The 57,671-nt window shown below is 49.8% G+C and carries 51 protein-coding genes, 1 tRNA gene and 3 pseudogenes (2 of these 55 running past the window's edge); 43 read left to right on the top strand and 12 right to left on the bottom strand.

Annotated elements, in window-relative coordinates; genetic code table 11:
• The 10 genes from FHS77_RS03520 to FHS77_RS03475 all read left to right on the top strand — a co-directional run.
• On the top strand, positions 1-1,644 hold the 3' portion of the coding sequence (locus FHS77_RS03520) for a sensor histidine kinase NtrY-like (protein WP_184220085.1). It extends 621 nt beyond the left edge of the window; only the last 1,644 of its 2,265 coding nucleotides appear in the window; its start codon lies off the left edge, out of view; its stop codon occupies positions 1,642-1,644.
• 1 nt (position 1,645) lies between these two features.
• Positions 1,646-3,007: a nitrogen assimilation response regulator NtrX gene (ntrX, locus tag FHS77_RS03515; RefSeq protein ID WP_184220082.1), complete on the top strand. Its 1,362-nt coding sequence runs from the start codon at positions 1,646-1,648 to the stop codon at positions 3,005-3,007.
• 41 nt (positions 3,008-3,048) lie between these two features.
• Positions 3,049-4,425, top strand: coding sequence for a Trk system potassium transporter TrkA (gene trkA, locus FHS77_RS03510; protein WP_184220079.1), 1,377 nt, complete (start codon positions 3,049-3,051; stop codon positions 4,423-4,425).
• 262 nt (positions 4,426-4,687) lie between these two features.
• The gene (hfq, locus tag FHS77_RS03505; protein ID WP_184220587.1) at positions 4,688-4,924 is read left to right on the top strand and encodes an RNA chaperone Hfq; all 237 of its coding nucleotides are present in this window, start codon (positions 4,688-4,690) and stop codon (positions 4,922-4,924) included.
• A 153-nt stretch (positions 4,925-5,077) separates the two neighbouring features.
• Positions 5,078-6,496 (top strand): GTPase HflX, encoded by a 1,419-nt coding sequence (gene hflX, locus FHS77_RS03500; RefSeq protein WP_343060944.1) that lies wholly within the window; start codon positions 5,078-5,080, stop codon positions 6,494-6,496.
• Positions 6,497-6,637: 141 nt separating this feature from the next.
• Positions 6,638-7,273, top strand: coding sequence for an ATP-dependent Clp protease proteolytic subunit (locus tag FHS77_RS03495; RefSeq protein WP_184220076.1), 636 nt, complete (start codon positions 6,638-6,640; stop codon positions 7,271-7,273).
• 362 nt (positions 7,274-7,635) lie between these two features.
• The gene (clpX, locus tag FHS77_RS03490; protein ID WP_184220074.1) at positions 7,636-8,910 is read left to right on the top strand and encodes an ATP-dependent Clp protease ATP-binding subunit ClpX; all 1,275 of its coding nucleotides are present in this window, start codon (positions 7,636-7,638) and stop codon (positions 8,908-8,910) included.
• Complete coding sequence (locus FHS77_RS03485) at positions 8,897-9,061, top strand: hypothetical protein (protein ID WP_184220070.1); 165 nt, start codon at positions 8,897-8,899, stop codon at positions 9,059-9,061. The genes clpX and FHS77_RS03485 overlap by 14 nt, the downstream gene beginning before the upstream one ends.
• 299 nt (positions 9,062-9,360) lie before the next feature.
• Positions 9,361-11,787 carry an endopeptidase La gene (gene lon, locus FHS77_RS03480; protein WP_184220581.1) on the top strand — a complete coding sequence of 809 codons (2,427 nt, stop codon included), beginning with the start codon at positions 9,361-9,363 and terminating at the stop codon, positions 11,785-11,787.
• 179 nt (positions 11,788-11,966) lie between these two features.
• The gene (locus FHS77_RS03475) at positions 11,967-12,242 is read left to right on the top strand and encodes an HU family DNA-binding protein (RefSeq protein WP_184220067.1); all 276 of its coding nucleotides are present in this window, start codon (positions 11,967-11,969) and stop codon (positions 12,240-12,242) included.
• Positions 12,243-12,491: 249 nt separating this feature from the next.
• On the opposite strand, the gene FHS77_RS03470 is transcribed toward FHS77_RS03475, so the two are convergent.
• A complete protein-coding gene (locus tag FHS77_RS03470) occupies positions 12,492-13,706 on the bottom strand; it encodes an NADP-dependent isocitrate dehydrogenase (protein ID WP_184220064.1) in 1,215 nt (404 codons plus the stop codon).
• Positions 13,707-13,989: 283 nt separating this feature from the next.
• Between FHS77_RS03470 and FHS77_RS03465 the strand changes: the two genes are divergently transcribed.
• Both FHS77_RS03465 and murI read left to right on the top strand, forming a co-directional pair.
• Positions 13,990-14,820 carry an RNA methyltransferase gene (locus FHS77_RS03465; RefSeq protein WP_184220061.1) on the top strand — a complete coding sequence of 277 codons (831 nt, stop codon included), beginning with the start codon at positions 13,990-13,992 and terminating at the stop codon, positions 14,818-14,820.
• A complete protein-coding gene (gene murI / locus FHS77_RS03460; RefSeq protein WP_374786201.1) occupies positions 14,805-15,674 on the top strand; it encodes a glutamate racemase in 870 nt (289 codons plus the stop codon). The genes FHS77_RS03465 and murI overlap by 16 nt, the downstream gene beginning before the upstream one ends.
• Positions 15,675-15,682: 8 nt before the next feature.
• On the opposite strand, the gene FHS77_RS03455 is transcribed toward murI, so the two are convergent.
• The gene (locus FHS77_RS03455; RefSeq protein WP_184220055.1) at positions 15,683-17,029 is read right to left on the bottom strand and encodes a DNA polymerase IV; all 1,347 of its coding nucleotides are present in this window, start codon (positions 17,027-17,029) and stop codon (positions 15,683-15,685) included.
• A gap of 350 nt (positions 17,030-17,379) precedes the next feature.
• On the opposite strand from FHS77_RS03455, the gene rnk reads away from it, so the two are divergent.
• Positions 17,380-17,892 (top strand): nucleoside diphosphate kinase regulator, encoded by a 513-nt coding sequence (gene rnk, locus FHS77_RS03450; protein ID WP_184220052.1) that lies wholly within the window; start codon positions 17,380-17,382, stop codon positions 17,890-17,892.
• 275 nt (positions 17,893-18,167) lie between these two features.
• On the opposite strand, the gene FHS77_RS03445 is transcribed toward rnk, so the two are convergent.
• The gene (locus FHS77_RS03445; RefSeq protein ID WP_184220050.1) at positions 18,168-18,461 is read right to left on the bottom strand and encodes a DUF3572 domain-containing protein; all 294 of its coding nucleotides are present in this window, start codon (positions 18,459-18,461) and stop codon (positions 18,168-18,170) included.
• A 244-nt stretch (positions 18,462-18,705) separates the two neighbouring features.
• Here FHS77_RS03445 and FHS77_RS03440 point away from each other — a divergent pair, with 244 nt between their 5' ends.
• From FHS77_RS03440 to FHS77_RS03410, 7 genes and pseudogenes are all read left to right on the top strand, one after another.
• The gene (locus FHS77_RS03440) at positions 18,706-19,470 is read left to right on the top strand and encodes a cytochrome c biogenesis CcdA family protein (protein WP_184220046.1); all 765 of its coding nucleotides are present in this window, start codon (positions 18,706-18,708) and stop codon (positions 19,468-19,470) included.
• A 76-nt stretch (positions 19,471-19,546) separates the two neighbouring features.
• Positions 19,547-20,917: a bifunctional UDP-N-acetylglucosamine diphosphorylase/glucosamine-1-phosphate N-acetyltransferase GlmU gene (gene glmU, locus FHS77_RS03435; RefSeq protein ID WP_184220042.1), complete on the top strand. Its 1,371-nt coding sequence runs from the start codon at positions 19,547-19,549 to the stop codon at positions 20,915-20,917.
• 165 nt (positions 20,918-21,082) lie between these two features.
• Positions 21,083-22,906 (top strand): glutamine--fructose-6-phosphate transaminase (isomerizing), encoded by a 1,824-nt coding sequence (glmS, locus tag FHS77_RS03430; protein ID WP_184220039.1) that lies wholly within the window; start codon positions 21,083-21,085, stop codon positions 22,904-22,906.
• Positions 22,907-22,985: 79 nt separating this feature from the next.
• Positions 22,986-24,488 carry an Asp-tRNA(Asn)/Glu-tRNA(Gln) amidotransferase subunit GatB gene (gene gatB / locus FHS77_RS03425; RefSeq protein ID WP_184220036.1) on the top strand — a complete coding sequence of 501 codons (1,503 nt, stop codon included), beginning with the start codon at positions 22,986-22,988 and terminating at the stop codon, positions 24,486-24,488.
• A gap of 1 nt (position 24,489) precedes the next feature.
• Positions 24,490-24,992: pseudogene (locus FHS77_RS03420) on the top strand (GNAT family N-acetyltransferase).
• 164 nt (positions 24,993-25,156) lie between these two features.
• Positions 25,157-25,567, top strand: coding sequence for an NADH:ubiquinone oxidoreductase subunit NDUFA12 (locus FHS77_RS03415; RefSeq protein WP_184220034.1), 411 nt, complete (start codon positions 25,157-25,159; stop codon positions 25,565-25,567).
• Between the two features lie 232 nt (positions 25,568-25,799).
• Positions 25,800-26,165, top strand: coding sequence for a DUF2155 domain-containing protein (locus tag FHS77_RS03410; protein ID WP_374786202.1), 366 nt, complete (start codon positions 25,800-25,802; stop codon positions 26,163-26,165).
• 43 nt (positions 26,166-26,208) lie between these two features.
• On the opposite strand, the gene aat is transcribed toward FHS77_RS03410, so the two are convergent.
• The 6 genes and pseudogenes from aat to FHS77_RS03380 form a co-directional block, all read right to left on the bottom strand.
• Positions 26,209-26,778: a leucyl/phenylalanyl-tRNA--protein transferase gene (gene aat, locus FHS77_RS03405; protein ID WP_246431220.1), complete on the bottom strand. Its 570-nt coding sequence runs from the start codon at positions 26,776-26,778 to the stop codon at positions 26,209-26,211.
• A 191-nt stretch (positions 26,779-26,969) separates the two neighbouring features.
• Positions 26,970-28,328 carry an acetyl-CoA carboxylase biotin carboxylase subunit gene (gene accC, locus FHS77_RS03400; protein ID WP_184220026.1) on the bottom strand — a complete coding sequence of 453 codons (1,359 nt, stop codon included), beginning with the start codon at positions 28,326-28,328 and terminating at the stop codon, positions 26,970-26,972.
• Between the two features lie 18 nt (positions 28,329-28,346).
• The gene (gene accB, locus FHS77_RS03395; protein WP_184220024.1) at positions 28,347-28,817 is read right to left on the bottom strand and encodes an acetyl-CoA carboxylase biotin carboxyl carrier protein; all 471 of its coding nucleotides are present in this window, start codon (positions 28,815-28,817) and stop codon (positions 28,347-28,349) included.
• Positions 28,817-29,294: pseudogene (gene aroQ, locus FHS77_RS03390) on the bottom strand (type II 3-dehydroquinate dehydratase). Before aroQ ends, accB begins: the two are co-directional and overlap by 1 nt.
• 166 nt (positions 29,295-29,460) lie before the next feature.
• Positions 29,461-30,237: a DsbA family protein gene (locus tag FHS77_RS03385; protein WP_184220018.1), complete on the bottom strand. Its 777-nt coding sequence runs from the start codon at positions 30,235-30,237 to the stop codon at positions 29,461-29,463.
• A 68-nt stretch (positions 30,238-30,305) separates the two neighbouring features.
• Entirely contained in the window at positions 30,306-31,709 is a 1,404-nt protein-coding gene (locus FHS77_RS03380; protein WP_184220015.1) for a M48 family metalloprotease, read from the bottom strand.
• 244 nt (positions 31,710-31,953) lie between these two features.
• Here FHS77_RS03380 and FHS77_RS03375 point away from each other — a divergent pair, with 244 nt between their 5' ends.
• Entirely contained in the window at positions 31,954-33,063 is a 1,110-nt protein-coding gene (locus tag FHS77_RS03375) for a pyridoxal phosphate-dependent aminotransferase (RefSeq protein WP_210307028.1), read from the top strand.
• 53 nt (positions 33,064-33,116) lie between these two features.
• On the opposite strand, the gene hspQ is transcribed toward FHS77_RS03375, so the two are convergent.
• Complete coding sequence (gene hspQ / locus FHS77_RS03370; RefSeq protein WP_184220578.1) at positions 33,117-33,440, bottom strand: heat shock protein HspQ; 324 nt, start codon at positions 33,438-33,440, stop codon at positions 33,117-33,119.
• A 220-nt stretch (positions 33,441-33,660) separates the two neighbouring features.
• On the opposite strand from hspQ, the gene FHS77_RS03365 reads away from it, so the two are divergent.
• From FHS77_RS03365 to FHS77_RS03260, 22 genes and pseudogenes are all read left to right on the top strand, one after another.
• Positions 33,661-34,773 carry a mechanosensitive ion channel family protein gene (locus FHS77_RS03365; protein ID WP_184220010.1) on the top strand — a complete coding sequence of 371 codons (1,113 nt, stop codon included), beginning with the start codon at positions 33,661-33,663 and terminating at the stop codon, positions 34,771-34,773.
• A gap of 697 nt (positions 34,774-35,470) precedes the next feature.
• Positions 35,471-35,836, top strand: coding sequence for an NADH-quinone oxidoreductase subunit A (locus FHS77_RS03360; protein ID WP_184220006.1), 366 nt, complete (start codon positions 35,471-35,473; stop codon positions 35,834-35,836).
• The gene (locus FHS77_RS03355) at positions 35,827-36,408 is read left to right on the top strand and encodes a NuoB/complex I 20 kDa subunit family protein (RefSeq protein WP_184220003.1); all 582 of its coding nucleotides are present in this window, start codon (positions 35,827-35,829) and stop codon (positions 36,406-36,408) included. The genes FHS77_RS03360 and FHS77_RS03355 overlap by 10 nt, the downstream gene beginning before the upstream one ends.
• 16 nt (positions 36,409-36,424) lie before the next feature.
• On the top strand, positions 36,425-37,033 hold the full coding sequence (locus FHS77_RS03350) for an NADH-quinone oxidoreductase subunit C (protein ID WP_184220000.1): 609 nt from the start codon (positions 36,425-36,427) through the stop codon (positions 37,031-37,033).
• 32 nt (positions 37,034-37,065) lie between these two features.
• Positions 37,066-37,506: a GFA family protein gene (locus FHS77_RS03345; RefSeq protein ID WP_184219997.1), complete on the top strand. Its 441-nt coding sequence runs from the start codon at positions 37,066-37,068 to the stop codon at positions 37,504-37,506.
• Positions 37,499-38,692 (top strand): NADH-quinone oxidoreductase subunit D, encoded by a 1,194-nt coding sequence (locus FHS77_RS03340; protein WP_184219994.1) that lies wholly within the window; start codon positions 37,499-37,501, stop codon positions 38,690-38,692. Before FHS77_RS03345 ends, FHS77_RS03340 begins: the two co-directional genes overlap by 8 nt.
• Positions 38,692-39,294 (top strand): annotated as a pseudogene (gene nuoE / locus FHS77_RS03335) (NADH-quinone oxidoreductase subunit NuoE); the annotation flags it as partial. The gene FHS77_RS03340 and the pseudogene nuoE, both read left to right, overlap by 1 nt.
• A 31-nt stretch (positions 39,295-39,325) precedes the next feature.
• Positions 39,326-40,633, top strand: coding sequence for an NADH-quinone oxidoreductase subunit NuoF (gene nuoF / locus FHS77_RS03330; protein WP_184219988.1), 1,308 nt, complete (start codon positions 39,326-39,328; stop codon positions 40,631-40,633).
• 137 nt (positions 40,634-40,770) lie between these two features.
• Complete coding sequence (gene nuoG / locus FHS77_RS03325; RefSeq protein ID WP_184219985.1) at positions 40,771-42,852, top strand: NADH-quinone oxidoreductase subunit NuoG; 2,082 nt, start codon at positions 40,771-40,773, stop codon at positions 42,850-42,852.
• Between the two features lie 18 nt (positions 42,853-42,870).
• Entirely contained in the window at positions 42,871-43,917 is a 1,047-nt protein-coding gene (gene nuoH, locus FHS77_RS03320) for an NADH-quinone oxidoreductase subunit NuoH (protein ID WP_184219982.1), read from the top strand.
• Positions 43,918-43,927: 10 nt separating this feature from the next.
• Positions 43,928-44,419 carry an NADH-quinone oxidoreductase subunit NuoI gene (gene nuoI, locus FHS77_RS03315; RefSeq protein WP_184219979.1) on the top strand — a complete coding sequence of 164 codons (492 nt, stop codon included), beginning with the start codon at positions 43,928-43,930 and terminating at the stop codon, positions 44,417-44,419.
• A gap of 153 nt (positions 44,420-44,572) precedes the next feature.
• A complete protein-coding gene (locus tag FHS77_RS03310) occupies positions 44,573-45,193 on the top strand; it encodes an NADH-quinone oxidoreductase subunit J (RefSeq protein WP_184219977.1) in 621 nt (206 codons plus the stop codon).
• A gap of 1 nt (position 45,194) precedes the next feature.
• Positions 45,195-45,503: an NADH-quinone oxidoreductase subunit NuoK gene (gene nuoK / locus FHS77_RS03305; protein WP_184219974.1), complete on the top strand. Its 309-nt coding sequence runs from the start codon at positions 45,195-45,197 to the stop codon at positions 45,501-45,503.
• 7 nt (positions 45,504-45,510) lie between these two features.
• On the top strand, positions 45,511-47,496 hold the full coding sequence (nuoL, locus tag FHS77_RS03300; protein ID WP_184219972.1) for an NADH-quinone oxidoreductase subunit L: 1,986 nt from the start codon (positions 45,511-45,513) through the stop codon (positions 47,494-47,496).
• The gene (locus tag FHS77_RS03295; RefSeq protein ID WP_184219969.1) at positions 47,496-49,004 is read left to right on the top strand and encodes an NADH-quinone oxidoreductase subunit M; all 1,509 of its coding nucleotides are present in this window, start codon (positions 47,496-47,498) and stop codon (positions 49,002-49,004) included. The genes nuoL and FHS77_RS03295 overlap by 1 nt, the downstream gene beginning before the upstream one ends.
• Before the next feature lie 18 nt (positions 49,005-49,022).
• A complete protein-coding gene (gene nuoN / locus FHS77_RS03290) occupies positions 49,023-50,462 on the top strand; it encodes an NADH-quinone oxidoreductase subunit NuoN (RefSeq protein WP_184219966.1) in 1,440 nt (479 codons plus the stop codon).
• 89 nt (positions 50,463-50,551) lie between these two features.
• Positions 50,552-51,367, top strand: coding sequence for a biotin--[acetyl-CoA-carboxylase] ligase (locus FHS77_RS03285; RefSeq protein ID WP_184219963.1), 816 nt, complete (start codon positions 50,552-50,554; stop codon positions 51,365-51,367).
• Between the two features lie 100 nt (positions 51,368-51,467).
• The gene (locus FHS77_RS03280; protein ID WP_184219960.1) at positions 51,468-53,144 is read left to right on the top strand and encodes a ribonuclease J; all 1,677 of its coding nucleotides are present in this window, start codon (positions 51,468-51,470) and stop codon (positions 53,142-53,144) included.
• A 28-nt stretch (positions 53,145-53,172) separates the two neighbouring features.
• Positions 53,173-53,577 carry a methylmalonyl-CoA epimerase gene (mce, locus tag FHS77_RS03275; RefSeq protein WP_184219957.1) on the top strand — a complete coding sequence of 135 codons (405 nt, stop codon included), beginning with the start codon at positions 53,173-53,175 and terminating at the stop codon, positions 53,575-53,577.
• 2 nt (positions 53,578-53,579) lie between these two features.
• Positions 53,580-53,849 (top strand): DUF1467 family protein, encoded by a 270-nt coding sequence (locus tag FHS77_RS03270; protein WP_184219954.1) that lies wholly within the window; start codon positions 53,580-53,582, stop codon positions 53,847-53,849.
• Positions 53,850-54,177: 328 nt separating this feature from the next.
• The gene (locus FHS77_RS03265; protein ID WP_184219951.1) at positions 54,178-55,605 is read left to right on the top strand and encodes an SPOR domain-containing protein; all 1,428 of its coding nucleotides are present in this window, start codon (positions 54,178-54,180) and stop codon (positions 55,603-55,605) included.
• An 84-nt stretch (positions 55,606-55,689) separates the two neighbouring features.
• Positions 55,690-55,989 (top strand): hypothetical protein, encoded by a 300-nt coding sequence (locus FHS77_RS03260; RefSeq protein WP_184219948.1) that lies wholly within the window; start codon positions 55,690-55,692, stop codon positions 55,987-55,989.
• Between the two features lie 244 nt (positions 55,990-56,233).
• On the opposite strand, the gene FHS77_RS03255 is transcribed toward FHS77_RS03260, so the two are convergent.
• A tRNA-Asp gene (locus tag FHS77_RS03255) sits at positions 56,234-56,310 on the bottom strand.
• A gap of 266 nt (positions 56,311-56,576) precedes the next feature.
• Positions 56,577-57,671 carry the 3' portion of an ATP-dependent DNA helicase RecG gene (recG, locus tag FHS77_RS03250; RefSeq protein ID WP_184219945.1) on the bottom strand. 1,023 nt of this gene lie beyond the right edge of the window, so only the last 1,095 of its 2,118 coding nucleotides appear in the window; the start codon falls outside the window, past its right edge; its stop codon occupies positions 56,577-56,579.

Genomic DNA, 57,671 nt, shown 5'->3' with positions numbered 1-57,671 from the left:
AGTGTGATTTTGGAAACTGAACTGGGTGGCGAGCGCTCGCTTCCGCCAGCGCCACAAGATGCACTGCAAACGGCATCAGATGGCAAGCCAGTGATTATTCCGCCGGGAACCAGCCATTTTGTTGGTGCGATTATTAAGATGAGCGCCATTCCGGATGCTTATCTTTATACAATTCGCGCAGTGGACGGTGAAATTATTGATGCCATGCGCCTGATGGAGGCCAATGCCGAGCGTTATAGCGCGATGGATTCCAATCGTTTGGCAACCCAAATCGCTTTCGCTTTGCTTTATTTCGGTTTGACGCTGATTGTGTTGTTGTCGGCAATCTGGACAGGGATTGCCGTGGCCGACCGTCTTGTGCGTCCGATCCGCTTGCTGATTGGTGCATCGCAGGATGTGGCGGCAGGTAATCTGGAAGTTCGCGTGCCGGTACAGGCAACCGATGGCGATGTGGGTGCATTGGCCGGTACTTTCAATAATATGGTCGCCGAGCTTAAAAGTCAGCGCAATGAGCTTTTATCGGCAAAGGACCAGATTGATGAGCGCCGTCGTTTCTCGGAAGCTGTACTTTCAGGCGTTACCGCTGGTGTGATCGGTATCGATCCGGATGGGGTGATCACGATCATCAATCCATCGGCTGAGCATATGTTTAAAGTCTGCGCGCAGGATTCCATTGGCAAGAACCTTACGGGGCTTGCGCCGGAAATCGGGCAGGCTTTTGAAATTGCCCGCTCTACGGGTCGTGCAGTACACCGCGAGCAGGTGACGATAACGCGTTCAGGCTCGGCACGTACCTATAATGTGCAGATCACTGTGGAAGATGCGAGTTTCGACGATCATTCTTATGTGGTGACGGTTGATGATATTACTGATCTTGTGCAGGCGCAGCGCTCAAGCGCATGGGCGGATGTGGCACGCCGCATTGCGCATGAGATCAAAAATCCGCTGACACCGATCCAGCTTTCAGCTGAACGTATCAGACGCCGCTATGGGAAGGTCATTACCGAAGACCGCGAAGTTTTCGATCAATGTATCGAAACTATCGTGCGTCAGGTGGGTGATATTGGCCGCATGGTCAATGAGTTCTCTGATTTTGCCCGTATGCCGAAGCCGGAAATGCGCGAGCTTGATCTGCGTGATCCGTTGCGTGAAGCATCGTTCCTGATTGAAGTCAGCCGTAACGATATTAAATTTACCAATGATTTTGGCTCCGAAAAGCTGCTTGGTTCTTTCGACAGCCGTCTGATGGCGCAAGCCTTTGGTAATATTATCAAGAATGCCAGCGAGGCGATTGATGCAGTTGCGCGTGATGAAAACTATCAAGGTCACATCCTTGTGCGCTCTTATAAAGAGGATGCACAATTAATTGTTGAAGTCAGCGATAACGGCAAAGGTTTGCCGGGCGATGATCGCCAAAAGTTGCTGGAACCTTACATGACAACCCGCGAAAAAGGCACAGGGCTTGGTTTGGCTATTGTGCGCAAAATCGTGGAAGATCATGGCGGGCATATGGAATTGCACGATGCTCGGCCAGATTTTTATCAGGGTCGGGGTGCGTTGATCAGAATGGTTTTTCCCGTGAGCGAAAGCTTGCGTGAAGCTGAGGCCGTAACAGAACAGTCAGAAGCTGAGCAGGTGAACTAATATGGCAGATGAAATTCTGGTAGTTGATGATGAAGCGGATATTCGTGAGCTGGTTGCTGGTATTTTAAGCGACGAGGGGCATGAGACCCGCACCGCCTTTGATGCTGACAGCGCTTTAGCTGCCATCAATGACCGTGTGCCGCGCTTGATATTTTTGGATATCTGGTTGCAGGGCAGTCGTCTTGATGGTCTGGCCTTGCTTGACGAGATTAAAAAACTCCACCCTGATTTGCCGGTGGTGATGATTTCCGGTCATGGTAATATTGAAACTGCCGTGTCGGCAATCCGTCGCGGTGCTTATGATTTTATCGAAAAGCCGTTTAAGGCTGATCGTTTGATTCTGATCGCCGAACGGGCACTGGAAACCTCCAAGCTCAAACGTGAAGTGTCTGATTTGCGTAAGCGCAGCGGTGATAATCTGGAGCTGTTGGGCAACTCTTTGGCGATGAGCCACTTGCGCCAGACCATTGAACGTGTGGCGCCAACCAATAGCCGTATCATGATTACTGGTGCTTCCGGCGCTGGTAAAGAACTGACAGCGCGCGCCATTCACTCCAGCTCGACACGCGCCAATGGCCCGTTCGTAACGCTAAATGCGGCAATGATTACGCCGGAGCGCATGGAAATTGAGCTTTTCGGTACCGAAATGGATGGTGGCGAGCGCAAAGTCGGTGCTTTGGAAGAAGCACATGGCGGTATTTTATATCTCGATGAAATTGCAGATATGCCGCGTGAAACGCAGAATAAAATTCTGCGCGTTCTGGTCGATCAGCAATTTGAACGTGTTGGCGGCACCAAACGCGTTAAAGTGGATGTGCGTGTGATTTCATCAACCGCACAAAATCTGGAAGCGATGATCGCTGAAGGCCGTTTCCGTGAGGATTTGTACCATCGCTTGTCAGTTGTGCCGGTGCAGGTGCCGCCACTGTCGCAGCGCCGTGAAGATATTCCGATGCTGGTGGATTTCTTCATCAAGCAGATCGGCGAGCAGGCAGGGATCAAGCCGCGTCCGATCGGCAGCGATGCAATGGCTGTTTTGCAGGCTCATAGCTGGCCGGGCAATGTGCGTCAGCTTCGCAACAATATTGAGCGCCTGATGATTCTGGCGCGTGGTGATGATCCGGATGAGCCGATCACAGCAGACCTGCTGCCGGCTGATATTGGTGACACGCTGCCGCGCGCACCAACCGAATCTGATCAGCACATTATGGCGCTGCCATTGCGTGAAGCGCGCGAAATGTTTGAAAAAGAATATCTGATCGCACAGATTAACCGTTTCGGCGGTAATATCTCACGCACGGCAGAATTTGTCGGCATGGAGCGCTCGGCGCTTCACCGCAAACTGAAGTCGCTTGGTGTGTAATTGACATCTGTGTGGCGGATTAAAACAGCAATGGTGCTTACATGCGCGTGATCATCTGTGGTGCAGGGCAAGTCGGGTACGGTATCGCCGAGCGGCTGGCGGCTGAGAAAAACGATGTGTCAGTGATTGATACGTCAGTGAAACACATTCAGACCGTGCGTGACACGCTGGATGTGCGCAGCTTTGTCGGTCATGGTTCGCATCCGGATGTCTTGGCGGCCGCCGGTGCCAATGAAGCCGATATGATTATTGCGGTGACGCTTTCTGATGAGGTCAATATGGTGGCCTGTCAGGTGGCGCATTCGGTTTTCAATGTGCCCACGAAAATTGCCCGAATCCGTGCGCAAACCTATCTGAATACTGAATATTCGGATTTGTTCCTGCGGGAAAATCTGCCGATTGATGTAACCATTTCGCCTGAGCTGGAAGTGAGCGAGGTGTTGTTGCGCCGTATCGCTTTGCCTGGTGCGACCGATGTTTTACGCTTTGCCGATGAAAAAATTATCGGCCTTGCTATTGAATGTCAGGAAGAATGTCCGGTTATTAATACGCCGCTTAACCAGCTGAGCGATCTTTTTCCCGATCTTTCGGCAACGGTTGTTGGTGTGGTGCGCAAAGAGAGCCTCTTTACGCCACATTCCGCTGATGAATTGCATGCGGGGGATCTGGCTTATGTGATTACCACCCGTGAGCAGGTGCGCCGCACTTTGTCGATTTTCGGCCATGATAAGCCGGATGCCAACCGTATTATTATTGCTGGTGGCGGTAATATCGGGCTTTATGTGGCGCGAGCCATGGAAGCACATCAATCGCATACCCGTATTAAAATCATCGAAAGCAATCATGAGCGGGCTCTGGAAATTTCCGATCAATTACAGCGCACAACTGTTTTTCACGGAAGTGCGCTGGATCAGGAAGTGCTTTTGGAAGCGGAAGTGCAGGATGCAGATCTGATTGTGGCGCTGACCAATCAGGATCAGGTCAATATTCTTTCAAGCATCATGGCTAAGCGTCTGGGTTGTAAGCATAATCTGGTGCTGATTAATGATCCGGCCTATCAGGAATTTACCCATACGGTTGGCATTGATGCGCATATCAACCCGAAAAATGTGACAATTTCCAAAGTGTTGCAGCATGTGCGCCGTGGCCGTATCCGTGCGGTTTATAGCGTGCATCACGGCATGGCCGAGGTGATTGAAGCGGAAGCGATGGAAACCTCGTCGCTGGTGGGGCCGATGTTGCGTGATCTGGATCTGCCGGAAGGTTTGCGCATCGGAGCGATCTACCGTGCAGGACAGGTGATTCAGCCGACAGGGGATGTGCGTATCCGACCACGTGACCGTGTCGTCTTATTTGCGACACAGGATGTTGTAAAACAGGTGGAACAGATGTTCCGCGTCAGTCTGGAGTTCTTCTGATCGGCTTAAGCGGGCATGGCTTGATAAAATTGCTGTGCTAGCTTTGCCTGAGGCAATAGCTTTATTAAAAATCTCTTTTTTGAGATTGCAGAAAATATGCCATCCTGTTAACTCAGGCAGTGCAGTTTGGTACGGGCTTCCCATAAAAAGCCTGTTTGTTGCCTTTCAGGCGGCAAATAAAATTATCCGCTGTTGCATCTTGGATGTAGCAGATAAGCTGACCGTGACTTGGTTGTTGATCGAGAAAAAAGGAATAAGAAAAATGGTAGAACGATCGCAAAATCTGCAGGATCTCTTTCTGAATTCAGTTCGTAAGCAGAAGATTTCCCTGACAATCTTTTTGATCAATGGCGTTAAGCTCACCGGTATCGTTACCTCATTTGATAATTTTTGCGTCCTCTTGCGTCGTGATGGTCATTCGCAGCTTGTTTACAAACATGCAATTTCGACCATTATGCCAAGCCAGCCAGTGCAAATGTTTGAAGGTGAAGAAGCCTGATTTTTTGTTTGATCCAGCCTGTTGATGCATGAATGCGGACAGGTGGTTTTTGCAAATTCAAGGAAGCCGGAGCGAACAGCCGAAAGATCGGTGTTGTTGTCGCGTCCGGCTTTCGCCGTTTCTGGGCTTTAAAAAATTAATAAGGAAACAAGTTTGGGTAAGATAAACGACCGCAAACAACAGGCATCCAACCATCAGGACGGCTTTGACCATGAGGATAAGGCTCCGACCCGCGCAGCCGTCCTTGTTCCGGTTCTGCCTGATCGATATATGCAAAATGATAGTGATGATGCAGAGCCCGTCCGCTTTCAGCGCTCCAGTGAAGCACGGCTGGAAGAAGCTTGCGGCCTGGCGCGTGCTATCGATCTTGAAATTATTATGGCTGAAATCGTTAATGTTTCTCAGCCCCGTCCCGCCACTTTGCTGGGCACAGGCCGTGTTGAAACTATTGCTGAAGCGATTGAAGAGCAGGAAATCGAGCTGGTCATTGTCGATCACGCTTTAACGCCTGTGCAGCAGCGCAATCTGGAGCGCGAGTGGAAGGTCAAAGTGATTGACCGTACCGGCCTTATTTTGGAAATTTTCGGACGTCGCGCGCAAACCAAAGAAGGTGTTTTGCAGGTCGAACTTGCGCATCTCAACTATCAAAAAGGCCGGCTTGTGCGCAGCTGGACGCACCTTGAGCGCCAGCGTGGCGGTAGTGGCTTTCTGGGCGGGCCGGGTGAAACGCAGATTGAGGCCGACAGACGCCAGTTGCAGGAAAAAATTCTGCGTATCAAGCGCGAGCTGGAAACAGTGGTGCGTACTCGTACTTTACATCGTCAAAAGCGTCGTAAAGTGCCCCATCCGATTGTCGCGCTTGTCGGCTATACCAATGCCGGTAAATCCACCTTGTTTAACCGTATGACCGGTGCGGGTGTGCTGGCTGAGGATATGCTGTTTGCGACCCTTGATCCGACATTGCGTCGCATTCGTTTGCCTCATGGCGGGATGGTGATCTTGTCTGATACGGTTGGTTTTATTTCCAACCTGCCACACCATCTGGTTGCGGCGTTCCGTGCAACATTGGAAGAGGTGCTGGAAGCGGATTTGATTTTGCATATCCGTGATATTTCCGATCCTGACAATGCCGCACAGGCCGAGGATGTGGAAAGCATTCTGGCCAGCCTTGGTGTCGAGCGCAATGACCGCAAACGGGTCTATGAGGTTTGGAACAAAATCGATCTGCTGGATGAATCAGCGCATGAGGCGGCATTGGTGCTCGCCGCCAGCAGCACGTCATCCGATATGAATGATGAGGCCAAACCGGTGGCGATTTCGGCTTATACGGGTGAGGGTGTACCGGAGCTGCTCAACATCATCGAGAAACGTATTTATGGTGATTTGAAGAGCATTGATATGACATTCGGCGTTGATGAATTGTCGATGCTTGACGGAATTTATCAATCGGCCAGCAATATTAAACGAGAGAATCTGGAAGATGGTTCGGTGCGTATTCAAGCGCAAATGACCGCTTCTGCCGCGAAAATGCTGGAAGAACGCCGCTTTGGCAGCAAGCCGCAAGATGATTGAACAATGGCTTTTGCGTGTTAATGCTGACAGTCAGTTGTCACACCATCTTGCGAAACAGGGCCGCATCGCCCTATGTATGGAATAATTACGAATCCTGTCCGAGCACGCGCTGCTCTTCCCAAACAGACCCAGAGGTCCACTATGAGAGATCCGATAGAAACCGTCATGAACCTCGTGCCTATGGTTGTCGAACAGACAAACCGCGGTGAACGGGCTTATGATATTTTCTCGCGCTTGCTCAAAGAGCGTATTATTTTTGTAAATGGTCCGGTTGAAGACGGCATGTCCATGCTGATCTGCGCGCAGCTGTTGTTTCTGGAAGCGGAAAACCCGAAGAAAGAAATCAACATGTACATTAATTCGCCAGGTGGTGTCGTCACCTCCGGCATGGCGATTTATGATACGATGCAGTATATTCATTCACCGGTTTCCACCCTTTGCATGGGGCAGGCTTGCTCCATGGGCTCGTTGCTTCTGACCGCAGGTGCAACCGGCAAGCGTTATGCGCTGCCAAACGCCCGCGTGATGGTGCATCAGCCATCCGGTGGTTTTCAGGGGCAGGCATCTGATATTGAGCGCCATGCGCAGGATATCATCAAGATGAAGCGCCGCCTGAATGAAATCTATGTCAAACATACCGGCCGTGATTACGAAACCATTGAACGCACCCTTGACCGTGATCATTTCATGACTGCCCAGGAAGCGTTGGAATTTGGCCTGATCGACCGTGTGATTGAATCCCATGACGAAGTGTCTGCGCAGACACCGTCCGCTTAAAAAACAACGCGCCCTTGGCCTTAAAAGGGCTGAGGGCGCTTGAAACAAATATGATTGGAAGCAGGTATTCAGCATTGGCTGTGGCATTTTGGTCGCTAAAAACCATCTTCGTGCCACAAAACTGTCGAATTCCTACTTGTACGTGGCAAAACAATTGCTACGTTAAGCTATTATTTGGTTTCAACAGGCTAAATTAGCGCCCCAATCATAGAATCTCAACGGCTTAGCATCAGTGTAGCTGTTGTGAGATTCGGTAAAGGCCAATTTTCCAGCCATATTTCGGTCGGGGATATGTGTCTGGTATTTAGAGTTAACGGCTGTGACGATATGAACGCAACAGCCGCTATTGAAAGGAAACTGCGATGAGCAAAGTCAGCAACAGCGGTGGCGATTCTAAGAATACGCTTTATTGCTCGTTCTGCGGTAAAAGCCAGCATGAAGTGCGCAAGCTGATTGCAGGCCCGACCGTTTTTATTTGTGATGAGTGTGTTGAGCTTTGCATGGACATCATCCGCGAGGAAAACAAATCCTCAATGGTGAAGTCGCGTGAAGGTGTACCGACCCCATTAGAAATTATGGCCGTGCTGGATGATTATGTTATCGGACAGAGAGATGCAAAACGCGTTCTCGCTGTGGCCGTACATAACCACTATAAACGTCTGGCGCATCAGTCTAAAAACAACGACATCGAACTGGCAAAGTCCAACATCATGTTGGTTGGTCCGACAGGTTGCGGTAAAACCTATCTGGCGCAGACCCTTGCCCGTATCATTGATGTGCCGTTCACCATGGCCGATGCCACCACACTGACCGAAGCCGGTTATGTGGGTGAAGATGTTGAAAACATCATTCTGAAATTGTTGCAGGCGGCCGATTACAATGTTGAGCGCGCACAGCGCGGTATCGTCTATATCGACGAAGTCGACAAAATCAGCCGTAAGTCCGACAATCCGTCCATCACACGCGATGTGTCGGGTGAGGGCGTTCAGCAGGCATTGTTGAAGATCATGGAAGGCACTGTTGCTTCTGTGCCGCCGCAAGGTGGCCGCAAGCATCCGCAGCAGGAATTCCTGCAGGTGGATACAACCAATATCCTTTTCATCTGCGGCGGTGCTTTTGCCGGTCTCGACAAAATCATTTCGGCACGCGGTGAAAAGACCTCTATTGGTTTTGGCGCAACGGTTAAAACCGAAGATGATCGTCGTCTGGGTGCGATCTTCAAGGATCTGGAGCCGGAAGATTTGCTGAAGTTCGGTCTGATCCCTGAATTTGTCGGTCGTTTGCCGGTTATTGCAACACTGGAAGATCTGGATGTTGATGCGCTGGTGCAGATTTTGTCTGAACCTAAAAACGCATTGGTAAAACAGTATCAGCGTCTGTTCGATATGGAAAATGTTGAACTGACATTCCACGATGATGCATTGCGCGCGATTGCCAATAAGGCAGTGGAACGTAAAACCGGTGCGCGTGGTCTGCGTTCGATCATGGAAAAAATCCTGCTGGATACCATGTTTGAATTGCCGACACTGGAAGGCGTACAGGAAGTGGTCATTTCCGGTGAAGTCGTTGATGGCACCGCACGTCCGCTTTACATCTACGCTGAGCGTCAGGATGAAAAAGGCAATGCCACAGCTTAAAGTGCCGGCATTGACTGCAAAGATTGAAAGGGCTGCTTGGCAGCCCTTTTTTTTATTGCAGCGGCATTTTATCGATTTTGCAAAACTGGGTAATTTTGAAAGTATTTTGAACTTGAAACGATGTGTTTTGATCAAAAAAATCGGTTTTTGACGAAAAATAGCCTGCTTATGGCTGTTAGCATTAAATTTATCTGCTGACTGTTAGTGCTGACGCTTTACCTGCACACAAAATTGCGCCACATAACGTGAATATTGAGTGTAAAGTGCTTGTTTCGGATTGTACCGGAACAATGAAATGCGCAAGTATAAGAAACGATTCTATGGTGCTGCTTGAATTGGAGCCCCCGCATCTCCAATTAAGTACTGATGCACGTAAGCGACTTGCCGATGAAGCGAACAGGGAGCGCTGACGTGGCTATCAGGCGAACCGCCTGAGGAAAGGACTGTATGATGACGGGTATTGAACAGAAGACGACTGCGGGTGGTAATGACGGGCTTTATGCGGTCTTGCCGTTGCGCGACATTGTTGTTTTCCCACATATGATTGTTCCGCTGTTTGTGGGACGTGAAAAGTCGATCCGCGCACTTGAAGATGTGATGGGTAATGACAAGCAGATTATGCTTGCAACCCAGATCAATGCTGCTGACGATGATCCGTCTGCTGATGGCATCAACAAGGTAGGGACAATTGCCAATGTGCTGCAATTGCTCAAACTGCCTGACGGTACTGTGAAAGTACTGGTGGAAGGTGCTGCGCGCGCCGAAATCACCAATTTCACTGATCGTGAAGATTATCATGAAGCCTACGCCATCAAGCTCGATGAGCCTGAGGAAGATCCTGTCGAAGTGGAAGCTTTGGCACGTTCGGTCGTGGCTGACTTTGAAAATTACGTAAAGCTCAACAAGAAAATCTCTCCTGAGGTTGTAGGTGCTGCCAGCCAGATCGAGGATTACTCGAAACTTGCTGATACGGTTGCCTCGCATCTGGCGATTAAAATTACTGAAAAGCAGGAAATGCTCTCCGTGCTTTCAGTGCGCGAACGCTTGGAAAAAGCGCTCGGCTATATGGAGTCCGAAATTTCGGTGCTTCAGGTCGAAAAGCGTATCCGCAGCCGCGTCAAGCGTCAGATGGAAAAGACCCAGCGCGAATATTATCTCAATGAGCAGATGAAGGCGATCCAGAAGGAACTCGGCGACAGTGAAGACGGTCGTGACGAGATGGCCGAACTGGAAGAGCGCATCAACAAGACCAAGCTGTCCAAGGAAGCGGCTGAAAAGGCGCAAGGAGAGCTGAAAAAGCTTCGCACCATGAGCCCGATGTCGGCAGAAGCCACAGTTGTGCGCAACTATCTGGATTGGCTCCTGTCTATTCCTTGGGGTAAGAAATCCAAGGTCAAGCAGGATCTGAACTTCGCTGATGAAGTGCTGGATGCTGAGCATTTTGGCCTTGAAAAGGTAAAAGAACGGATCGTTGAATATCTGGCCGTGCAGTCACGCTCTGCCAAGATCAAGGGACCGATCATCTGCCTCGTTGGCCCTCCGGGTGTTGGTAAGACCTCGCTGGCGCGCTCTATCGCCAAGGCAACCGGACGTGAATATGTCCGTATGTCTTTGGGTGGTGTGCGTGATGAAGCGGAAATCCGCGGTCACCGCCGTACCTATATCGGTTCGATGCCTGGTAAGGTCATCCAGTCGATGAAGAAGGCGAAGAAGTCTAATCCTTTGTTCCTTCTCGATGAGATCGACAAAATGGGTCAGGATTTCCGCGGCGATCCGTCATCTGCAATGCTTGAAGTGTTGGATCCGGAACAGAACGCAACATTTATGGATCATTATCTCGAAGTAGAATATGATCTGTCGAATGTGATGTTCGTCACCACAGCCAACTCGCTCAACATTCCGGGTCCGCTGCTCGACCGTATGGAAATTATCCGCATTGCCGGATACACGGAAGATGAAAAGCTGGAGATCGCCAAGCGTCACCTTCTGCCAAAAGCTATCCGTGACCATGCCTTGCAGCCAAAGGAATTCTCGGTTTCCGAGGAAGCATTGCGCTCGGTAGTTCGTCTTTACACCCGTGAAGCCGGTGTGCGTAGCCTTGAGCGTGAGATGATGAAACTTGCGCGTAAGGCTGTCACCCGTATCATGAAAGATAAGGTCAAGGCTGTTCATGTAACAGAAGAAAACCTGTCTGAATTCTTAGGGGTAGAGAAATACCGTTTCGGTCAGATCGAAGGCGAAGATCAGGTTGGTGTTGTCACTGGCCTGGCCTGGACAGAAGTGGGCGGCGAATTGCTGACCATTGAAGGCGTCATGATGCCTGGTAAGGGCCGCATGACTGTCACAGGTAATCTTCGCGACGTGATGAAGGAATCGATCTCAGCGGCGGCGTCTTATGTCCGTTCGCGTGCGGTTGATTTCGGCATCGAGCCACCATTGTTCGACAAGCGTGATATCCACGTTCACGTGCCGGAAGGTGCGACACCAAAAGATGGTCCTTCGGCCGGTATCGGCATGATGACGGCAATTGTTTCTGTGCTGACCGGTATTCCGGTTCGTAAAGACATTGCCATGACCGGTGAGATCACGCTGCGTGGTCGTGTCTTGCCAATCGGCGGCTTGAAAGAGAAGCTGTTGGCAGCGCTGCGTGGTGGTATCAAGACTGTGCTTATTCCGGAAGAAAACGTCAAAGACTTGGCGGAAATTCCGGATAATGTGAAAAACGGTCTGGAGATCATTCCGGTCTCGCGTGCAGGTGAAGTGCTCGAGCATGCATTGGTGCGTCAGCCTGTTGCAATTGAGTGGACAGAGCCTGCGACACCGCCAGTATCGTCGCTGTCTATTGATGATGAAGCGGGCAGTTCTATTGCTCACTGAATCGAAAATTAGACCTTAAACATGAAATGCCGGGTAAAAAGCCCGGCATTTCTGTGTTTAACCCTATATTTCTGGGCTTTTTTCGTGATTTGTGGCTTGGTTTGTTGATTGATTAGAATAAACTCATGCCGATCCGGTTGAGTCACTGAACCCCGGAAAAAGAAAGAAAGGAAGTGTCCATGAATAAGAACGAACTGGTTGCCTCAGTTGCTGAAAAGGGCGGTCTTACCAAGGCAGACGCAGCTACCGCTGTTGATGCAGTTCTCGCAGCTGTAACCAGCGCTCTTCAGGCTGGAGATGAAGTACGTCTTCCAGGCTTCGGCGTATTCTCTGTATCGCACCGTGCAGCCACCACTGGGCGCAATCCGTCGACTGGTGCAGAAGTTGCGATTGCAGCACGCAACGTACCAAAGTTCTCAGCAGGTAAAGGCCTGAAAGACGCTGTTAACAGCTAAGCCTTTCTGAGCTGATAGCGCTTGAATTTTTAAGCGCTGTTGATAAAGCCCGGCTTTATGCCGGGCTTTTCTGCTTTTAAGTTCTGTGTTTCTTAGAGCAGGGCGGTATCGCTTGTGCTTGGCAGTGCCACTTGAGAATAAGCAGCGATAAATGCTCTGCTGTTTATCTTTATCTTTCCGACAAAGTGGCCATAAAAAACCCCGCATGAAGCGGGGTTTCTTTTAACACTTAAAAACAACTGGCTTTAATTAAGCAGCCATTGCCTTTTTCAGGTTTTCGTCGATCTTGTCGAGGAAGCCGGTTGTTGACAACCAAGGCTGATCCGGGCCGATAAGCAGAGCCAGATCCTTGGTCATGAAGCCGCTCTCAACGGTGTCGATGCAAACTTTTTCCAAGGTTTCAGCAAAGCGCTTCAGTTCAGCATTGTCATCGAGCTTGGCGCGATGTGCCAGACCACGGGTCCATGCGAAGATCGAAGCGATCGAGTTGGTTGAGGTTTCCTCGCCCTTCTGATGCTGACGATAGTGACGGGTCACTGTGCCGTGTGCAGCTTCTGCTTCAACGGTCTTGCCATCCGGGGTCATCAGAACAGAGGTCATCAGGCCGAGTGAGCCGAAGCCCTGTGCCACGATGTCGGACTGTACGTCACCGTCGTAGTTCTTACATGCCCAGACATAGCCGCCGGACCACTTGAGAGCGGATGCAACCATGTCATCGATCAGGCGATGTTCGTACCAGATCTTGGCTTCTTTGAATTTCTCAGCAAATTCAGCCTGATAAACTTCTTCAAAGATATCTTTGAAGCGGCCGTCATAGGCTTTGAGAATGGTGTTTTTGGTGGAGAGGTAAACCGGATAGTTGCGCAGCAAGCCGTAGTTCAGCGATGCACGGGCAAACTCACGGATCGACTCATCAATGTTGTACATAGCCATGGCAACACCGGATGAAGGTGCGTCATAAACTTCATGCTCAATCACTTCGCCGTCTTCACCAACGAATTTGATCGACAGTTTACCTTTGCCAGGGAATTTGAAATCAGTCGCGCGGTACTGGTCACCAAATGCGTGACGGCCAACGATGATTGGCTGTGTCCAGCCTGGAACCAGACGTGGTACGTTTTCGCAGATGATTGGTTCGCGGAAAATCACGCCGCCGAGAATGTTGCGGATGGTGCCGTTAGGCGATTTCCACATTTTCTTCAGTTTGAATTCTTCAACGCGGGCTTCATCAGGAGTGATGGTTGCGCATTTAACACCAACGCCGTGTTCTTTGATGGCATTTGCTGCATCAATGGTGACCTGATCATCGGTCGCATCGCGGTGTTCGACAGAAAGATCGTAATATTTCAGATCGATATCCAAATAAGGATGGATCAGTTTCTCTTTGATGAACTGCCAGATAATGCGGGTCATCTCGTCGCCATCGAGTTCGACAACCGGATTAGCAACCTTAATTTTTGCCATGGATGATGCCTCTTGTTGAATACGCTTTGAATACGTGCGCCCATATAGCATTGCTTAAGCCTAAGGCAAAGCTTTAACCGTGGTTTTATTGGTCACATCTGTGTTTCTTTAGTCTTAAAGCCAAAATAAAGCCTGTTTTTCATTGCTCACTTTATTTTAGAAAATACGCATTTACGAAGATGGGGATCAGATCAATTGGCAAACAGAAAACTTTGCGATTTTTTGCCGTTTGTGTCAGTGACAAATGAAGTAAACGCATTATTGCAATAGTCTGGAAGAAGAGATGGCCGGAACTGATAAACATCGCTCGCTGATTGCTGAGGGACCAGCGATTATTTTGGTGGAACCACAATTGCCGGAAAATATCGGCATGGTGGCGCGCGCAATGGCAAATTTTGGTCTGGCTGAATTAAGACTGGTCAATCCGCGTGAAGAATTCCCAAGTGATAAAGCACGGGCTGCTGCATCTAAAGCTGATCATGTGATTGATAATGCGATTGTCTATGATGATCTGCCATCTGCGATTGGTGATTTGAACTTTGTTTATGCAACAACTGCGCGGGAGCGCGATGGTTTCAAACAGGTGAGAAGTCCGGTTGAAGCCAGCCGCACGCTGCGTCAGCGTTTTCAGCAAAAGGAAAAAGTGGGCATTCTTTTTGGCCGCGAGCGCGTTGGTCTTAAAAATGATGAAGTTGCGCTTGCTGATGAATTGGTGACCTTTCCGGTCAATCCGGCATTTGCATCGCTCAACATCGCGCAGGCTGTGCTGCTTATGTCCTATGAGTGGATGAAAACCGGCATGGTAAATGAGGCCGATACGGTTTTCCGCGGCCCTGAAATGGAGCCGGCACCCAAGAATGAATTGCAAGGTTTATTCGACCAGTTAGAAAACGCCCTTGATACGCGCGGTTATTTCCGCCCTGAGGCCCGAAAAGCGGTGATGGTTGATGGCTTGCGTGCCGTGTTGACGCGTGCCGGTTTTGCTTCCGCGGAGCTTAAATTATTGCGTGGCGTTGTCACGTCACTGGATGTATTTTCGCCTAAAGCGCCACGCGGTTCCGGTGCGCCAGAAGGGCGCGCCCGTGTTAAAGCGGAAGGATCAGACGAGTTATGATAAAAGAACAGCCGGATCATGATAATCTGCCGGATAAAGCGCCGGTGCTTGTTTTTGACAGTGGTATTGGCGGCTTAACGGTTTTGCGTGAGCTGCGGGTCTGGTTGCCGGATCGCCGCTTTGTCTATGTGGCGGATGATGCCGGTTTTCCTTATGGCGATTGGGAAGAAGAAGCGCTTTGCGATCGCATTATTAAACTCTTTGACCGGCTGCTGGCGGAGCATAAGCCAGCCATTGTGGTGATTGCGTGTAATACCGCATCAACATTGGTGCTGGATGATTTGCGCGCAGCCTTTCCGTTTATGAAATTTGTCGGCACTGTACCGGCAATCAAACCGGCGGCAGAGCGCACCCGTTCAGGGCTTGTTTCAGTGCTGGCAACGCCTGGCACTGTACGCCGTGCTTATACGCATGATCTCATTCAGTCTTTTGCTTCAAAATGCCATGTGAAGCTGGTGGGCGCCAATTTATTGGCAACCCTTGCCGAAGCGCATATTCGCGGCGAACGGATTGATGAAGCGCAGGTGCTTGAACAAATCACGCCATGTTTTGTTGAGGAAGACGGGCGCAGAACCGATATCGTTGTGCTGGCTTGCACCCATTATCCGTTTCTGGCCAATGTCTTTCGTAAAATAGCACCGTGGCCTGTTGATTGGCTTGATCCGGCTGAGGCTATTGCGCGTCGCACGATTTCGCTGTTGCAAGAAAGCGAAGGGCAGGGCGAGAACGGGAAAATGCGGGAAAATAGTGATCATCCGCATGATGTGGCTGAATTTACGTCCGGCAAGCCTGACTTTGCCATTCGACGGTTGTTGCAAGGGTTTGGTTTGCAATTTGATCATATCGACGGCTAAGAGAAGGTTTAATCCTTCTCTTCCCGCTTGACGTGTTCTGATGGCGTTTGCGGACGGCCAAGACCGGATTTTCCAAATGTATAACCGGTTTCAACGGCTTTTTGCCCGAACTTGTTGCGCAAAAAGTCCATCGCGTTTTCTGCTTTTGCACGCCGTGTTGCTTCAATATCAACCAGATCGGGCGGATCAGCACGCTCATTGCCCGAAAGATCGCTGACGCCAATGCCAAGCAGACGAAACTTGGTGCCATCCAGTTCTTTTTCCAGCAGGCTCAAGCCGGTGTGAAAAATTCTGTCGGCCAATTGTGTCGGGCTGCTGAGCTGGCGGTTGCGGGTGCGGCTTTTAAAATCTTGGGTTTTCAGCTTTAAAACCACAGTGTGACCGGCGATTTCACCGTTTTTCAAACGGTGGGAAACTTTTTCTGAAAGAGCGCGTAATACTGGCACAAGATCATCAGACGAGGACAGATCATGATTGAATGTTGTTTCAGCCGAAATGCTTTTCATCTCATGCTCCGGCTCGACACGGCGTGTATCCTGACCCCGTGAGAGGCGATAAAGACGCTGCCCCATCACGCCATAAGACTTCATTAGCACATTTTCTTCTGTGCTCTGCAATTGCTCGATGGTGCGGATCCCGTCGCTGTTGAGCTTAGCGGTGAGCGCTTTACCGACACCCCAGATAATTGAAACCGGTTTATCACGTAAAAAAGTAAGCGCTTCTTCTTCACCAATCACAGCAAAGCCGCGTGGCTTGTTGAGGTCGGAGGCAATTTTTGCCAGAAACTTGCAGTAGGAAAGACCAACCGAAATGGTGATGCCGATTTCTTTTTCAATCCGCTGGACAAATTTAGCCAAGACAAAAGAGGCAGGCGCTTTATGAAGATTCTCCGTGCCGCTTAAATCCAAAAAGGCCTCATCAATAGAAAGCGGTTCTACAGCTGGTGTCAGTTCGCGCATCAATTGGCGCACTTCACGGCCAACCTTGCTGTATTTTTCCATATTAGGCGGAATGACTACCGCTTGCGGGCAGGCCTCCAGTGCTTTGAACATCGGCATGGCTGAGCGCACACCGTGAATGCGTGCGAGATAACAAGCCGTTGAAACAACACCACGCGTACCACCACCGATAATCAATGGCTTGTCGAGCAATTCAGGGTTGTCGCGTTTTTCAACGGCTGCATAAAAAGCATCACAATCGATATGGGCAAGCGAGAGCTTATACAGCTCTTTGTGGCGCAATAAACGCGGGCTGCCACAAGCATAACAACGGCGTGATTCTGCACTTCGCTGCATGCGAAGGCAATCACGGCAAAAGCCTGTTAACGGTGCGTTTATAGCGGTTTGTTCTGTCATGGCGCGCACTATATCGCAGAGTGAACATATTGTGAACAAGGGTGTGCAAATTTTTATGTGCACCTATACGACAATAGTAACAGGTTGCGTGTCTTGGGCTTGACAAAATGGCTGTTATCGCCAACCTTGTTGTTATGAAGAAATATGTCACATCCATTTTCCATCGGGTTAACCCGATCGCAGGATATTAGCCCTCGGAGACCGGCTTAGCGCAGCTGGCACTCAGGGGGAGACATAGTATTTATGTTCGCAAATTAACCAAAGCGCTTTCAATTTAAAAATTAAAATAACTGATCTCAGGTCGTCAAAACCCTGAGGGCGGTAATCATTCAAACGATAGTGGGATCGCCATGAGCGGAAAGAATCGTAAAAAGCCGAATATTGTTATCAGCCAGTTGGATCATGATCGGCTGATGGGGCTTGCGGAAGATGCGCCGGAGCGCGTTGCTGCGGTGGCTGATGAGCTGATTGTTGAGTTGGAACGTGCGAAAATCGTGGCCGTCGGCAAGGTGCCTGCGCACGTTATTCAGATGGGTTCTTCGGTTGAATTTAAAACGCAGGATGGTCAGCAGCGCCGTGTGACGCTGGTTTATCCGGGCGAGGCAGACATCGCCGAAGGTAAGATTTCTATTATGACACCGATTGGCGCGGCCCTGATCGGTCTTGCACCAGGGCAGAGTATTGCTTTTGCTGCGCGTGACGGCAAGATGCAGGAGTTAAGCGTGGTGCAGGTCAGCAAGCCGGGTGAGGCTTTGCCACCTGTTGAAGCTGACGGCAATGTTGAAGTGGTTGATTTTGCGGCTCGTAAACAGGCTTCAGATGCTGCTTCTGATGATGAGGGGCCCGGTCCAAGCGCAGCTTGACCTGACGTTTTAAGCCCAAGCGCAGCTTGACATTACGCTTTAAGGCCAAGCGCAGCTTGATCAGGCGTTTTAAGTCCAAGCGCGGCTTGATCCGGCGTTTTAAGGCCAAGCACAGCTTGACCTGACGTTTTAAGTCCAAGCGCAGCCTGATCAGGCGTTTTAAGGGTAAGTGCCGCTTGATTTTAATGCTACAAGTTCAGGCCGGTTTGATATAAGATTTGAAGATAAAAAGAGCGCTCAAAAGGCGCTCTTTTTTTGTGGCATCGGTAAAGGGATTAAAACTCGCTCATCTGGCCGCCTGGCAATTGTCGTGCAGCATTAACAACAGCATTAGGCTCGTTTTCTGTCGCTTCACAAAAACGCATCAATGTTGGTTCATGCGCCAGTAAAAATTGTAAGACACCGCCCAGAAAACCAGGTTCGCGTGCCGCACTGCGGATGGCTGAGGCATCAATACCGGTCAGCGTTAAAAAACGAGACATTAAATCCGGCTCTTGTGTCAGCCAGATCAGGGCTTCAATTGCCAGAGATTCTGCGTGCTCATTCGGGGCTGTTTTCACGGCGCTCATCCTTTTCTTATTTGCTGACATTCATATCGTGAATGATAAGTGGTTTGATAGCTTTATTTCGGCACTAACATGTTTAGACGTAAAATCACGAGATTGAGAAACTCGGGCCATAGGCTTTGCTGTGTGTTGCTCATATTAGCAAAAATGCACTATAAGGGCTCAGCCTCGGGTTTCAGGCCGCTGGCTATACTTTGAATCTATATCAGCGGATTTATATCTGCGACTGATCACCGGAGACATTTCATTGGCACTGGATATTTCTTACCTGACCGCAGCGGGCGCGGGTGCTTTGTCATTTTTATCCCCATGCGTGTTGCCTTTGGTGCCGCCTTATTTGTGCTATATGGCCGGTGTCAGTGTTGATGATTTTCGCCAAAATGATGCAGTCGGTGTCAGCGCAGATAAAGCCGTTGCTGCCAGCAAACGCCGTGCTTTGCTGATTGCTTCCATTTCGTTTGTGCTGGGCTTTACTACCGTTTTTGTCGCGCTTGGCGCTGGTGCCTCATCAATTGGACATTTCCTGCGCCAGTGGCAGCAGGAAATTGCGGTTGTAGCCGGTGTGGTCATTATCATTATGGGGCTTAATTTCTTAGGCGTGTTCCGCTTGTCGCTATTGTCGCGTGAGGCACGATTTCAGGCCAACCGCGCACCAGCCACACCGCTTGGCGCTTATATTATGGGGCTTGCCTTTGCTTTTGGCTGGACACCTTGCATCGGGCCGGTGCTGGGGCCAATCCTGACCTTGGCAGGTGGCAGCAGTACAGTTGGTGATGGCGCGGCATTGCTTGCCGTCTATTCGCTGGGCTTAGGTGTACCATTCATTCTGGCTGCGAGCTTTTCAGGTGCCTTTATGCGCTTTTTGGCCAAATTTAAAGTGCATCTGGGCAAAGTGGAAAAAGTCATGGGCGTGTTGCTGATCCTTGCGGGTGTCTTGTTCCTCACCGGCGGCATGCAGGCTTTTGCGTTCTGGCTCTTGGAAACCTTCCCGGTATTGGGTCGTTTGGGTTAAAATATTAACGAAATAATGGTGATATTCTTCATGAGAATATCATCCATAACTGCTCTTCAATAACGGATAAAACACTATGACCAGCCGTTCCTGTCTTTCTGTTGTGCTTGCTGCGGGTGAAGGCACTCGTATGAAATCAGCCTTGCCGAAGGTTTTGCACAAAATTGCCGGCCTGCCATTGGTTTGCCATGTGGTTAAAGCGGTGCAGGCAACGGGTGAAAGCGATGTGGCGCTGGTGGTTGGTCGTGGTGCCGATGCCGTGCGTGGCGCAGTTGAGAAAATCACTGCTAATGTTTCGTCTTATGAGCAGGTCGAGCGTCTGGGCACTGCGCATGCGGTTTTGGCTGCACGCGAGGCGATTGCACGCGGCTATGACGATGTGCTGATTGTTTTTGGCGATACACCGCTGATTGAGGCGCAGGCCTTGGAGCAGGCACGCGCTCGTTTGGGCGAGGGTGCTGATGTGGTGGTGATGGGTTTTCGTCCGGAAAACCCGCATGGCTATGGCCGTTTGATTGAAGAAAACGGCAAGCTTGTTGCGATTGTTGAAGAAAAAGAAGCAAATGATGAGCAAAAAGCCATTGGCTTTTGCAATGGCGGCTTGATGGCAGTTCGCGGGAACCATTTGCTGGCGCTTCTGGATGCTGTCGATAACAATAATGCAAAGGGCGAATATTATTTAACCGATATTGTGAAGCTTGCACATGACAAAGGCTTGCATGTGGTGGGCGTTGAAGTGCCGGTCGACAATGTGATCGGCATCAATAATCGTCTGGAACTGGCAGAAGCCGAAGGCATTTGGCAAAACCGTAAACGTCAGGCGATGATGATTGACGGTGTGACTTTGCTGGCACCGGAAAGTGTTTATTTTGCGCATGACACAGTGATTGAACCGGACGTTATTATTGAGCCGAATGTGTTTTTCGGTGAGAAAGTCAGCATTAAAACCGGTGCGGTCATTCATGCTTTTTCTCATCTGGAAGGCGCTCAAATTGGTGCTGATGCACAGGTCGGCCCTTATGCGCGTTTGCGTCCGGGCGCTGATTTGTCGGCAAAAGCAAAGGTTGGCAATTTCTGCGAAGTGAAAAACGCCAAAATCGGCGAGGGTGCTAAGGTCAATCACCTTTCCTATATTGGTGATGCAACAGTGGGCGCGAGTGCCAATATTGGTGCCGGCACCATTACCTGCAACTATGACGGCTTTAACAAGTTTCAAACCGAGATCGGTGAAAACAGCTTTATCGGCTCCAATTCATCATTGGTGGCACCCGTGCGCATCGGCGATAATGCCTATGTTGCATCCGGCAGTGTGATTGTTGAGAATGTGCCGGATAATGCGCTGGCTTTGGGACGCGCCCGTCAGACAGTCAAAGAAGGTCGTGCGTCGATTTTGCGTGAAAAATATGCGGCATTGAAAGCACAGATTAAAGCTAGCAGAGAAGCGTGATCCACTGTGTTTTCAGTTTTAAAAAGGCTGAAAACATATGTGACTATATAAGAACAAATTTTATCTTTATGCAGAATACTCTGTCAGGGCGGCTCAGTTTTAAAAATGCCCTGACAGACTTTTTATCAATAAAATATCTATTCGTCTAAACTCGGGATTTTAATTATGTGCGGAATTATTGGTATCGTTGCCGGCAGAGATGTGGCGCCTCTTTTGGTCGATAGTTTGAAGCGGCTTGAATATCGCGGTTATGATTCCGCCGGTATTGCAACCCTTGATGGCGGCGCTTTGGCGCGTCGTCGTGCCGAGGGTAAGCTGGTCAATCTTGAAAACCATTTGAAAGACCAGCCTTTGCCGGGCGTTGTCGGCATCGGGCATACCCGCTGGGCAACCCATGGCAAACCGGTTGAGCGCAATGCGCATCCGCATATGACCAAGCGTCTGGCCGTTGTTCATAATGGTATTATTGAAAATTTTGCAGAATTACGTACCAGCCTTCAGGCTGACGGCTATGTGTTTGAAACCGAGACAGACACAGAGGCCGTTGCCCATTTGGTTACCCGCGAAATGGATCGCGGTCTGCCGCCGATTGATGCTGTTAAAGCTGCTTTACCGCAATTGCAGGGTGCTTTTGCGCTGGCGATCATTTTTGAAGGTGTTGAGGGGCTGCTGATTGGCGCCCGTCAGGGGCCGCCGCTTGCTATTGGTTATGGCGACGGGGAAATGTATCTGGGCTCCGATGCCATCGCTCTGGCACCGCTCACCGATATGATCTGTTATCTGGAAGATGGCGACTGGGTTGTGGTGCGTAAAAGTGGCGCGACCATTTACGATGCGCAGAATAATGAAGTGAAGCGCGCTGTACAGAAAGTGCAGTCGCAGGAATTTCTGGTTTCCAAAGGCAATCATCGCCATTTCATGGAAAAAGAAATTCACGAGCAGCCGGAAGTGATCGGCCATACACTGGCGCATTATCTCGATCTCTCCACCGGTACTGTGCGCCAGGATGTGGCAGAGCTGGATTTCAGCAAAATCGACCGCTTGTCGATGTCTGCCTGTGGTACTGCTTATTATGCGGCTGCCATCGGCAAATATTGGTTCGAGCAGATTGCGCGTTTGCCGGTTGATATCGATATTGCGTCGGAGTTCCGCTATCGCGAAATGCCGCTTTCCAAAGATACATTGGCAATGTTTGTGTCGCAGTCGGGTGAGACAGCCGATACGCTGGCTTCACTTCGCTATTGCAAATCGCAAGGCCTGAAGATCGCATCGATTGTGAATGTGACGACCTCAACCATAGCACGCGAATCTGATGCCGTTTTCCCGATTTTGGCAGGGCCTGAAATTGGTGTGGCCTCTACCAAGGCCTTTACCAGTCAGTTGACGGTGATGGCTTCGTTGGCGGTTATGGCTGCCAAACAGCGCGGCGTCATTGATGACGCGCAAGAGCGGGCATTGGTTAAGCAATTGTCGGAAGTGCCGCGTATTGCCAATCAAGTGCTGAAACTTGAAGGCGAGATTGAGAAAATTTGCCGTGAATTGGCGCAGGTGAAGCATGTGCTTTATTTAGGGCGCGGCACGTCTTTCCCGCTGGCGATGGAAGGCGCGCTGAAGCTGAAGGAAATCTCCTATATTCACGCCGAAGGCTATGCCGCCGGTGAGTTGAAGCACGGACCGATTGCCCTGATAGATGATTCAATTCCGGTAATTGTCATTGCGCCGTCTGATCGTCTTTATGAAAAGACTGTTTCTAATATGCAGGAAGTGGCTGCACGCGGTGGACGCATTATTCTGATCAGTGATGAAGAAGGCGCTAAAAATGCCAGCGTTGACACGATGGCAACGATTGTTATGCCGGAAATGGCCGAATTTATCACACCGCTGCTTTATGCGCTGCCTGTGCAAATGCTGGCCTATTACACCGCGGTTTTCATGGGAACCGATGTGGATCAGCCACGAAATCTAGCAAAATCGGTAACAGTTGAATGAAAATGGCTGAAAAGCTTGCCTCAGCGCTGGCTTTGTTCTAGCCAATAGGAAACTTAAAACTTAGCAGTGACGAGCCAGTATGTCCCTTATTGATACACGTACGCCTGAACCAAAACGTTTTATCTCCGGCGCCACCGGCGATTGGGAAGTTGTGATCGGCATGGAAGTCCATGCGCAGGTCACTTCAGAATCAAAGCTGTTTTCCGGCGCTTCCACATCTTTCGGTGCCGAGCCGAATGCCAATGTGTCGCTGATTGATGCAGCGATGCCGGGCATGTTGCCGGTCATTAATATGGAATGTGTCCGTCAGGCCGTGCGTACAGGTCTCGGTCTGAAGGCACAGATCAATCTGAAATCGGTTTTTGATCGCAAAAACTATTTCTATCCTGATCTGCCGCAGGGCTACCAGATTTCACAGTTCCAGCAGCCGATTGTCGGTGAAGGCAAGATCATGATTTCTGTTGGCCCTGATTCCAAAGGCCAGTTTGAAGATGTGGAAATCGGCATTGAACGCATCCATCTGGAGCAGGATGCCGGTAAATCCATGCATGATCAGCATCCGACCATGTCTTATGTGGACTTGAACCGCTCAGGCATGCCGTTGATGGAGATCGTCTCCAAGCCTGATCTGCGCTCATCTGATGAAGCCAAAGCTTATCTGACCAAGCTGCGTACCATTGTGCGTTATCTTGGCACTTGTGACGGCAACATGGATGAAGGCTCCATGCGTGCAGACGTTAACGTCTCTGTACGTCGTCCGGGCGGCGAATTCGGCACGCGTTGCGAAATTAAAAACGTCAACTCGATCCGTTTTGTCGGTCAGGCGATTGAATATGAAGCCCGCCGCCAGATCGCTCTTCTTGAAGACGGCGGCAAGGTTGATCAGGAAACACGCCTGTTTGACCCGGCTAAAGGCGAAACACGTTCGATGCGCTCTAAAGAAGAAGCGCATGACTATCGCTATTTCCCGGATCCTGATCTTTTGCCGCTTGAATTTGATCAGGCTTTCGTTGATGCGCTGGCCGCAGAACTCACAGAATTGCCGGATGACAAGAAGCATCGTCTGATCGAAACACAGGGTATTTCGGTTTATGATGCGTCTATTCTGGTGACAGAAAAAGCTATCGCTGATTATTACGAATCGGTTGCCAATGGCCGTGATGGCAAGATTGCTGCCAACTGGGTTATCAATGATCTGCTCGGTGCTTTGAATAAGGCCAGCAAGGACATTGAAGAAACACCGGTTTCAGCCGATCAGCTGGGCGCTATCATTGATCTGATCAAAGAAGGCACCATTTCCGGTAAGATCGCTAAAGACTTGTTTGAAATTGTCTGGAACGAAGGTGGCGATCCAAAAGCTATCGTTGAAACCCGAGGCATGAAGCAGGTCACCGACACCGGAGCAATTGAAAAAGCCGTTGATGATGTGATTGCCGGCAATCCGGACAAGGTAGAGCAGGCTAAGGCCAAGCCATCTTTGGCTGGCTGGTTTGTTGGTCAGGTGATGAAGGCAACCGGCGGTAAAGCAAACCCGCAGGCTGTTAACGATCTGGTCAAAGCCAAGCTTGGCATCGAGGAATAATATGTGGGTGCGTACAGCCGCTGAAGCGGATTTAAAAGCCGTTCATGAGCTGCTGTTGACCACGTGGAGCGCTAGTTTTGACGATGTTCTGGGTAAGGAGATCGTCAAAACCATTACCAATGAGTGGCATTCATTATCGGCTTTAAAGGCCAATTTGAAACGCCCTTATTCAGAGTTTCTGGTCGCAGATGATGGTAAGGGTCGTATTGTCGGTATGGCCTATGCCCATCAGGAGACCCGCGAAACAGCCAGCCTCAATCAACTTTATGTGTTGCCTGAGGAGCAGATCAAAGGCGTAGGCAGCACACTGCTGGACGAGATCGAAACGGCTTTTCCGGGTGTGAATGCGATGAAGCTGGAAGTTCTGGAAGTGAATATCCGCGCCCGTCGTTTTTATGAGCAAAAGGGCTACAGTCAAATTGGCCGCAATGCAGAGTGGGGTTCTTTGAATTTTAAAGACCTGTTTTGATTTTGCAAAAGAGCCTGAATGCTTGGGTTATGTAAGATGAACGGCGTTACTGAAAACGCCGTTTTTCTGTTTCAGCGTCAAGATGCCCCGCTATCGGAACTTGCCATCTGGCGTTGAAAAGTCCATAAGCGCAAAGACGGTTTATGTAACTTATGACGCGGTCAGAACAGCTTAAATATTTTGGATCCGGAATAAAGCCATGATGAAATTTTTGACACAGTTCTTCACCTGGTGGAATGGGCAAACGCTCGGTACCCGCCTGCATACCTGGCGCAAAGGTGAACGTGTTGGTGAAGATGAATTTGGCAATATTTACTATCAGGGCGGTAAGGATTCTGAAGGCCGCACTCGTCGTTGGGTGATTTATAACGGTTATTCAGAAGCAAGCGCTATTCCGGCTGGCTGGCACGGCTGGATGCATCACCGTGTTGATACACCGCCATCACAGGAAGATTACAAGCCGCGTGAGTGGGAAAAATCACATCATGCAAACCTGACCGGTTCGCCTCTTGCTTATCGCCCTAAAGGTGCGATTGCACTGCCGGGCACAGCGCAGGCTGAGCGTCCGCGTGTAACCGGCGAATATGATGCATGGACACCAGGTGCATAAATAAGGCTTGAATGGATAAAAGCGCCGGATAAATGTCTCGGCGCTTTTTTATTTTAGGTTGTTCGGTTGCTCCGAATCGCCACAATTTATATTTAAACTATTCATTGGAAACACTTAGACGGATACCCACTTGGTCATGATCAATTTCCGGTTACCATCAGGAACAGCAACCACTCTGGTTAATCGCTGCCGCACAGCCGGAAAGCTGACCTTTGCTGTGGCTGCATGTCTGATGATGGCAGGGGGCGTGGCGCAAGCTGACCGTATTGAAAATCCGGTTGCTGAGTTTTCCGGCCTTGATAAAATCACTGGCCGTATCACGACATTCGATGTCTATATCAATGAAACAGTGCAGTTTGGTGCTTTGCAGGTAACGCCAAAAGTTTGCTATTCCCGCACCGATAATGAAGCGCCCCGCACCGACAGTTTTGTCGAGGTGGATGAGATTACCCTTGATCGTAAAATCCGCCGTATTTTCAATGGCTGGATGTTTGCCGATAGTCCGGGTCTCAATGCGGTTGAACATGCAGTTTATGATATCTGGCTGAAAGACTGTAAGCAGAAGTCAGAAGTGCCTGCGCCGCCAAAAGGCAACTAATCAATCTAAGTCTGAATTTATTTATATTGGACGGCGCGCCATACTAAAATGTCGCATCGCCTGTCAGTGCTTCTTCAAGCCGTTTTTCATATTCTTTACGCGGAATTTCAATCGCACCGAGGCTTTTTAAGTGGTCGGTGATGAACTGTGTATCGAGCAGAATAAAACCGCGGCTTTTCAAATGTTCAACCAAAAAGGCGAGGCATAGTTTTGAGGTGTCGCGTTCACGGCTGAACATGCTTTCACCAAAGAACGCTCGCCCCAGACTAATGCCATAAAGCCCGCCGACCAGACGCTCACCATCCCAGGCTTCGACACTATGCGCATGTCCCAAAGCATGGAGACGCATGCAAGAAGCCTTGATCGGATCGTTGATCCATGTGCGTTCGCGTTCACCTTCGCCATTAGCGCAGCCGTGTAAAACACCGGCAAAGTCAGTGTTCATTTTGATTTGATATTTTTGTTGGCGGATCGCTTTGGCAAGGCTGCGGGAGACATGAAAATTTTCGAGCGGAATAATGCCGCGCTTTTCAGGGCGCACCCAATAAATTTCCGGATCATCTTCTTCCTCGGCCATCGGGAAGACACCTGATGCATAGGCACGTAAAAGCAGATCGGGATCAATATAATAATCGTCAGAGGGGAGGTCGTCGATATTTTGGGTCATGAAAGCAGTTGCGCATTAATTTTGGATATTTGCAATCTTGTGCGGCTGAAAACCGTTCAAAAAAATAAACCGGCAAAAACATTGATGTTTTTGCCGGTTATATTTTAAAGGCTTAGCACACTAAAACAGAGTTGTTTTTAGTGTTTGGCGCCACCTTTTTTATTCTCAAGATATTTTTCCAGCCAATGGATGTCATAATCGCCGTTAGCGATATCCTGATTGGAAACCAGATCCTGAAACAGCGGAATGGTTGTGTTAACACCGTCAACAACAAACTCATCCAATGCACGGCGCAGGCGCATCATGCATTCCACACGGTTACGGCCATGCACAATCAGCTTGCCGATCATGCTGTCGTAATAAGGCGGAATGCGATAGCCGGAGTAAACGCCGGAATCGATGCGGATACCAAGGCCACCCGGTGTGTGGTAATGGGTAATCTGACCAGGTGATGGCACAAATGTTTCCGGATGTTCAGCATTGATACGGCATTCGATCGCGTGACCGGAGAAACGTATATCCTGCTGTTTAACCGAAAGGCCAAGTCCTGCTGCCACACGAATCTGCTCATGCACCAGATCAATGCCAGTGATAGCTTCGGTAATTGTGTGTTCCACCTGAAGGCGGGTGTTCATTTCAATGAAATAGAACTCACCATCTTCATAAAGGAATTCAATTGTACCGGCACCACGATAGCCAAGTTCTGCAACCGCATTGGCGCAGATCATGCCGATCTTGTGACGCGCTTCTTCATTGAGGGCAGGTGAGTTGGCTTCTTCCCAAACCTTCTGGTGACGACGCTGCAAAGAACAGTCGCGTTCGCCCAAATGGATGGCATTGCCGGCACCGTCGCCAACAATCTGCACTTCAATATGGCGTGGTTTGCTGAGGTATTTTTCAATATACACAGCATCATTGCCAAAAGCCGCACCTGCTTCGGTGCGTGCAGTGGACAGAGCAACAGAAAGCTCTTCTTCCGAATATGCCACTTTCATGCCGCGACCACCACCGCCGGCGGTTGCTTTGATAATGACCGGATAGCCGATTTCCGCAGAAATACGGGCAGCTTCAGCATCATCAGTAACGCCACCCTCAGAACCCGGAACAACCGGAATGCCGAGGCGTTTGGCAGTGCGCTTTGCTTCGATCTTATCGCCCATGATGCGGATATGCGCAGCGGTCGGTCCGATAAAGGTGATGGAGTGTGCTTCCAGAATTTCTGCAAACTTGGCGTTTTCAGACAGGAAGCCGTAGCCTGGATGAATAGCATCCGCGCCGGTAATTTCGCAGGCAGCAACAATCTGATGAATGTTCAGATAGCTGTCGCGGGAAGGGGGAGGTCCGATGCAAACACTCTCATCAGCCAGACGGACATGCATAGCATCCGCATCTGCTGTCGAATGAACAGCAACGGTTTTAATACCCAGTTCCTTACAGGCTCTGAGTATGCGAAGAGCAATCTCGCCACGATTGGCTATGAGAATTTTTTGAAACATTATGATCCTCGCCGAAAATTATTCGATTACGACCAGAGGCTCACCAAATTCGACCGGTTGAGCATCAGCAACGAGAATAGCTTTAACCGTTCCCGAACGTGGTGAAGGGATCTGGTTCATGGTCTTCATTGCTTCAATAATCAGCAGAGTCTGGCCTTCTTTAACCTGAGTGCCGACTTCGATGAAGTTGCGTGCACCTGGTGCCGGAGCCATATAGGCAGTGCCGACCATTGGTGAAGGAACAGCATTTTTAGAAACATCAGCTGGTGCGGCTTCTGCAGGCGCTGCTGCGGCTGGTGCTGCAACGGCAGCAGGAGCCATCATCGGTGCTGCCTGATAGGCAGGAGCCTGCTGTACAGTCACTTTACGTGAAACGCGAATGCGCAATTCACCATGTTCGACTTCAATATCAGTCAGATCGGTGTCGTTGAGAATGTTGGCGAGATCACGCACGATCTCTTTGTCGATGCCAGAGCTTTTAGATGACATTATAAGGCCCCTTTAACGCTTGTGCCCGTTGTTTTGTTCTTCTGTGGCAAATGCCGCGAGAGCGCGTAAACCTAACAGATATCCCTGTGCTCCTAATCCGAAGATAACGCCTTTGGCGACCGGAGAAACATAAGAATGCTGGCGGAATGGTTCACGCGCGTGGATGTTGGAAAGATGAACCTCAATAACTGTTACTTGTGCAGCTCTGATCGCATCTTGCAATGCAACAGATGTATGCGTGTAAGCCGCCGGATTAATAAGCACAAACGCATTTTCAGCGCCAGCCTCCTGAATCCAACTGACAAGATCACCTTCGTAATTGGATTGACGGAAGTCAATCTCAAGCCCAAGTTGTTCGGCTTCCTGTTTACAGGCTTCCGAAATCCCTTCAAGTGTTGTCACACCATAAATGCCCGGCTCACGTGTGCCGAGCAAATTTAAATTAGGGCCGTTGAGCACAAAAACTTTTTTAGTCATACTTGTTTTACTGGCCTGTCTTACCGGCGGAAATCGCCACAAATAACCTTACACCGAGCCCTAACTGAATTTCCATTTCATATAGACTTGCACGGGGCAAGCTAAAACCCATTAAAATAGTCGTAATAAAGAATTTTGTTGGAATTCTCCACCAAAATATGACTTTTTATTTTTTCTGGGCCCGTGCTTCAGCAATTTTCTCCTTTAAACCATCTGCGCCGATGGCACCAGGGATCAGTTCATTGCCGATAACATAGGACGGCGTGCCGTTAATATCGAGTTCATTTGCTAACTTATAAGCATTTTGAAACGAAGAAGTCACTTCCGGCGAATTAATTTTTTCACGCAGAGCGGCTTCATCCGCACCAAGTTTGACGGCTTCCGCAATCACAGATTCATCCGTGGAGCGATCCGGTGTTGTCATCAGCGCCATGTGAAGGTCGCGATATTTTTCCGGCATCATCAGTTTGAAAGCCTGTGCAGCCATATGTGCTTTGATTGAATCAGGGCCCAAAATCGGGAATTCCTTCATCACGAAACGTACATTCGGATCGCTTTTGATGATGGCTTCCATATCAGGCATAGCGCGTTTGCAATAGCCGCAATTATAATCAAAGAATTCAACGACAGTGACATCACCGTCGGGATTGCCGAGAACCGCATCATGGCCGGAATTCAGCAATTCATCCTGATTGCTGGCAATGACCTGTTTGACGCGAATTTCATGTTCAGCAGCCTGTTTGGTTTCCAGTGCTGTTTGCATTTCTGCCAGAATTTCAGGATTTTTCAGCAGATAGTCCCGCACGATTTTCTCAACGGCTGCCTGATCTACAGGGGCTGAAGCTGTTTGGGCTTGCGCTTGCAACTGAGTGAGGCCGCCACCGAAAAGGGCAGTGGTGCCGATAAGGGCGCTGGCAAACAGTGTCGTGATTGCACGGGTCATATGGATTCCAATCTCTTTAATTCAAACCTTATCCTATCGCCCTGATCGGGCGATGCGGTCAAGTGCTGTTATTTTTTGGTGTTGATAATATCTTGCGCACGCAGCCAGTCGGGGGAACCTTTTTTGAGCTTTTGCTGTGCGCGGGTTGCAAAGATTTTAGCCTGCTGACGATCACCGGAATAATAATGCATATCTGCCATAGCAAGGTCGGCAAGTGCAATTTCGCCTGATTGTCCATAGGCTTGCGCTAAATAGGCGTAACCACTTGGAAATTCAGGATCGCGCGCAATACCGGCTTTCAGTTCACGGATGGCTGCTGGCATGTTGGCTTTGGAGCCGGTTAACATGAGGGCGCGGCCATAGCTCATCCGCATAATGCTGGATTTTCTCGGATCAAGTGCCGTTGCCTGCTGCAAGGCTTTAGCGGCCCCAACCGGATCATTAGCCTTCATCAGAATTTCGCCGCGAATCTCATAAAAGTAAGGATTTTTCGGCTGTTCTTTGATGAGAGCGTCAATTTTCGGCAAAGCATTACGGGCAGAGCCGTTTAAATAGGTGCTGATGGCATCGCCATATCGTGCGGCAAGGCCACGCGGATTGTTACGGAAAATGCGTTGTACCGAGCCCGTACCTGAATAAGCGGCAATTTTAGCGCGAGCCATATCATGACGCAATTGCAGGGCAGCACTGTCGGTTTTGTTGTAATGCGGACTGGCTTTGGCAAGATTTTCCAAATTGGCAATACGTTCACGCGGCAGAGGATGGCTGACACGATATTGGTCAATTTGCGTGCCATTGAGCGAAAGCGCATTGGCAAATCGTGAGAAAGTGGTGAGCATACCTTTAGCTGATTGACCGGTTGCATTCAGATAATTAATGGCCAGCCGGTCAGCGGTAATTTCTTCCGTGCGCTGATAGGACAAAAGGCTGCGTCTTGCGGCTTCGCCACTGCCCATCAGAATGCCGCCTGCGGCACCGACAGCGGAGCTGTTGCCGGAAGCGGCACCTGCAACACCGGCTCCCGCGCCAATCAGTGCGCCAATGACCGCGATAGTTCTGGCGCGGCTTAATTGTTCTCTCAGGCGCTCTTGGTGGCCGCCTGCCAGATGGCCTGCTTCGTGCGCGATAACACCGATCAGTTCATTCGGGGTTTCAGATTGCGCCAGTGCGCCGCTATTAATGAAGATGCGGCGACCGTCAACAAAAGCATTGAAACTGCTGGAATTGACCAGAATCGTTTGCACATTGCGCTTTTTGAGTTTCGCAGCATTTAATATCGGATTGGTATAGTCGGCGATCAGCGCTTCGATTTCAGCATCACGAATGATCGGCACGCTGCGGGATTGCGCAAAGGCGGGCAGGGTGCTGGTTACGCCAATGGTCAAGGTTAATGCGCCCGCCACAAGTCTGGCAACGAAACGTGGGGAGGCGTTGAACAAAGATACCGTTTGTTGCTTGGCGGTTTTCATCATGTCAGCCTTCCATTTAACACTGCATATCCATAGCCGATAATCTATTGATATAAAAATAATTTGTTGCGATTGTTTGTCACTGGCTTAGCTTTCTATGTCTAAATCTGTTGCTTTAGTAATCGGGCAAATATACGGCAATAGCTGTATTCGGTGTTGAAACCGGTATTTTTTATTGTCTGAGATAATGTTGGAGGCAGCAGTGAGCGCTTTTTCAGCCCGGAGCGAGATTGAACCTTTTCACGCAATGGATTTATTGGCGAAGGCCAATCATCAGCGATCACTCGGGGCTCTGGTCATTTCAATGGCGGTTGGCCAGCCTGCCGATCCGGCACCCAAAACGGTGCTGCTCGCCGCAGAAAAAGCCTTAAAAGACGGTCGCATTGGCTATACGGATGCTTTGGGTTTACGCAGCTTGCGTGAAGCAATCGCACAACATTATGCTGATCATTATGGTGTTAGCGTTAATCCGTCCCGCATTGCGGTGACGACCGGCTCATCGGCTGCTTTCAATCTGGCATTTTTGGTTTATTTTAATCCGGGGGACAGGGTAGCAATTACCCGTCCTGGCTATCCGGCCTATCGCAATATTCTCAAGGCGCTCGGCCTTGAAGTGGTGGAGATTGGTGCCGGTAAGGGCGAAGACAGTAATCTGACCGCTGAGGCTTTGGCGGCTGCACATGCTGAAAAACCGCTTAAAGGCGTACTTTTTGCAAGCCCTGCCAATCCGACCGGTGCGGTATTGTCGGCCAAAGAGTTGCGCGCCATTATCGAGACCGCAAGAGAACGTAATATCCGCGTATTGTCGGACGAGATTTATCATCGTCTGTCCTATGATACACAGGACATGACCGCTTTGCAGGTGGCGGATGATGTGACCATCATTAATTCTTTCTCCAAATATTATTGCATGACCGGTTGGCGCATTGGCTGGATGGTATTGCCTGAAAGCGATATTCGACCTGTCGAACGCATTGCGCAGAGCCTTTATATCTCTGCGCCTGAATTGTCCCAACATGCCGCGATTGCAGCCTTTGGTGGGACTGCTGAGCTGGAATTGGTGAAAGAACGCTACCGCCGTAATCGTGCTTTATTGAATGTGCAATTACCTGCGATGGGTCTGAAATTTGCAGCTCCCATGGATGGTGCTTTTTACGCTTATTGTGATGTGTCGAAATTCACCAATAACAGTATGGAACTGGCGCACAAAATGCTGAGCGAGATTAATATTGCCGCAACGCCGGGGCGGGATTTCGATCCGTTGGACGGACACCGCACCATGCGTTTTTCATATGCGGGCAGTGAAGCTGAAATGCAGGAAGCCGTACGCCGTTTGTCTGGCTGGCTTGGTCGCTAAGCTGTATTTCAGGATTGATATGATAACGGAAGGCGCGAGCCTTCCGTTTTTTACTAATGCATCAATTGCTGCTTGATCTGATATTGTCCGTCATTTTGACGGTCAAAAAGATTACCAATATGCGGATGGCGTAAAGGCTCACCACTATCATCGGCCATCAGATTTTGCTCGGAAACATAGGCGGAATATTCCGTGTCGCTGTTTTCAGCCAGCAGATGATAAAAAGGCTGGTTACGTGCAGGACGTTTGTCTTCTGGGATGGCTTGATACCATTCTTCACTATTCGCAAATTCCGGATCAACATCATAAATAATCCCGCGAAAGGGAAATAATTTATGTTTTACAATCTGGCCGATTTGAAATTTAGCGTGTTTTATCAGTTTCTTATTCCCATATTCTGATTTATCAATTTAAACTCAGTTTAACTGATATTTATTTTAAAGCATATGTTTAATATGCTGATGCAGATAGTTTTGGGAAATCCTTGTCATATAAAAACCAAAAATAAAACAGACCTGATGATTGACCTGTTAACGAGCCGGCTTATGTTTGGCAGCAGAGATTTTTGAATCCACGGACTTGAAATAGCGTATTGGAATGATTGTGCAGGAAATTGAAGACTTCACCCGTAACTGGACAGTGCTGGGCAATCATCTGGCGCTTTGGCTAACAGCACTTTTTATATTTGTTGCCTGTTTGATTCTTCTGCCGAAGCTGCGTGTGCGCTTGGTGGCGATTCTGTCAAAATTTGCTGTGAGCCGGTTTGATGTGATCATGACCGGTGCGCAGTCTTTGGCTAACAGCACCTATCGTTTCTTCTTTGCCGCACTGGCGCTTTATTTTGCATCATTGGTTTTGGTTCTGCCGGTGCAGGTCTCACGTATGATTGGCGGTATTGTGCTGGTGGCCACAATGGCGCAGATCGGCATGTGGAGCAGTATCCTTGTTGGTCTCTGGATTGATCACGGGCTGTTGGATAAAAATAATCCGGATCCGGAACGCACCAGTGCGGCGCAGATTATTCGCTTTACCGGTTTTGCTCTGATCTGGACGGCTGTGCTGCTGCTGATCCTGTCGAATTTCGGCATTGATATTACTGCACTTGTAGCTGGTCTTGGGGTGGGTGGTATCGCGATTGCTTTTGCGCTTCAGTCAATCCTGAAAGACCTTTTCGCCTCGCTTTCCATTCTGCTAGACAAGCCGTTCGTTGTGGGTGACTTTGTCTTCTTTAATGAAAACCGTGGGGTAGTGGAGCGCATTGGTTTGCGCACGACTCGCTTCCGCTCACTCTCAGGTGAGCAGATCAGTGTTTCCAATGATGCGCTTTTAAATACGCGCCTGTCGAATTTCCAGCGCATGTCCGAGCGGCGGATGTTGTTCAGTTTGCACTTGCAATATGGTGGCTCAATCGAGCTATTGCGGAAGTTTCCGGCCTATTTGCAGGGTGTGATTGAAGAATTGCCGAATACCCGCTTTGACCGCTCGCATCTGGCCGAGTTCAATGAGCTCGGCGTACGCTTTGAGGTGGTCTATTATGTGCTGAGTGCGGAATATATGGATTTTATGAATGTACAGCAGCATGTGCTGGTGGCTGCCGCGCAGTGGGTTGAGGAGCACGGACTGCAATTTGCGCAGCCTACACGTCGCCTGATTAATGTAGAGCAGCCGACGCTCAAACCTGCCGAAACAGAGCTTGCAGCCACATCATAGACTAAGGTCGCACCAACCTTGGTCTTATGTCCTTTCGCTAATCTACCTGTTAAGATTCATTCTAATCTGAATTGTATCTTAGCCGCCGATGTGGAACCGAAGCTATGATCCTTAAATACTTATGGATTATCGAAGTTATCATTTTTGCGATCGTGCCGATCACTATCTTTCTGTTATGGAAAAAAGACAGATATTAAGGTGTCCCGGCCTGTCGTAATGTATCGCGATCTAGTGTTTTTGCACACGGATATTCTTAAGGTTGTATACCACCTCAAGTTGAGCGCTGTTTAAACGCTCAACAGCTTCGCAAATCTGTGATCTGGCTGTTGATTCTCTTTTGACGTGCATTTTGCAACATTAGCTGGTGTTAAAATACGTTTTTACTAACATTTATGCACAGGTTCCGTTGCGGTGAGCACGGGATTGGGGCGTTAAAGATTTAAAAAGTTGAGATAATTGGCGGCTTCGGCTGTTTCGTGCTTTAATTGTCTAACTGTTCCAATGTGTCACAGCCTCAGGGGTTGCACTCGGAAGCACTCTGGGGTAACCGTCGCATCGAATTAGCTGTAGTTCGCACGGCATGCCTTTTGAAGCTGCACGGGCGAGGAGTTGCCATAGATGCAATGTGTCGCAGAGTCGTAACCATGGAGGGCTTATGACTGGGCGTAACGCCTCGTGTTAAGCCGGAAAAGGGATCATGAACGAGCTTTTAAGTTCCTATCTACCGATCGTCATTTTCATTGGCATCGCCATGATTATTGGCATTGCACTTTTGATTGCGCCGTTTCTTGTTGCCTACCGGCAGCCGGATCCGGAGAAGCTGTCAGCTTATGAGTGCGGATTCAACGCTTTCGATGATGCGCGCATGAAGTTCGATGTGCGGTTTTATCTCGTATCGATTCTCTTTATTATCTTCGATCTGGAAGTTGTGTTCCTGTTTCCGTGGGCTGTTTCTTTCGGCTCCATCGGCTGGCTGGGCTACGGCTCCATGATGGCGTTTTTGTTCGTGCTGACTATCGGTTTCATTTATGAATGGAAGAAGGGGGCGCTGGAATGGGATTGACCAACAGCAACGCCACACTGATCGCGCCGCAGCCGAAAGGCATTATTGATCCCAATACCGGTAAGCCGATTGGTGCTGATGATGCATTCTTCAGTGAGCTGAATAATGAATTGTCCGATAAGGGCTTCATCGTCACCTCTGCTGATGCATTGATTACATGGGCGCGTACGGGCTCGCTGATGTGGATGACCTTCGGTCTTGCTTGCTGCGCTGTTGAGATGATGCACATCTCCATGCCGCGCTACGATGCCGAACGTTTTGGTATCGCACCGCGTGCGTCACCGCGTCAGTCCGATGTGATGATTGTTGCAGGTACATTGACCAACAAAATGGCACCGGCACTGCGCAAGGTTTATGACCAGATGCCGGAGCCGCGTTATGTGATCTCAATGGGATCATGTGCCAATGGTGGTGGTTATTACCATTATTCTTATTCGGTCGTGCGTGGTTGTGACCGTGTGGTTCCGGTGGATATTTATGTGCCGGGCTGCCCGCCAACCGCTGAGGCTCTTCTTTACGGCATTCTGATGCTGCAAAAGAAAATCCGCCGCACCGGTACGATTGAGCGTTAAGAGGGGAGTGAAAGTGATGAGTGAGGAAGCCCTCCGTGATCTTTCAGCCTATCTGAAAGAGCGTTTTACTGGCGCAATCGAAGATATCAAATTTGCCTATGATGAGCTGACGGTCAGTGTTTATAAGGAGAGCCTGATCAATGTTCTGACTTTCCTGCGTGATGATGTTCAGTGTCAGTTTGTGAATCTGACCGATATCAGCGGTGTGGATTACCCTGAACGCGCTGAGCGCTTTGAGGTGGTTTATCAGCTGATGTCACCACGCCAGAACCTGCGTATGCGCGTTAAAGTAACAGCTGACGAAGATGTACTTGTTCCATCTGCAACCGCTGTCTTTATCGGTGCTGACTGGTTCGAGCGTGAAATCTACGACATGTACGGCGTTTTGTTCTCCGGTCATCCGGATCTGCGCCGCATTCTGACCGATTACGGTTTTGAAGGTCATCCGCTGCGTAAAGATTTCCCCCTGACTGGTTTTGTTGAAGTCCGCTATAGCGACGAGCATAAGCGCGTTGTTTATGAGCCGGTGGTTCTGCGTCAGGAATTCCGTAATTTTGACTTCCTCTCCCCATGGGAAGGAACCGATTACGTTTTGCCCGGTGATGAAAAAGCCAAAGTCAATTAATTGGCTTAAAGCCTACGTGTGAGGATTGAAGAATGTCTGTGAGCGCTAAGTTGGAAGGTCGTTGCCTGTGTGGTTCCGTACGCTTTTCGGCGAAGCCTGAAAGTGACGAGATGGGAACATGTCATTGTTCCATGTGTCGTCGTTGGTCAGGTGGCACATTCATGAGTGTCGCATGTGGTGACTCACTTGAAATTAGCAATGATGCTGATCTTGGTTTGTATCGCTCTTCGGAATGGGGTGAGCGCGGATTTTGTAAATCTTGCGGCTCCACTTTGATGTGGCGGATGCTGGATGGCTCACACAGCTATGTTTCTATTCAGGCGTTTGAAAATCCTGCTCAATTTAGGTTCACGACGGAAATCTTTATCGACAAGAAACCTGACAATTACGCTTTTGCCAATGATACGAGCAAAATGACGGAAGCAGAGTTTCTGGCAGCTTATGCCTCTACAGAGGATGCCGACAATGGCTGAGACACAAGTAAGAAATTTTAACATCAACTTCGGCCCGCAGCATCCGGCGGCGCACGGCGTTTTGCGTCTGGTGCTGGAGTTGGACGGCGAAGTGGTCGAGCGCGTTGATCCGCATATTGGCTTGTTGCATCGCGGTACCGAAAAGCTGATGGAAACCAAAACATATTTGCAGGCTTTGCCATATCTGGATCGCCTCGATTATGTTGCGCCGATGAATCAGGAACATGCCTATGCGCTGGCTGTTGAGCGTCTGCTCGGCATTACTGTGCCAAAGCGGGGCCAGCTGATCCGTGTGCTTTATTCCGAAATCGGCCGTATTCTTAACCACCTTTTGAACGTCACCACACAGGCTATGGACGTTGGTGCTTTGACACCGCCGCTCTGGGGCTTTGAAGAACGTGAAAAGCTGATGGTTTTTTATGAGCGCGCTTGTGGCGCCCGTATGCACGCAGCCTATTTCCGTCCGGGTGGTGTGCATCAGGACATCCCTGAGCAATTGGTACAGGATATTGCGGACTGGATTGATCCTTTCCTGAAAACAACCCTGACCAATCTTGATAACCTGATTACCCCGAACCGTATTTTCAAACAGCGTAACGTCGATATCGGTGTTGTGTCTCTGGAAGATGCGTGGGCGTGGGGCTTCTCCGGTGTGATGGTTCGTGGTTCCGGCGCTGCATGGGATTTGCGCAAGAGCCAGCCATATGAATGCTATTCTGAAATGGAATTTGACATTCCGATCGGTAAAAACGGTGACTGCTATGACCGTTATCTGATCCGTATGGAAGAAATGCGCCAGTCCGCTAAGATTATGCGCCAGTGCTGTGAATTGCTGCTCGGTAAAGAGCGCGTTGGCCCTGTATCGCATACAGACAACAAGATCGTACCGCCGAAACGCGGTGAGATGAAACGCTCGATGGAAGCGCTCATTCATCACTTCAAGCTTTACACTGAAGGCTACCATGTGCCGGCAGGCGAGGTCTATGCAGCTGTAGAAGCACCTAAGGGTGAATTCGGTGTTTATCTGGTGTCAGACGGCACCAATAAGCCTTATCGCTGCAAATTGCGTGCACCGGGTTTTGCTCATCTTCAGGCTATGGATTTCCTTTGCCGCGGCCATATGCTGGCTGACGTTTCGGCGATCCTTGGTTCACTCGATATCGTGTTTGGTGAGGTAGACCGCTGATGTCCGTCCGTCGTCTCGCAGAAGATTCCGTCCAGCCAGCCGCATTTGCTTTTAATGCAGAAAATCAGGCTTGGGCTGAACAGACTATCAAAAAATTTCCTGAAGGCCGTCAGGCATCAGCTGTTATCCCGTTGCTGATGCGTGCACAGGAGCAGGAAGGCTGGGTCACCAAGGCCTCGATCGAACATATCGCTGCTATGCTCGGTATGCCTTTGATCCGTGTGCTGGAAGTTGCCACTTTCTACACCCAGTTCCAGCTTAAGCCGGTTGGCACGCGCGCCCATATTCAGGTTTGCGGTACCACACCTTGCATGCTGCGCGGTGCGGAAGATTTGATGAAAGTGTGCAAGCACAAAATTCATCATGATCCGCAGACGCTGAACGAAGACGGCACGCTGTCTTGGGAAGAAGTTGAGTGTCAGGGCGCTTGCGTCAATGCGCCGATGGTCATGATCTTCAAAGACGCTTATGAAGATCTGACACCTGAGCGGTTGGAAGAAATCATTGATGCTTTCGCAGCCGGCAAAGGTGACACAGTTAAACCAGGCCCACAGATTGAGCGCGATTTTTCTGCGCCTGCCGGTGGTCTGACATCTTTGACGACAAGCAATCCGAAAGCGGAGGGCTGATGTGATGCTGGCTGATAAAGATCGTATCTTTACCAATATTTACGGCCTGAAAGACAAGTCCCTTAAAGGTGCGATGGCTCGTGGGTCTTGGGATAATACCAAAGGCCTGATTGATCAGGGTCGTGACTGGATCATCAACGAAATGAAGGCTTCCGGCCTTCGTGGACGTGGTGGTGCGGGTTTCCCGACCGGTATGAAATGGTCTTTCATGCCGAAAGAAAGCGATGGCCGTCCGCATTACCTCGTTGTGAACGCGGATGAGTCGGAGCCGGGCACATGTAAAGACCGTGACATCATGCGCCATGATCCGCATACGCTGATCGAAGGCTGCGTGATTGCCGGTTGCGCAATGGGCGCACATACCGCTTACATCTATATTCGCGGTGAATTCATGCGTGAGCGTGAAGCACTGCAAGCTGCAATTGATGAATGCTACGCAGCAGGGCTGCTTGGCAAAAATAACAAATGCGGCTGGGATATGGACGTTTACGTTTCCCATGGTGCAGGCGCTTATATTTGCGGTGAAGAAACGGCTTTGCTCGAAAGTCTGGAAGGCAAAAAAGGCCAGCCACGCTTGAAGCCTCCGTTTCCGGCCAATGTCGGTCTCTATGGCTGCCCGACAACTGTCAACAACGTAGAATCCATTTCTGTTGCTCCGACCATTTTGCGTCGCGGCGGCGCATGGTTCTCGTCGCTTGGCCGCCCGAACAATGTCGGCACCAAGCTGTTTCAGATTTCCGGTCACGTCAACACACCTTGCACTGTTGAAGAAGTCATGGGCGTTCCGTTCCGTGAACTGATCGAAAAACATGCCGGTGGTATCCGTGGCGGTTGGGATAATCTGCTTGCAGTTATTCCAGGTGGCGCATCATGTCCGCTTGTTAAAGCAGAAGACATGATGGATGCGGTGATGGATTTTGACGGCATGCGTGACGTTAAATCCTCATTCGGTACCGGTGGTTTGATTGTCATGGACAAATCAACCGACGTTATCAAAGCGATTGCGCGTCTTTCAGCTTTCTTCAAACATGAAAGCTGCGGCCAGTGCACACCGTGCCGTGAAGGTACAGGTTGGATGTGGCGTGTGATGGAACGCATGGTAACCGGTAATGCGCAGAAGCGCGAAATCGACATGTTGTTCGATGTGACCAAGCAGATTGAAGGTCACACCATTTGTGCGCTGGGCGATGCTGCTGCATGGCCGGTTCAGGGCCTGATCCGCAATTTCCGCCCGGAAATTGAAAAGCGCATTGATGAATATACACGCAATGCTGTTCAAAGCCGTAACATCGCTTTGGAAGCAGCGGAGTAAAAAGGCTGCAGACCGGTCTGTCCGGTCTGTGACTTTAAGTTTAAAGGCATGCGGCTTGGCCGCTTGGATTTAAGGTTGTGCGGCAAATGCCGCAAGGTTTGAAGATATGCGGCTGATGCCGCAGGTTTGGACAAGTGATGGCAAAGATCAAGGTTGACGGCACAGAGATCGAAGTTCCCGATCACTATACGCTCCTTCAGGCAGCCGAAGAGGCAGGCGCTGAAGTGCCGCGTTTTTGCTTCCATGAGCGGCTTTCCATCGCCGGAAACTGCCGCATGTGTTTGGTTGAGGTAAAAGGCGGGCCGCCAAAGCCTGCTGCATCTTGCGCTATGGGTGTGCGCGATTTGCGCCCTGGACCAAATGGCGAAACACCGGAGATTTTCACCAATACGCCTATGGTCAAAAAGGCACGCGAAGGTGTGATGGAGTTCCTGCTCATCAACCATCCGCTTGATTGCCCGATTTGTGATCAGGCTGGTGAGTGTGACCTTCAGGATCAGGCAATGGCCTTTGGTACTGATGGTTCCCGCTACCGCGAAAATAAGCGTGCGGTTGAAGACAAATATATCGGCCCGTTGGTCAAAACTGTGATGACACGTTGCATTCACTGCACACGTTGCGTTCGTTTTACCACTGAAGTTGCCGGTATTTCTGAGCTCGGCCTTATCGGTCGCGGTGAAGATGCAGAAATCACCACCTATCTTGAAAGCGCGATGACCTCTGAATTGCAGGGCAACGTGATTGATCTGTGCCCTGTCGGCGCATTGACATCCAAGCCTTACGAATTTCAGGCGCGTCCTTGGGAATTGAACAAAACAGAATCCATCGACGTGATGGATGCTCTTGGTTCTGCCATTCGCGTTGATACCCGTGGTCGTGAAGTGATGCGTATTATGCCGCGTCTGAACGAACAGGTGAACGAAGAGTGGATTTCCGACAAGACCCGTTTCATCTGGGATGGTCTGCGCACACAGCGTCTTGATCGCCCATATGTGCGTAAAGATGGCCGCTTGGTTGCGGCCAGCTGGCCGGAAGCATTTGCGGCTGTTGCTCAAGCTGTCAACGCCAGTTCGGGCGAGCGTATCGGTGCGGTTGCCGGTGATCTGGCAAGCGTTGAAGAAATCTACGCATTGAAGAGCCTGATGACATCGCTTGGTTCTGTTAACACAGACAGCCGTCAGGATGGTGTGGCGCTTAATCCGGCATTTGGCCGTGCGTCTTACCTCTTCAACAGTACGATTGAAGGTATCGAACAGGCGGATGCTCTGCTGATTATCGGTGCTAACCCGCGCATTGAAGCTGCCGTTCTGAACTCCCGTATCTTGAAGAGATACCGTCAGGGCAAGCTTGCTGTTGGTGTGATCGGTGAGCGCGCAGAACTGCGTTATGCTTATAATTATCTGGGCGCGGGTGCTGACAGTTTGAACGATCTGCTTGCTGACAAGGGTGAGTTTGCAGCTGTGCTGAAAAATGCATCCAAGCCATTGATCATTGTTGGTCAGGGTGCATTGACCGGTGAAAACGGTGCCGATGTTTTGGCTGCGAGCGCTAAACTTGCTGATCAGGTTGGTGCAGTGAGCGAAGACTGGAATGGTTTCTCGGTTCTCCACACAGCAGCATCGCGCGTTGGTGCCTTGGATCTTGGCTTTGTGCCAGGTGAGGGTGGCTTGAAAGCTGTCGATATGCTGGGCAAGCTGGATGTGGTTTTCCTGAGCGGTGCTGATGAGCTTGATATGTCAGCTAAGGGCAACACATTTGTTGTCTATATGGGCACCCATGGTGATGCAGGCGCACATGCGGCGGATGTTATTCTGCCGGGTGCTGCTTACACTGAAAAATCAGGCACTTATGTGAATACAGAAGGCCGTGTGCAAATGTCGATGCGTGCAGGATTTGCACCGGGTGAAGCCAAGGAAGACTGGGCAATTTTGCGTGCTTTGTCCGACACATTGGGTCAGCGCCTGCCATTCGATTCATTGGCTCAGTTGCGCGCCAAACTTTATGCGGACTACCCGCATATGGCTGCAATTGATGCGATTGAGGCAGGTAAAGCTGCCGATGTTGCAACGCTTGGCAAACAGTCTGCCAAGCTTGGTACACAGGCTTTCGCCTCGACAATTAAAGATTTCTATCTGACAAACCCGATTGCTCGTGCATCAGCTGTGATGGCTGAATGTTCCGCACTGGCTCAAGGTCAGTTTGTGCAGGCGGCAGAGTAAAGCGAGAGAGACGGAAAAATGGACGAAATTTTTGCAGCTTACGTCTTGCCCGCGCTGATTATAGCGCTGAAGTCGGTCGTTCTGCTCGTCGTATTGTTGATTGTAGTGGCTTATCTGCTTTACGCTGACCGTAAGGTATGGGCAGCAGTTCAAATGCGTCGCGGTCCAAACGTTGTTGGACCGTGGGGTACATTGCAGGCCTTTGCTGACTTGCTGAAATTTGTATTCAAGGAACCGATCATTCCTTCAGGTGCAAATAAAGGCGTGTTCTTGCTGGCACCATTCATTTCGGCAGTGCTGGCACTGGCGACATGGGCAGTTATTCCGGTCAGCGAAGGCTGGGCAATTGCCAATATTAACGTTGGTATTCTCTATATTCTGTCGATTTCTTCTTTGGAAGTTTACGGCGTGATTATGGGTGGTTGGGCTTCCAACTCGAAATATCCGTTCCTTGGTGCTTTGCGTTCGGCCGCTCAGATGGTTTCTTATGAAGTCTCCATCGGTTTTGTGATCGTGACTGTGTTGTTGTGCGTTGGTTCTTTGAACCTGACCGACATTGTTCTGGCGCAAAATACCGGTCTTGGCACCATGATAGGTCTGCCTGCTTCATTCCTTGACTGGCATTGGCTGGGTCTGTTCCCGATGTTCGTGATTTTCTTCATCTCGGCATTGGCAGAAACCAACCGTCCGCCATTCGATCTGGTGGAGGCAGAATCCGAACTCGTCGCTGGTCATATGATTGAATATTCGTCGACACCGTTCCTGCTGTTCTTCCTTGGTGAATATGTGGCCATCACACTGATGTGTGCTTTGATGACCATCCTGTTCCTTGGTGGCTGGTTGCCGATCATTGATGTATGGTTCCTCAACTGGGTGCCGGGTATCATCTGGTTCATGTTGAAACTGTGCTTCTGTTTCTTCCTGTTCTCGATCGTGAAAGCCTTTGTACCGCGCTACCGTTATGACCAGCTGATGCGTCTGGGTTGGAAAGTATTCCTGCCGATCTCACTGTTCATGGTTGTTGCAACTGCAACCTTCCTCAAAGTTACTGGCCTCGTGGGTTAAGGAGAAAAACATGTCTTCATTTGCTCAAGCTGCCAAGTCGCTTTTGCTGAAGGAATTTGTCGGAGCGTTCTTTTTGTCGATGCGCCACTTTGTTGGCCCGAAGGCAACTTTGAACTACCCGCATGAAAAGGGGCCAGTCAGCCCGCGTTTTCGTGGCGAGCATGCTCTGCGTCGTTACCCGAATGGTGAAGAGCGCTGCATTGCTTGCAAATTGTGTGAAGCAATTTGCCCGGCACAAGCCATAACCATTGAAGCAGGTCCGCGCCGCAATGACGGTACACGTCGTACCGTCCGCTACGATATTGATATGGTAAAGTGCATCTATTGCGGTTTCTGTCAGGAAGCCTGTCCGGTGGATGCGATTGTTGAAGGGCCGAATTTCGAATTCGCCACGGAAACACGCGAAGAACTTTACTATGACAAAGAAAAACTGCTTAGCAACGGTGATCGTTGGGAGCGGGAACTGGCGCGCAACATCGCACTTGATGCTCCTTATCGCTAATCAGCGGTAATTGAATGCCTTATCGCGCTAAGCGGTAATCGAATGGGTGATAGGTGAAAACCTTGTTACCAGAGTTTAACTTCACGCTTAGCGTGATGAAAAGAGCTGGCGAAGCAATAGGGCTTCGCCCCGGAAAGGTGTTGGGGTAAACCCATGCTGACAGGTCTAGCGGCAGCGTTTTTCTATCTGTTCGCCTTTATCATGATCGCGAGTGCGGTTATGGTCATCTCAGCGCGCAATCCAGTACATTCGGTGCTGTTCCTGATCCTTGCATTCTTTAATGCTGCGGCGCTGTTTTTGTTAACGGGCGCTGAATTTTTGGCCATGATCCTGCTTCTCGTTTACGTGGGCGCAGTGGCGGTATTGTTCCTCTTTGTGGTGATGATGCTGGATGTGGATTTTGCGGAACTGAAGCAGGGCGCTTTGCAATATGCGCCGGTTGGTGCTTTGGTCGGTCTGATCCTGCTGGCTGAGCTGGTTGTTGTTTTTGTCAGCACCAAGTTCTCTCCAAAGTTGGGTGAAGCGGGTGTGCTGCCAATCCCGGATCAGGCAACACGCACCAACACGCAAGCTTTGGGTGATGTGCTTTATACAAACTACGTCTTCTTCTTCCAGATTGCAGGCCTTGTGCTTTTGGTTGCAATGATCGGTGCTATCGTGCTGACACTGCGCCATAAGCCGAATGTTAAGCGCCAGTCGATCCCGGATCAGGTTGCACGTACACCGGAAACCGCCATCGAAATCGTTAAAGTCGAAACAGGTAAAGGCATCTGATATGGTAGTGGGTATCGAACATTATCTGACCGTTTCGGCAATCCTGTTTACGCTGGGTGTCTTCGGTATTTTCTTAAACCGCAAAAATGTCATCGTTATTTTGATGTCGGTGGAGCTGATCCTGCTCTCGGTCAATCTTAACTTTGTGGCGTTTTCTGCAACGCTCGGCGATCTGGTCGGGCAGGTTTTCGCACTTTTCGTTCTGACTGTTGCAGCTGCTGAAGCCGCGATTGGTCTTGCAATTCTCGTTGTTTTCTTCCGTAACCGCGGTTCCATTGCGGTGGAAGACGTCAATGTTATGAAAGGTTGACGGGCAGATGCTCTATTACGCGATCGTCTTCCTTCCACTCTTGGGCTTTCTTGCTGCTGGCCTTTTCGGCAAGCAGCTGGGTGCCAAGGCGTGTGAATTTATCACTTCCGGCTTTATGGTCGTTGTTGCCGCATTATCGTGGGTTGCGTTTTTCACTGTTGCCATGGGTGACAGCGAACCAATTCGCATTTCCGTTTTGCATTGGGTAACATCGGGTGACTTGTCATTTGATTGGGCTTTGCGCATTGATACGCTGACAGCAGTCATGCTGGTAGTGGTCAACAGCGTGTCCGCTTTGGTGCATATTTACTCGATCGGCTATATGCATAATGATCCGCACCGTCCGCGTTTCTTTGCTTACCTGTCGCTGTTTACCTTCGCCATGCTCACACTGGTGACATCGGATAACCTGATCCAGATGTTCTTTGGTTGGGAAGGCGTTGGTCTTGCATCCTATTTGCTGATTGGCTTCTGGTTCAAAAAACCTTCGGCCAATGCTGCTGCGATGAAAGCTTTCGTTGTCAACCGCGTTGGTGACTTCGGCTTCCTGCTCGGTATCTTCGGCTTGTTTGCCTTGTTTACCGCAGTCGATTACGACACCATCTTTAAAGCTGCCGGTACTTATATGACCGCCGGTGAAGGTGCCGATGAAGTTGTTTTGACCTTCCTCGGTTACTCCTTGACCAAAGGCTCAGCCTTGACAGTAGTTTGCCTGCTGTTGTTCATGGGTGCGATGGGTAAATCGGCGCAGTTCCTGCTCCACACATGGTTGCCTGATGCGATGGAAGGCCCGACACCTGTGTCGGCTCTCATTCACGCGGCTACCATGGTGACCGCCGGTGTGTTCATGGTTGCGCGTATGTCGCCGATCTTTGAACTGTCACCGGATGCTCTCGTGGTTGTAACTATCATTGGTGCAACAACTGCATTTTTTGCCGCGACCGTTGGTCTGGTGCAAAACGATATCAAGCGCGTCATTGCTTATTCCACCTGTTCGCAGCTGGGTTACATGTTCGTCGCACTTGGTGTCGGCGCTTACGGTGCTGCCGTTTTCCACCTGTTTACACACGCCTTCTTCAAAGCGCTGCTGTTCTTGGGCGCAGGTTCCGTTATCCATGCGGTTTCTGATGAACAGGATATGCGTCGTATGGGCGGTTTGCGTAAACTGATCCCGACCACCTATTGGATGATGATTATTGGGACAGTCGCACTGACAGGTCTTGGTATTCCGGGCACCATCATTGGTACCGCAGGCTTTTTCTCCAAAGATGCGATCATTGAATCCGCCTTTGCATCCACAAGCCCTGCTGCCGGTTATGCATTCACGCTTCTGGTTGTGGCTGCGCTCTTCACCAGCTTCTACTCATGGCGTCTGATTTTCATGACCTTCCACGGCAAGCCACGCGCTTCCGCAGAAGTGATGCATCATGTGCATGATTCACCACCGGTGATGCTTGTTCCGCTGTTCATCCTGGCTGTTGGTGCATTGTTTGCGGGTGTGTTCTTTGTCGGCTATTTCTTCGGCGATCATTATGATGCTTTCTGGAAAGGCGCTCTGTTCACCGCTGCTGACAATCACATCATGGAAGAAGCCCATCACGTACCAACATTGGTCAAGTGGTCACCTTTCATTGTCATGGCAATCGGCTTTGTGCTGGCTTGGATTTTCTACATCCGCTCGCCAAAGATCCCGTCAGAACTGGCCGGACGTCATCCGGGTCTCTACCAGTTCCTGCTCAACAAATGGTATTTTGATGAGCTCTATGACTTCCTCTTTGTCCGTACAGCACGGGGTCTTGGCCGTTTCTTCTGGAAAACCGGCGACGGCTGGCTGATCGACGGCTTCGGCCCGAACGGAATTTCCGCTCGCGTGCTTAATATCACCAACCGAGTTGTTAAAATGCAGACCGGTTTCCTTTATCACTACGCATTCGCGATGCTGATCGGCGTCGCCGCGCTCGTCACTTGGATGATGCTCGGGAGCACTTTCTGATGACTGACTGGCCCATTTTATCAACAGTTACGTTTCTGCCGCTCATCGGTGCTCTGCTCATCTTTTTGATTAAAGATGATGGAGAGTCCGCGCGCCGCAACATTCGTAATGTCGCATTACTGACAACAGTTTTTGTATTCATCCTTTCACTGGTCGTTTGGGCCGGCTTCGATAATGAGAATGCCGGTTTCCAGATGGTGGAAAAGATCGAATGGCTGGGTGGTGGCATCAGCTACCACATGGGTGTCGACGGTATTTCGGTACTGTTCGTTGTGCTCTCAGCTTTCTTGATGCCTTTCTGTATTCTTGCCAGCTGGGTATCAGTACAAAAACGCCTGAAGGAATATATGATCGCGTTTCTTATTCTTGAAACGCTGATGATCGGTGTGTTCTGTGCACTCGATCTGTTCCTCTTCTACGTTTACTTTGAAGCAAGCTTGATCCCGATGTTTATCATCATCGGTGTCTGGGGTGGTGAACGCCGCGTTTATGCATCGTTCAAATTCTTCCTCTATACGCTGCTTGGTTCGGTGCTGATGCTGATTGCTATCATGGCAATGTACTGGCAGGCAGGCACGATGGATATTGTTGAACTGCATAAGTTCAATTTCCCGGCCTCAATGCAGACATGGCTGTGGCTGGCATTCTTCGCATCTTTTGCTGTGAAAATGCCGATGTGGCCGGTGCATACATGGTTGCCGGATGCTCACGTGGAAGCACCAACTGCCGGTTCAGTTATTCTGGCGGGTATTTTGCTGAAGCTCGGTGGTTACGGTTTCATCCGTTTCTCGCTGCCGATGTTCCCGCTTGCTTCTGCCGATTTCGCACCACTTGTCTTCACGCTGTCGGTGATCGCAATCATCTACACATCGCTTGTCGCCTTTGTGCAGACCGATATTAAAAAGCTCATTGCTTATTCGTCTGTCGCTCACATGGGCTATGTCACGATGGGTATTTTTGCTGCCAATGAGCAGGGACTTCAGGGCGCGATCTTCCAGATGCTTTCACACGGTATCGTGTCGGGTGCACTCTTCCTTGGTGTTGGTGTTATTTATGACCGCATGCACACAAGAGAGATTGCCGCCTTTGGTGGTCTGGTTAACAACATGCCGAAATATGCTGTTGCATTCCTGATCCTCACCATGGCCAATGTCGGCTTGCCGGGTACGTCTGGTTTCATCGGTGAATTCCTGACCTTGTTCGGTGTTTTCCGTGTGAATACCTGGATTGCAGTTTTCGCAACTTCAGGTGTGATCTTCTCGGCGGTTTATGCTCTCTGGCTCTACCGTCAGGTCATCTTCGGTGCGCTGACCAAAGAAAGCCTGAAAGGCCTTCTGGATCTCAGCCCGCGTGAAAAGCTGATCCTCTATCCGCTCGTGGCTCTCACGATCTTCTTTGGTGTGTATCCTATGCCGGTCTTCGATGTGACTGCCGGTGCAGTGCATGCCTTGATTAATCAATACGACGCAGCGCTGGCAAATGCCGCAAGCGCAGCGCTGGCGCAGTAAGGAATAAGGCGAAGGCCGATGCAGACCGACCTGATAGCTAATCTCACACTCGCAGCTCCGGAGGTTCTCCTTGCCCTGAGCGCGCTTGCGTTGCTCATGATTGGGGTTTTCTCCGGCTCGCGAGCCTCAACTCTCGTCAACGGATTGACTGTGGCCGTGCTGATTGCAGCATTGGCTCTGGTCATTCTCTTCCCGCATGACGGAAAAGCTTTCGGCGATGCTTATATCGCCGACGGCTTCGGCCGCTTCATGAAGATCCTTACATTGATCGGTTCCATCGTGACGCTGATCATGTCGGTCGGCTATGCGCGTGAAGAAAAATTCGATAAATTCGAGTTCCCTGTTTTGGTCGTTCTGGCCACATTGGGTATGCTCCTGATGGTTTCGGCATCCAATATGCTGACACTTTACATGGGTCTCGAATTGCAGTCGCTGGCGCTTTATGTGCTGGCTGCTTTCAACCGCGACAGTGTTCGTTCCACAGAAGCTGGTCTGAAATATTTCGTTCTCGGTGCTCTGTCTTCCGGTATGATGCTCTATGGTATCTCACTGGTTTACGGCTATACCGGCCATATCGGCTTTGCAGAAATTGCACAGGCAGTATCGGACGGCGAACGTGAACTAGGACTGGTCTTTGGTCTGGTCTTCATTCTGGCCGGTCTTTGCTTCAAAATTTCGGCTGTTCCGTTCCATATGTGGACACCGGATGTGTATGAAGGCTCGCCGACACCGGTAACCGCTTTCTTTGCCGCCGCTCCTAAAATGGCTGCAATGGCGCTTATCCTGCGTGTGGTTGGTGAAGCTTTTGCACCGGTCACCCATGACTGGCAGCAGGTCATTATTTTTGTGGCTCTTGCTTCCATGGTCTTGGGTGCGTTTGCCGCAATCGGTCAGCGCAACATCAAGCGCCTGATGGCTTATTCTTCAATCAGCCATATGGGTTATGCGCTTGTCGGTCTGGCAGCTGGCACTGAAATCGGTGTGCGTGGCGTGCTGATCTACATGCTGATCTACCTCATCATGACCCTTGGTACATTTGCTTTCATTCTTGCAATGCGCACCAAGCAGGGCAGTGTTGAAGGCATTGAAGATCTGGCAGGTCTGTCCCGTTCAAATCCGATGATGGCAACCGCGATGACCATTCTGTTGTTCTCGCTTGCCGGTATCCCGCCTTTGGCTGGCTTCTTCGGTAAATGGTACACATTTGTTGCTGCTGTTCAGGCCGGACTTTATCCGCTGGCAATCATCGGTATTGTGGCTTCTGTTGTTGGTGCTTTCTATTACTTACGCATGATCAAGATCATGTGGTTTGATGAGCCGGCAACAGAGAAGTTCCTGCCGATTGCCGGTGAACTTCGTCTGGTACTGGGTGCATCAGCATTGCTTACTCTGCTTTATGGTCTGTTTGCAGGTTATATCGTGGAATGGGCAGCGACAGCGTCCCAGACATTCTTTTGATGTCGGAATTAAATGATGACATTCTTTTGATGTCGGATTTGAAAGATGACATTCTTTTGATGTCTGAATTCCAGAATAAGGAGTGAGCGATGCACTTCTCGCTTTCTCCAATTGCACTTAGTCAATCCTATCGTCTTGAAAGTTTCGAGACGATAGGTTCGACCAATGCGGTGGCTCTGGAAAGAGCTGCTGGCGGTGATCAGGGTAAGATCTGGTTTGTCTCCAAGCGACAGGAAAGTGGCCGTGGCCGTCGTGGCCGTGCATGGTCAACGCCGGAAGGAAATCTGGCTTCTACTTTATTGCTTGTTGAGCCTTTTGATCTCAAAAATGCTGCTACATTAGGGTTTGTTGCCGGACTTGCTCTGGCTGAGGCGCTTGACGCCGTTCTGACAACCCATAAGCCAAAGAATAATCTTAAAGAGTGTCCGCATGTAACGCTCAAATGGCCTAATGATGTTTTTGTCAATGGCGCTAAATTATCGGGCATTTTGCTGGAAACAGTTCTGCTTGCGCAAAACCGTTTTGGTTTGGCGATTGGTATCGGCACAAATATTGTCAGCCATCCGACTGATTTGCCTTATGAAGCGACATGTTTGCAAAAACTTGGCAGTGACTGCGATGCGGAAACGCTGTTTATGGCACTTTCAGATGCCTGGGCAATCAATTACCAAATCTGGAATCATGGTTTAGGCTTGGATGCTATTCGCCTGAAATGGCTTGAACGTGCGCATCAATTGGGGAATCCTGTTTCCGTGATGGTTGAAGGTAAGCTCGTCGAAGGTGTTTTTGAAACAATCGACAGTTCATGCCGTTTGGTTATTTGTGAGGGTGATGGTACACGCACAACAATTACTGCCGGTGATGTCTATTTCGGGTCAGTCGCATCGGTGCGCAAAAACACTTAAACAGTTAATTATTAAGTTGTGATCAGCTGCGGGCTTGCAATGCTTGGTTATTCAGTCCACCTGTTCATCAACAATAGTGAATATGAATTAGGGAGGCTCTATGCCCCGCACACATAATACTCAACTCGTTTTCCTGCCGCTCGGCGGCGTCGGTGAAATCGGTATGAACCTGGCCATGTATGGCTATGGTCCCGAGGATAACCGCGAATGGATTGTGGTTGATATGGGGGTGAGCTTCGCCGGACCAGAGCATCCGGGCGCTGATCTTATCCTGCCGGATATCCGTTTTCTTGAAGCTGAAAAGCATAATGTGCGCGCGATCATCATTACGCATGCGCATGAAGACCATTATGGTGCTTTGCTGGATTTGTGGCCGCGAATTAAAGCACCGGTTTATGCGACACCGTTTACAGCTGGTTTGTTGGAAGCCAAACGTCAGGGTGAATATAACGCACCTGAAATTCCGGTAACGATCTATAAAGCCGGTGAGACTTTTGAAGCCGGACCTTTTAAGATCGAAGCTTTGGCGGTGACGCACTCGATCCCTGAACCTGTATCCTTGGCGATTACCACTGATCTTGGCACGGTCATTCATACCGGTGACTGGAAGATCGATCCGGAACCAACTTTGGGGCCGTTGATTGATGAAGCCCGTTTTCGCGCACTTGGCGATGCCGGTGTGCTGGCGCTGATCTGCGATAGTACCAATGCGCTGCGTGAAGGTGAATCACCATCTGAGCGTGAAGTATCAAACAGCCTGCGTGAGTTGATTGAAAAAGCGCGTGGCCGCGTCGCGATCACCACATTCTCATCCAATGTCGGTCGTATTCGCTCTATCGCTGAGGCTGCCCGCGATGCAGGCCGTCAGGTTCTGATTGTTGGCCGCTCAATGAAACGCGCAATTTCAGTTGCAACCGAGCTTGGCTATATGGAAGGTCTGCCGGAGTTTTTGAGCGAAGAAGATTACGGCTATATCCCGCGTGAAAATGTCGTGATGATTCTGACGGGTAGTCAGGGGGAATCACGCGCAGCATTGGCTAAATTATCGCGTGATGAAATGCGCAGCCTCGCGCTGACTGCCGGTGATACGGTGATTTATTCATCCCGTGCCATTCCGGGTAATGAAAAAGCGATTATTGAGACCAAAAACCGCCTGATCGAACAGGGCATCAAGATTATCACTGATGAAGATGGTCTGGTGCATGTTTCAGGCCACCCGCGTCGAAATGAGTTGCGCCAGATGTATAAGTGGGTGCGCCCGCAGATTCTTGTGCCGGTTCATGGTGAAGCAGCCCATCTTGTTGGTCAGGCATCGCTTGGTGCGATGGAAGGTATCGGACAGATTGCGCAAGTGCGCGATGGCGGTATTTTAAAACTGGCGCCAGGTGAAGCTAAAGTCATTGATGAAGCACCGATTGGCCGTCTTTTTAAAGATGGCAAGCTGATTGGTGACGAAGATGAAGTGGGTATAACTGAACGTCGCAAACTGGCTTATGTCGGCCATGTGGCGGTTTCCGTTCTGCTCGATAATAATTTAAAAATTGAAGGCGAGCCTGATGTGGTGGCCTTTGGCCTGCCGGAAGAAGACGGGCAGGGCGATCTGATTGAAGATATTCTTTATGATGCTGCGATGAGTGCGATTGAAAGCATTCCGCGCGCGCGTCGCAAGGACTTGGGTCTGGTGCAGGAATCGGTTCGTCGTGCAGTACGTGCGAGCGCCAACGAAGTTTGGGGCAAAAAGCCGGTTGTGACGGTCTTTGTAAACCGCACCAGATAAAATATCATTCGTACAGCGGGAGGGGAATATGCTGGGACGATTAAATCACGTAGCGATTGCTGTGCCGGATTTAGGCGCAGCAATCAAACTTTACCAAGATACACTTGGAGCAACTGTTACCGCGCCGCAGGCTTTACCTGAACATGGTGTGACCGTTGCTTTCATTGATGTAGGCAATACAAAAATCGAATTGCTGGAGCCGCTTGGGGCAAGCTCATCCATTCAAACTTTTATCGATCGCAATCCGACGGGTGGAATGCATCATGTCTGCTACGAAGTAGCTGATATTTTGCAGGCGCGTGATCAGTTAAAGGCACAAGGTGCCCGTATTCTGGGCGATGGCGAACCTAAAATCGGCGCTCATGGCAAGCCGGTTTTATTTTTGCATCCGAAAGATTTTAACGGTACACTGATTGAGTTGGAAGAGGTTTAATCATGTCACTGATGTCCGGAGTTGCTGTTTATTTTATCATCTGGTGGACAGCTTTGTTCGCCCTTTTACCGGTTGGTTTAAGAACGCAGGATGAAGAAAATGAGGTGATTCTGGGGACGGTTTCCAGCGCTCCTGCGCGACCGCGAATCTGGCTTGCATTCTTCCGTACAACCATTGTAGCGACCGTACTTTTCGGCCTTTACTATTATCTCACACAGGTCAGCGGTTTCGGCCTTGATGATATTCCGCATTTTTACCCGGATTTGAAGTGAATAATTAATATTTAGTCGTCACAGATCAGTTTTTTTGCCGTGATAGGGCTCTGATCTGCTGATGCTGTGGATAAGTTTTTATATTCTTATTTTATGGTTACCGTGGTGACTGAGAAAATAAGTCATTGATTTCGAGGCATTTAATTTTTTCATCCTCTGCAGCCTGTTGATAAAATATGTATTTCGGCCAACAAATTGCCTGCTTTTTAAAAGAATTACCGATCATAAACGGATTAGTAACCCTGCTTCCATTACGATGATCGAATTAGGTTGTGGTGTGTCGCTTGCGCCGCAGTAAAAAAATACCAGTGTTCAGGTGGGTATCGTAGTGCGTATTGCGTTTTTTCAAGCTGCTTCTGCCATCAAAAAAACGGCTCATATTGCCTTGCTTATGGCGGTGGTGACCGGCTGTTCTACTTCGCAGGTTGTGCAGGCAACTGCTGCACCTGCAAATGAAAAATATGCAGCCATTGTTGTTGATGCCAATACAGGTAAAACGCTCTTCAGTTCGTCTGCGGATGCGCATCGCTATCCGGCGTCGCTGACCAAGATGATGACGCTTTATATGCTGTTTGAAGCGATGAAATCCGGTCGCGTTAATCGCAATACACCAATTCCTGTTTCTGCTTATGCTGCATCACGACCGCCAACAAAAATTGGTTTCAAACCGGGGCAATCCATTCCGGCAGAGGCTGCAATTTTGGCCTTGATTACCAAATCTGCAAATGACGTGGCAGCAGCTGTAGGTGAGTATCTGGGCGGCTCGGAAGAGCGCTTTGCGCAGATGATGACCACTAAAGCCAAGCGTCTTGGTATGCGAAGCACTGTTTTCCGCAATGCGTCCGGTCTGCCGAATATGCAGCAGCGTTCAACTGCGCGTGACATGGCAATTCTTGGTATGGCACTGCGTCAGCATTTCCCTAATGAATATGCTTATTTTTCCAAGCGCAGCTTTACCTATCGCGGTCAGACCATCAATGGTCACAACCGTTTGCTGGGTCGCGTCCAGGGTGTTGATGGTATCAAAACCGGTTACACCAATGCATCAGGCTTTAATCTGGTTTCCTCCGTCAATGTTGATGGTAAGCAAATGGTTGCGGTTGTGATGGGCGGACGTTCGGCTGCCAGCCGCGATAAGCATATGCAGGAACTGATTGCCAAATATTTGCCTCAGGCCAGCCGTGGTCGCGGCAATAATGCCCTCATCGCAGCGCGTGCTGATGGTGCGGTTAATGTGGCTTCGGTTTCCTTGCCGACTGCTAAAGAAGCGCCGCTGCCGGTGATGCGTCAGGATGGCGGTATTGAGCAAGTGATTAATGGTGAGTTTGGCGAAGGCGATCGTGATCAAGACCAGCCACAAGTGTTGGCACTCGCTGCTCCGATGGCGCGCCCTGCGGCCAAAGCCATTGAGAATGTGATTGTGCCGACACCACGTGCAGAAGTGCCAAGTGTTGCCAATAATGCCGCTAATAACAATATTGATCCGGTAACCACCGCGTCTGCTGCAACATCTGGTGGCTGGGCTGTGCAGATCGGTTCGCTACCAAGTGAAGATCAGGCACGCACCATGCTGGCAAAGGCCAATGCTTCTGTCGGCGGTCTAAAATCAGCTTCTCCGTATACTGAAACATTCCAGATGAACGGAACCATGTTTTATCGCGCTCGCTTTGTTGGCTTTGACAGTAAACAGGCAGCATGGAACGCATGTGCGGCTTTGAAAAAGCAGAAATATGGTTGCTACGCGATTGCTAACTAAAGAATGAACCTCGTGTTTTGTCGTCACGACTATCGTGGCGACCGTTGAAAAAACCCGCAATGTATTGAGTGAAAGGGTTTCACAATGTCGAAGATGTACGATGTGCAGTCTGCTGGTTCTTTAACAGAATCATCTGATTGGAATTATTTTGCACCGGAAGTTGCACCTAAGCCGTCGCTGTTTTCTGTGCAATTATTGCGTGAAGCAGCAATGAGTCTGGTGGAATTGCGTCGTGTTTCGCACTCGTTTCAGGCGCGTGATCTGGTTGCTTTGTTAAAATGCCATGCTGCACGCAGGCAACGGGCATCAATGCCAAAAGCAACAATACACATGAAAACATGTGTGAGCCGTGGTCGTCAGGCTGTGCGGATAGTTTTGAAATAATATAAATTTGCTGTCGGCTTCGGTTCACAGCAAAGAGCTGGTTAAAATTAGAGTTGTTGAAGGCGTGTCTCATGAAGGATGAGCGCGCTTTTTTGTTGTCTTAAATATTGTTGTTATGATTTTATGGCAAGAATAGCGGCGGACTGAAAAACAGCATAGCTTAAATGAGGATTGTTTGATTGTGTTATCAAGGATTAGGCGGGGTTGCGCCACTTTCAACATTAATCATTTAATCTGATGAAAGTGGCGCGAGTGACGGGGCTCGAACCCGCGACCTCCGGCGTGACAGGCCGGCACTCTAACCAACTGAGCTACACCCGCGCATCTCATTCCGGTTAAACCGGACTTGGTAACCAGCGTTTCCGTCTGGTGTGAGGCTCGTTTAAGGTGTTCGTGCGCGCCTGTCAAGCGAGCAAACTGAAGAAATGTGCCGAATGTTGATAAGAATGCAAAAAACTTTGAAAGAATGCGATTTAGTACGTTATTTTTTAGGGCGAAACGCAAAAAACGCCGATTTATCAGTCAACTAGAGTGTTTTTCTTTTTCATCAAATAATAAGAATCACGTTTTGATTCCGCAAAATTGTATCAGCCGGCACGCAGCAACCGGATCGCTTCATCACGGCTGAACAAATAAAGCAGGGTGCGCAAAGCTTCACCGCGCGCTGTTGTCAGTTCTGGATCTTTTTCCAGTACAAGGCGCGCATCTTTACGGGCAATTTCCAACAGGTCTGAATGCACTTCGAGGGAGGCGAGCCTGAAGCCGGGGGTGCCGGACTGTCTGGTGCCAAGCAACTCACCTTCGCCGCGCAGTTTCAAATCTTCCTCAGCAATGCGGAAGCCGTCTTCGGTTTCACGCATCACTTTCAGCCGTGCTTTGGATATTTCACCAAGCGGCCCTTTATAAAGCAGCAGGCAGGAAGAGGGCTTGTCACCACGCCCGACACGTCCGCGCAACTGATGCAACTGCGCAAGGCCAAAGCGCTCAGCATGTTCAATCACAATGATGGTGGCATCCGGCACATCAACACCAACCTCAATCACGGTGGTAGCAATCAACAGACGGGTTTCGCCTTGTTTGAAAGCGCGCATGGCTTCATCTTTTTCAGTGCCAGTCATCCGACCATGAATAAGCCCGACCTGATCACCGAAAACAGTTTGTAATGTGTGAAAGCGTTCTTCGGCAGATGTCAGTTCAATATGTTCGGATTCTTCCACCAAAGGGCATATCCAATAAATTTTCTGACCGTCCTGCACTGCGCTTTGCATGCGCTCAATCAGTTCATCCAGCCGTTCCAACGGCAATGTCACTGTCGTAATAGGGCGGCGACCTGCCGGTTTTTCTGTGAGCTTTGAAACATCCATGTCGCCAAAGGCGGTCAGAACTAAGGTGCGTGGAATAGGGGTGGCCGTCATCACCAGCATGTCGGGTGCAGTGCCTTTGGCGGTTAGCATCAGGCGCTGATGCACACCGAAACGATGCTGTTCATCAATAATGGCGAGTACCAGATCATGATACTCGACCTTTTCCTGAAACAGTGCATGAGTGCCGATGATGATATTGATTTCACCCTCACGCAATTCGTCAAGAATGCGCTGACGTTCACGGCCCTTTTCACGACCTGTCAAAAGCGCGGCTTTCAGGCCAGCTGCTTCTGCCAAGGGCGCAATCGTGGCATAATG

The organism is Paenochrobactrum gallinarii (assembly GCF_014205685.1).
GTDB classification, from domain to species: domain Bacteria; phylum Pseudomonadota; class Alphaproteobacteria; order Rhizobiales; family Rhizobiaceae; genus Paenochrobactrum; species Paenochrobactrum gallinarii.
The sequence above is the reverse complement of the archived record's forward strand: the minus strand, read 5'-3'. Positions and strand labels throughout refer to the sequence as shown.

Coding starts and splice junctions, on each gene's coding strand:
- FHS77_RS03380 (WP_184220015.1), bottom strand. CDS start 31,709: ATGATGAAAACCGCCAAGCAACAAACGGTATCTTTGTTCAACGCCTCC.
- nuoN (WP_184219966.1), top strand. CDS start 49,023: ATGCAGACCGACCTGATAGCTAATCTCACACTCGCAGCTCCGGAGGTT.
- nuoK (WP_184219974.1), top strand. CDS start 45,195: ATGGTAGTGGGTATCGAACATTATCTGACCGTTTCGGCAATCCTGTTT.
- mce (WP_184219957.1), top strand. CDS start 53,173: ATGCTGGGACGATTAAATCACGTAGCGATTGCTGTGCCGGATTTAGGC.
- nuoG (WP_184219985.1), top strand. CDS start 40,771: ATGGCAAAGATCAAGGTTGACGGCACAGAGATCGAAGTTCCCGATCAC.
- FHS77_RS03485 (WP_184220070.1), top strand. CDS start 8,897: ATGCCACAGCTTAAAGTGCCGGCATTGACTGCAAAGATTGAAAGGGCT.
- lon (WP_184220581.1), top strand. CDS start 9,361: ATGACGGGTATTGAACAGAAGACGACTGCGGGTGGTAATGACGGGCTT.
- nuoH (WP_184219982.1), top strand. CDS start 42,871: ATGGACGAAATTTTTGCAGCTTACGTCTTGCCCGCGCTGATTATAGCG.
- FHS77_RS03310 (WP_184219977.1), top strand. CDS start 44,573: ATGCTGACAGGTCTAGCGGCAGCGTTTTTCTATCTGTTCGCCTTTATC.
- FHS77_RS03340 (WP_184219994.1), top strand. CDS start 37,499: ATGGCTGAGACACAAGTAAGAAATTTTAACATCAACTTCGGCCCGCAG.
- glmU (WP_184220042.1), top strand. CDS start 19,547: ATGACCAGCCGTTCCTGTCTTTCTGTTGTGCTTGCTGCGGGTGAAGGC.
- FHS77_RS03470 (WP_184220064.1), bottom strand. CDS start 13,706: ATGGCAAAAATTAAGGTTGCTAATCCGGTTGTCGAACTCGATGGCGAC.
- trkA (WP_184220079.1), top strand. CDS start 3,049: ATGCGCGTGATCATCTGTGGTGCAGGGCAAGTCGGGTACGGTATCGCC.
- FHS77_RS03445 (WP_184220050.1), bottom strand. CDS start 18,461: ATGAGCGCCGTGAAAACAGCCCCGAATGAGCACGCAGAATCTCTGGCA.
- FHS77_RS03455 (WP_184220055.1), bottom strand. CDS start 17,029: ATGACAGAACAAACCGCTATAAACGCACCGTTAACAGGCTTTTGCCGT.
- FHS77_RS03295 (WP_184219969.1), top strand. CDS start 47,496: ATGACTGACTGGCCCATTTTATCAACAGTTACGTTTCTGCCGCTCATC.
- ntrX (WP_184220082.1), top strand. CDS start 1,646: ATGGCAGATGAAATTCTGGTAGTTGATGATGAAGCGGATATTCGTGAG.
- FHS77_RS03270 (WP_184219954.1), top strand. CDS start 53,580: ATGTCACTGATGTCCGGAGTTGCTGTTTATTTTATCATCTGGTGGACA.
- FHS77_RS03375 (WP_210307028.1), top strand. CDS start 31,954: ATGGATTTATTGGCGAAGGCCAATCATCAGCGATCACTCGGGGCTCTG.
- FHS77_RS03465 (WP_184220061.1), top strand. CDS start 13,990: ATGGCCGGAACTGATAAACATCGCTCGCTGATTGCTGAGGGACCAGCG.
- FHS77_RS03495 (WP_184220076.1), top strand. CDS start 6,638: ATGAGAGATCCGATAGAAACCGTCATGAACCTCGTGCCTATGGTTGTC.
- FHS77_RS03475 (WP_184220067.1), top strand. CDS start 11,967: ATGAATAAGAACGAACTGGTTGCCTCAGTTGCTGAAAAGGGCGGTCTT.
- FHS77_RS03260 (WP_184219948.1), top strand. CDS start 55,690: ATGTCGAAGATGTACGATGTGCAGTCTGCTGGTTCTTTAACAGAATCA.
- FHS77_RS03350 (WP_184220000.1), top strand. CDS start 36,425: ATGAGTGAGGAAGCCCTCCGTGATCTTTCAGCCTATCTGAAAGAGCGT.
- FHS77_RS03365 (WP_184220010.1), top strand. CDS start 33,661: ATGATTGTGCAGGAAATTGAAGACTTCACCCGTAACTGGACAGTGCTG.
- FHS77_RS03385 (WP_184220018.1), bottom strand. CDS start 30,237: ATGACCCGTGCAATCACGACACTGTTTGCCAGCGCCCTTATCGGCACC.
- hfq (WP_184220587.1), top strand. CDS start 4,688: ATGGTAGAACGATCGCAAAATCTGCAGGATCTCTTTCTGAATTCAGTT.
- nuoL (WP_184219972.1), top strand. CDS start 45,511: ATGCTCTATTACGCGATCGTCTTCCTTCCACTCTTGGGCTTTCTTGCT.
- glmS (WP_184220039.1), top strand. CDS start 21,083: ATGTGCGGAATTATTGGTATCGTTGCCGGCAGAGATGTGGCGCCTCTT.
- FHS77_RS03345 (WP_184219997.1), top strand. CDS start 37,066: ATGTCTGTGAGCGCTAAGTTGGAAGGTCGTTGCCTGTGTGGTTCCGTA.
- gatB (WP_184220036.1), top strand. CDS start 22,986: ATGTCCCTTATTGATACACGTACGCCTGAACCAAAACGTTTTATCTCC.
- accB (WP_184220024.1), bottom strand. CDS start 28,817: ATGTCATCTAAAAGCTCTGGCATCGACAAAGAGATCGTGCGTGATCTC.
- accC (WP_184220026.1), bottom strand. CDS start 28,328: ATGTTTCAAAAAATTCTCATAGCCAATCGTGGCGAGATTGCTCTTCGC.
- FHS77_RS03280 (WP_184219960.1), top strand. CDS start 51,468: ATGCCCCGCACACATAATACTCAACTCGTTTTCCTGCCGCTCGGCGGC.
- FHS77_RS03415 (WP_184220034.1), top strand. CDS start 25,157: ATGATGAAATTTTTGACACAGTTCTTCACCTGGTGGAATGGGCAAACG.
- FHS77_RS03360 (WP_184220006.1), top strand. CDS start 35,471: ATGAACGAGCTTTTAAGTTCCTATCTACCGATCGTCATTTTCATTGGC.
- FHS77_RS03410 (WP_374786202.1), top strand. CDS start 25,800: ATGATGGCAGGGGGCGTGGCGCAAGCTGACCGTATTGAAAATCCGGTT.
- clpX (WP_184220074.1), top strand. CDS start 7,636: ATGAGCAAAGTCAGCAACAGCGGTGGCGATTCTAAGAATACGCTTTAT.
- FHS77_RS03285 (WP_184219963.1), top strand. CDS start 50,552: ATGCACTTCTCGCTTTCTCCAATTGCACTTAGTCAATCCTATCGTCTT.
- rnk (WP_184220052.1), top strand. CDS start 17,380: ATGAGCGGAAAGAATCGTAAAAAGCCGAATATTGTTATCAGCCAGTTG.
- nuoI (WP_184219979.1), top strand. CDS start 43,928: ATGTCTTCATTTGCTCAAGCTGCCAAGTCGCTTTTGCTGAAGGAATTT.
- FHS77_RS03355 (WP_184220003.1), top strand. CDS start 35,827: ATGGGATTGACCAACAGCAACGCCACACTGATCGCGCCGCAGCCGAAA.
- nuoF (WP_184219988.1), top strand. CDS start 39,326: ATGCTGGCTGATAAAGATCGTATCTTTACCAATATTTACGGCCTGAAA.